At 64.4% G+C, this 41082-nt stretch carries 35 protein-coding genes and 1 pseudogene; 13 read left to right on the plus strand and 23 right to left on the minus strand.

Translation table 11 applies throughout. The features are described 5' to 3' along the window. A pseudogene (locus tag LCF60_RS16680) lies at positions 1-405 on the plus strand (hypothetical protein); the annotation flags it as partial. Between the two features lie 125 nt (positions 406-530). Here the strand turns inward: LCF60_RS16680 and LCF60_RS16685 are convergent. From LCF60_RS16685 to LCF60_RS16700, 4 genes are all read right to left on the minus strand, one after another. Continuing rightward, positions 531-707: a CsbD family protein gene (locus tag LCF60_RS16685; protein ID WP_292293286.1), complete on the minus strand. Its 177-nt coding sequence runs from the start codon at positions 705-707 to the stop codon at positions 531-533. Positions 708-884: 177 nt separating this feature from the next. Beyond that, entirely contained in the window at positions 885-2336 is a 1452-nt protein-coding gene (der, locus tag LCF60_RS16690; RefSeq protein ID WP_292293287.1) for a ribosome biogenesis GTPase Der, read from the minus strand. A 79-nt stretch (positions 2337-2415) separates the two neighbouring features. Further along, a complete protein-coding gene (locus LCF60_RS16695) occupies positions 2416-3744 on the minus strand; it encodes a PQQ-binding-like beta-propeller repeat protein (RefSeq protein WP_292293289.1) in 1329 nt (442 codons plus the stop codon). 49 nt (positions 3745-3793) lie between these two features. Continuing rightward, positions 3794-4450 carry a hypothetical protein gene (locus tag LCF60_RS16700; RefSeq protein WP_292293290.1) on the minus strand — a complete coding sequence of 219 codons (657 nt, stop codon included), beginning with the start codon at positions 4448-4450 and terminating at the stop codon, positions 3794-3796. 349 nt (positions 4451-4799) lie between these two features. Between LCF60_RS16700 and LCF60_RS16705 the strand changes: the two genes are divergently transcribed. Both LCF60_RS16705 and LCF60_RS16710 read left to right on the plus strand, forming a co-directional pair. Next, positions 4800-6101 (plus strand): efflux RND transporter periplasmic adaptor subunit, encoded by a 1302-nt coding sequence (locus tag LCF60_RS16705; protein ID WP_292293292.1) that lies wholly within the window; start codon positions 4800-4802, stop codon positions 6099-6101. Continuing rightward, the gene (locus LCF60_RS16710) at positions 6098-9862 is read left to right on the plus strand and encodes an efflux RND transporter permease subunit (protein ID WP_292293294.1); all 3765 of its coding nucleotides are present in this window, start codon (positions 6098-6100) and stop codon (positions 9860-9862) included. The genes LCF60_RS16705 and LCF60_RS16710 overlap by 4 nt, the downstream gene beginning before the upstream one ends. 100 nt (positions 9863-9962) lie before the next feature. On the opposite strand, the gene LCF60_RS16715 is transcribed toward LCF60_RS16710, so the two are convergent. Both LCF60_RS16715 and LCF60_RS16720 read right to left on the minus strand, forming a co-directional pair. Then, the gene (locus tag LCF60_RS16715) at positions 9963-11777 is read right to left on the minus strand and encodes an ABC transporter ATP-binding protein/permease (protein WP_292293296.1); all 1815 of its coding nucleotides are present in this window, start codon (positions 11775-11777) and stop codon (positions 9963-9965) included. Positions 11778-11844: 67 nt separating this feature from the next. Next, positions 11845-13395, minus strand: coding sequence for a helicase HerA-like domain-containing protein (locus LCF60_RS16720; RefSeq protein ID WP_292293298.1), 1551 nt, complete (start codon positions 13393-13395; stop codon positions 11845-11847). A 460-nt stretch (positions 13396-13855) separates the two neighbouring features. Between LCF60_RS16720 and LCF60_RS16725 the strand changes: the two genes are divergently transcribed. After that, a complete protein-coding gene (locus tag LCF60_RS16725; RefSeq protein ID WP_292288638.1) occupies positions 13856-14491 on the plus strand; it encodes an invasion associated locus B family protein in 636 nt (211 codons plus the stop codon). 34 nt (positions 14492-14525) lie between these two features. On the opposite strand, the gene lpxB is transcribed toward LCF60_RS16725, so the two are convergent. The 13 genes from lpxB to pyrH form a co-directional block, all read right to left on the minus strand. After that, on the minus strand, positions 14526-15689 hold the full coding sequence (gene lpxB / locus LCF60_RS16730; protein ID WP_292293299.1) for a lipid-A-disaccharide synthase: 1164 nt from the start codon (positions 15687-15689) through the stop codon (positions 14526-14528). Next, positions 15686-16591, minus strand: coding sequence for a UDP-2,3-diacylglucosamine diphosphatase LpxI (lpxI, locus tag LCF60_RS16735; protein ID WP_292293301.1), 906 nt, complete (start codon positions 16589-16591; stop codon positions 15686-15688). The genes lpxB and lpxI overlap by 4 nt, the downstream gene beginning before the upstream one ends. Before the next feature lie 3 nt (positions 16592-16594). After that, the gene (gene lpxA, locus LCF60_RS16740) at positions 16595-17416 is read right to left on the minus strand and encodes an acyl-ACP--UDP-N-acetylglucosamine O-acyltransferase (protein ID WP_292293302.1); all 822 of its coding nucleotides are present in this window, start codon (positions 17414-17416) and stop codon (positions 16595-16597) included. Next, positions 17380-17841: a 3-hydroxyacyl-ACP dehydratase FabZ gene (gene fabZ, locus LCF60_RS16745; protein WP_292293303.1), complete on the minus strand. Its 462-nt coding sequence runs from the start codon at positions 17839-17841 to the stop codon at positions 17380-17382. The genes lpxA and fabZ overlap by 37 nt, the downstream gene beginning before the upstream one ends. A gap of 61 nt (positions 17842-17902) precedes the next feature. After that, a complete protein-coding gene (locus tag LCF60_RS16750) occupies positions 17903-18487 on the minus strand; it encodes an OmpH family outer membrane protein (protein ID WP_292293304.1) in 585 nt (194 codons plus the stop codon). Then, positions 18488-20713 (minus strand): outer membrane protein assembly factor BamA, encoded by a 2226-nt coding sequence (gene bamA / locus LCF60_RS16755; protein ID WP_292293336.1) that lies wholly within the window; start codon positions 20711-20713, stop codon positions 18488-18490. A gap of 201 nt (positions 20714-20914) precedes the next feature. Next, positions 20915-21073, minus strand: coding sequence for a hypothetical protein (locus LCF60_RS16760; RefSeq protein WP_292293306.1), 159 nt, complete (start codon positions 21071-21073; stop codon positions 20915-20917). A 106-nt stretch (positions 21074-21179) separates the two neighbouring features. Continuing rightward, positions 21180-22523 carry an RIP metalloprotease RseP gene (gene rseP, locus LCF60_RS16765; RefSeq protein WP_292293308.1) on the minus strand — a complete coding sequence of 448 codons (1344 nt, stop codon included), beginning with the start codon at positions 22521-22523 and terminating at the stop codon, positions 21180-21182. Between the two features lie 3 nt (positions 22524-22526). Next, a complete protein-coding gene (gene dxr / locus LCF60_RS16770) occupies positions 22527-23699 on the minus strand; it encodes a 1-deoxy-D-xylulose-5-phosphate reductoisomerase (RefSeq protein WP_292293310.1) in 1173 nt (390 codons plus the stop codon). Then, positions 23696-24484: a phosphatidate cytidylyltransferase gene (locus LCF60_RS16775; RefSeq protein ID WP_292293311.1), complete on the minus strand. Its 789-nt coding sequence runs from the start codon at positions 24482-24484 to the stop codon at positions 23696-23698. The genes dxr and LCF60_RS16775 overlap by 4 nt, the downstream gene beginning before the upstream one ends. Beyond that, complete coding sequence (gene uppS / locus LCF60_RS16780; protein WP_292293313.1) at positions 24481-25215, minus strand: polyprenyl diphosphate synthase; 735 nt, start codon at positions 25213-25215, stop codon at positions 24481-24483. The genes LCF60_RS16775 and uppS overlap by 4 nt, the downstream gene beginning before the upstream one ends. Positions 25216-25239: 24 nt before the next feature. Next, positions 25240-25803 carry a ribosome recycling factor gene (gene frr, locus LCF60_RS16785; protein WP_292293315.1) on the minus strand — a complete coding sequence of 188 codons (564 nt, stop codon included), beginning with the start codon at positions 25801-25803 and terminating at the stop codon, positions 25240-25242. 112 nt (positions 25804-25915) lie between these two features. Beyond that, positions 25916-26683: a UMP kinase gene (pyrH, locus tag LCF60_RS16790; protein ID WP_292293317.1), complete on the minus strand. Its 768-nt coding sequence runs from the start codon at positions 26681-26683 to the stop codon at positions 25916-25918. Between the two features lie 140 nt (positions 26684-26823). Here pyrH and miaA point away from each other — a divergent pair, with 140 nt between their 5' ends. The 3 genes from miaA (at position 26824) to LCF60_RS16805 (ending at position 30585) form a co-directional block, all read left to right on the plus strand. Beyond that, a complete protein-coding gene (gene miaA, locus LCF60_RS16795) occupies positions 26824-27708 on the plus strand; it encodes a tRNA (adenosine(37)-N6)-dimethylallyltransferase MiaA (RefSeq protein ID WP_292293337.1) in 885 nt (294 codons plus the stop codon). Positions 27709-27921: 213 nt separating this feature from the next. Beyond that, positions 27922-29592, plus strand: coding sequence for an ABC transporter substrate-binding protein (locus tag LCF60_RS16800; protein WP_292293319.1), 1671 nt, complete (start codon positions 27922-27924; stop codon positions 29590-29592). Positions 29593-29736: 144 nt separating this feature from the next. Continuing rightward, on the plus strand, positions 29737-30585 hold the full coding sequence (locus LCF60_RS16805; RefSeq protein ID WP_292293321.1) for a DUF1206 domain-containing protein: 849 nt from the start codon (positions 29737-29739) through the stop codon (positions 30583-30585). Positions 30586-30594: 9 nt separating this feature from the next. On the opposite strand, the gene LCF60_RS16810 is transcribed toward LCF60_RS16805, so the two are convergent. After that, positions 30595-31188, minus strand: a complete 594-nt coding sequence (locus LCF60_RS16810) for a lytic transglycosylase domain-containing protein (RefSeq protein ID WP_292293322.1) — start codon at positions 31186-31188, stop codon at positions 30595-30597. Positions 31189-31425: 237 nt separating this feature from the next. On the opposite strand from LCF60_RS16810, the gene ssb reads away from it, so the two are divergent. Then, positions 31426-31938, plus strand: a complete 513-nt coding sequence (gene ssb / locus LCF60_RS16815; RefSeq protein ID WP_292293324.1) for a single-stranded DNA-binding protein — start codon at positions 31426-31428, stop codon at positions 31936-31938. 30 nt (positions 31939-31968) lie between these two features. On the opposite strand, the gene aroB is transcribed toward ssb, so the two are convergent. Together aroB and LCF60_RS16825 are read right to left on the minus strand one after the other, a co-directional pair. After that, entirely contained in the window at positions 31969-33081 is a 1113-nt protein-coding gene (aroB, locus tag LCF60_RS16820; protein ID WP_292293326.1) for a 3-dehydroquinate synthase, read from the minus strand. Beyond that, positions 33078-33626: a shikimate kinase gene (locus tag LCF60_RS16825; RefSeq protein ID WP_292293328.1), complete on the minus strand. Its 549-nt coding sequence runs from the start codon at positions 33624-33626 to the stop codon at positions 33078-33080. The genes aroB and LCF60_RS16825 overlap by 4 nt, the downstream gene beginning before the upstream one ends. A 120-nt stretch (positions 33627-33746) precedes the next feature. On the opposite strand from LCF60_RS16825, the gene LCF60_RS16830 reads away from it, so the two are divergent. The 4 genes from LCF60_RS16830 to LCF60_RS16845 all read left to right on the plus strand — a co-directional run bounded on the left by LCF60_RS16830 (position 33747) and on the right by LCF60_RS16845 (position 37750). Further along, positions 33747-33896: a hypothetical protein gene (locus LCF60_RS16830; RefSeq protein WP_292293329.1), complete on the plus strand. Its 150-nt coding sequence runs from the start codon at positions 33747-33749 to the stop codon at positions 33894-33896. Continuing rightward, positions 33886-35442, plus strand: a complete 1557-nt coding sequence (locus LCF60_RS16835; protein WP_292293330.1) for a hypothetical protein — start codon at positions 33886-33888, stop codon at positions 35440-35442. The genes LCF60_RS16830 and LCF60_RS16835 overlap by 11 nt, the downstream gene beginning before the upstream one ends. Further along, complete coding sequence (locus tag LCF60_RS16840) at positions 35439-36365, plus strand: site-specific tyrosine recombinase XerD (protein ID WP_292293332.1); 927 nt, start codon at positions 35439-35441, stop codon at positions 36363-36365. Before LCF60_RS16835 ends, LCF60_RS16840 begins: the two co-directional genes overlap by 4 nt. Positions 36366-36433: 68 nt before the next feature. Beyond that, positions 36434-37750 carry an HlyC/CorC family transporter gene (locus LCF60_RS16845; RefSeq protein ID WP_292293333.1) on the plus strand — a complete coding sequence of 439 codons (1317 nt, stop codon included), beginning with the start codon at positions 36434-36436 and terminating at the stop codon, positions 37748-37750. Positions 37751-37850: 100 nt separating this feature from the next. On the opposite strand, the gene LCF60_RS16850 is transcribed toward LCF60_RS16845, so the two are convergent. Further along, positions 37851-40265 carry an FAD-dependent oxidoreductase gene (locus LCF60_RS16850; RefSeq protein ID WP_292293334.1) on the minus strand — a complete coding sequence of 805 codons (2415 nt, stop codon included), beginning with the start codon at positions 40263-40265 and terminating at the stop codon, positions 37851-37853. Between the two features lie 146 nt (positions 40266-40411). On the opposite strand from LCF60_RS16850, the gene LCF60_RS16855 reads away from it, so the two are divergent. Next, the coding region (locus LCF60_RS16855) for an FAD-binding oxidoreductase (RefSeq protein WP_292293335.1) at positions 40412-41082 on the plus strand (671 nt) is incomplete at its 3' end.

The raw sequence follows: 41082 nt of genomic DNA on the forward strand, positions 1-41082 counted from the left end.
ACCGGCGCGATCGGCCTGATCTGGGCCACGCTTGTCCTCGGCGCGGGCATGATTGCCAATGTCGCCGTGGAACGGACCCATGCGCTTGCCGCCGATCCGCTGGCTGCGGCGTCCCTCTGGCAGACGCTGCACGCGGTAGAACTGGGCCTTGGCGGCGGCAACGAGATTGCAGGCGGCGCATGGCTCTTGGCCGTCAGCCTCGCCGCGCGCGCGAGCGGTATTCTCGGTCGCGTCACGACCGGGATCGGCGCATTTAGCGGATTCGCCGGGCTCGCGACCATCCTGCCACCGCTGGGAGAGATCGCGGGAGCGGTCTTCGGCCTCGGCGCCATCGCCTGGTTCGTCGCGGCTGGCCTCGTGCTCCTGCGCGGCGGCTCGCACGCCTCTCGCACAGGCTTGGCCTGAAGGCTGCCGAAAAAAACTTCGGCAGCCACCGCGATCCTCAGAAAATCAGCGCCAACAATCCGATGACCACCAAAAGGCCGATCAGGAAGATGATGCCGACGGCGCTGCCGAGAAACTTGAGCATCTCATTCGTTCCTTTTCAGAGCGTCCCTTGCCTTGCCCACGCCCTTTTGCGCCTTGCCCTCGGCCTGGTCGGCCTGGCCGCTGCGCTCGGTGTCCTTGTCGCCGGTGATCTTGCCCAGGGTCTCCTTGACCGATCCCTTGATGTCCTTGGCCTTGCCCTTGTTTTCGTCTTCGCTCATCGGAGTTTCCTTTCGTTGCAGTCACGCACCCAACGCCGCCGGCCTTGGTCCGTTCCGGTGACATGACTGCAGAGGCGAAAACAAAGGTGGCGATCCTGCCAAATCCGGCTGGACTCCGTCACACCACTACCGTGAAGGCGGTTTCGCCCAAGACCACAAAGCCGACGATACAGACAACTAGCCCCGGTTCTTTCCCAGGTGCTTTTTCAACGCGCCGGCGTTCCGTTCACGGCGACCCTTGTACGGGTTCTTGTCCCCCTGCCCGCGCAGCGTCAATCGGATCGGAGTGCCCGGCATGTCAAAATCTTCGCGCAACCCGTTGACCAGGTAGCGCTTGTAGCTTTCGGGCATCTTGTCGGGATGCGAGCACATGACGACAAAGCCCGGCGGACGGGTTTTCGCCTGGGTCATGTAGCGCAGCTTGATCCGCTTGCCCTGCGGCGCGGGGGGCGGGTGCTGTTCGACCATGCCCCCGAGCCAGCGATTGAGTTGGGCCGTGGTGACACGGCGGTTCCAGACATCATGCGCCTTGACGATGGCGGCCTGCAAGCGGTCCAGCCCGCGTCCGGTCTTGGCGGATACGGTTACAAGCGGCGCACCGCGCAGCTGCGGCAGGAGGCGTTCAAACTCGTCTTTCAGCTCGCGAAGCTTTTCCTGCTTTTCGTTCTCCGCGTCCCATTTGTTGACGGCGATGACCACCGCGCGTCCCTCGCGTTCGGCCAGATCGGCGATGCGCAGATCCTGGCTTTCGAACGGGATCGCGGCGTCCAGCAGGACCACCACCACTTCGGCGAATTTCACCGCGCGCAGACCATCGGAGACCGACAGCTTTTCCAGCTTTTCCTGCACCTTGGCCTTCTTGCGCATGCCCGCCGTGTCGAAGATGCGCATATGGGTGCCGTCCCATTCGGTCTGGACGGAAATGGCGTCGCGGGTGATTCCCGCCTCGGGTCCGGTCAGAAGTCGGTCTTCGCCGAGGATCTTGTTGATCAGCGTGGACTTGCCCGCGTTCGGGCGGCCCACCACGGCGATCTGAAGCGGTTTCGACTTGGTGATGGCGCGGGGCGCGTCGGGATCGTCTTCGCCAACATCCACCTCGACTTCGGGGGCATCGGCCTCTGCGCGTTCCTCGAACCCGTCGGCCAGCGGTTGCAGCATCGCGTAGAGGTCCGGCATGCCTTCGCCATGTTCGGCAGAGATGCGCAGCGGTTCGCCAAGCCCCAGCGCATAGGCTTCCAGCACGCCCGCTTCGGCGGCGTTGCCTTCGGCCTTGTTGGCGCCAAGGATGACATGGGCGGCGCGTTTGCGCAAAATCTCGGCCAGCACTTCGTCGGCGGGGGTCACACCCACACGCGCGTCGATCAGGAACAGGCAGATATCGGCCATGTCCACAGCGCGTTCTGTCAGTTTGCGCATCCGGCCCGGCAGGCTTTCGTCGGTCGCCTCTTCCAGACCGGCGGTGTCGATCACCGTGAAGCGCAGATCGCCCAACCGGGCCGCGCCTTCGCGCAGGTCACGGGTGACGCCGGGTTGGTCATCGACCAGGGCCAGCCGTTTGCCGACCAGTCGGTTGAACAGGGTCGATTTGCCGACATTTGGACGGCCGACGATGGCGAGGGTGAAAGACATGGGCGCGCAAGGCTCCGAATTGGGCTTCGGTTGAATTCAAGCCGCTCGCCTAGCCTATTTCCCGCGCCTGCGAAAGGGGTCAGCGATAGGCGTGCAGCACACCGTTGGTGGACACGACGTAAAGCGTGCCATTCGCCACCACGGGCCGGGTTGTCGCCCCGCCGCGAATCTCGGTCTGGCCGATCAGGTCGCCCGTGGTCGGGTCGAAGGACCGCAGGAACCCGTCCGAAGAGGCCACGATCAGACGCCCGCCCGCCAGGATGGGGCCATGGTTGACATAGGCCGAGTCGCGGCGCCGCTGCGGCCGGCGCACCGGCTCATAGCCCGGCAGGTCGACGGCCCAGATCCGCGTGCCGTCCTCGGCGTTCAGGCGGATCAGTTCGTTCAGGTCAGACACCAGGTAGACCGAGTTGCCCGCGGGCCAGACCGGATCGAGCGCGCCGTGTTGCGCGGTCCAGAGCCGTTCGCCGGAATTGATGTTGAGCGCCACGACACGGCCCGAATGGTTGCCCGCGTAGACGGTGTTGCCGTCGATGACCGGATAGCCGGTGATATCGTCCACCAGCGCAATGGCAAAGCCGCGACGGGTGCCGACGATATCGGCGCTCCACACCCGCAAACCGCCCTGGCGGAACGCGCCCTGCACCGCCCCGCTGCCGAACGAGAACACGACATGGGTGTCGTTGACCGCTGGCGGTGCAGCCCCGGCGACATTGGCGGTATCGCCCAGGCCGTCGGATTGCCAGCGCACGCGGCCATCCTCGGCCTCGATCGCCCAGGCGGTGCTGTCCCCCGCCACGACATAGACCAGATCGCCGAACACGGTCGGCGCGCCGGTCGCCGTGTCTTGCAGGCGCTGGGTCCAGATTTCCTGCCCCGTGGCGGCATCGACCGCCGACAGCGTGCCGAAACCGGAGGTCACGTACAGGCGGCCGTCGTCATGAGCCAATCCCCCGGCCAGCGCCTGGGACGCGTCATCGCGCAGCGGCACCAGGCTGTAGGACCAGAGCGCCTCGCCGCTTGTGGACGTGGCGCTGACGCGGCCGGCGCTGTCGATGGTAAAGACACGGCCATCCGCCACCACCGGGTCGGTGATGATCCGCGCGCGACGCTTGTCGCCCTGCCCGATCGACGTCGACCAGATCGGCGTCAGGTTGGCTGACAGGGCGGCATTGGACGTCCGCGCCGACGGGCTCACATGGCTTTGCGGCCAGGCAGCATTGGCAGAGCTTGCGGGCAGATCGGCAGGCGCCGAAATATTGCCCAGGGCTTCGGCTTCACCGGGTTGGGTTTGCTCAAGCACCTCGCGGACGCCAAGACGGTCGCCCGGCAGGATCACTTCGCGCTCTGCACAGCCGGCCAGGACGCCTGTTGCCACGATGCTTGCCACCAGAAATTTTGCTTGCACTGCCCTGCCCTCGTCTTTTTGTCGTGTCGGAGCGCGATGGCCCTTTCGATCAGGACGCCTCTATCTCGCCTCCCAGCGCCACAATCAACTGAGACGCGCGTCGGCGCAAGCCTGCAGTCAGTTCCGCATCGCCCAAAATGGCATTCAGGCGCGACAGTGCCGCATCGGTGTCGCCGGTCTCGATGTCGAGCAGCGCCAGTTGTTCCTCGGCCAGAAGCCGCAGAGGCGCGCCGGGGGTCGCCATCGCCTCGAAGGCGACGCGGCGTTCCTCGACGCTCAGCGGCGTTTCGGGACGGGTCAATGCCTTGAAGCTGGCGATCTGTCGGTAGATCTCGGGCAGGTCGCCGTTCGTCGCAGTCTGGCTGAGCCGTTCCGAGGCCGCTTCGCCCTCGCCCGCCACGCCCTGTTCGGCCGCGATCAGCATGTCGAGAACCGCGTTGGCTTCGTCCGTGGGTGCCGCGATGTCGTCAAGCGCCGCGACACGGTCAGAGGCGTCGTCATTTTCAAGCGCTGCGATGATCGCGTCCCCGAAGGCCTGCGCGCGGGCGGCTTCGACAGAGCGCGTGTATTCGCGGTAGGCGGTCCCGCCCACCAGCAGCAGGACAAGCACAACGGCGATCCAGCCATAGCGGCGCATCAGCCGGAAAAGCCGGTCGCGACGTACCTCTTCGGTGACTTCGTCGATAAAGCTGTCTGTCTCGCTCACCCGTGGGGCTCCCTCATGTCGCGTGCCTGTCCAGTGGACCGCGCGTGAATTTCGCCCCTCATAACGCGCCGACGCGCGGGTGCCAAGCGGGGCTTTTCACGGTCTTCGGCCCTGCCAGTGTGCCTCAAGAGTGTCTGTCAGGTACAATTCTTGTGCACCGCGGGTCGCAAAAGCCCCTTCATCGACACTGAACCGATCGGTTCAGCTTGAAAAAATGCGGCGACATCTTTATTCTGAACCGATTAGTTCACCGTAGTTCTTTTGTTGATTGACAAGATGGATTACGGACGCCTTATCCGGATCGACACTGTCATCCCAAGGTAGAAATTACAGGCACAAGGTGCGTCTGATGCGTATAGTTCCCCTGATTACCGCAGTATTGGTGGCGGCAATTCTTTTCGGACTGGTGATCGAGCGGGATCGTCTTTTCGCGCTGATCGACGAGCTGAGCCCGCGTGAGCCTGCTGAAGAGGTGGTCGAGACCGTCGACGCGGAGGCACCCGCCGCCGAAGAACTTCCCCAGACGGTCGAGGACGGGGTGGTCCGGGTCCTGGCTAAGCGGTCGGTTGCCGAAGAGGTCGGTACCCAGGTGCGGCTGCGCGGCGAAACCGAGGCGGCGCGCCAGGTGTCGGTGGTGGCGGAAGTCAGCGGCAAGATCGCGTCGCCGCCCCTGCGCAAGGGGGCCTTCGTGCAGGAGGGCCAGTTGCTGTGTTCGGTCGATCCCGGCACCCGTCAGTCCAACCTTGCCGAAGCGCAGGCCCGACTGGCCGAGGCGCGGGCCCGCAGACCCGAGGTCGAATCCCGCATTCCCGAGGCACAGGCCCGGCTGGCCGAGGCCAAGGCGCGGCTGGAAGAAGCGCGCATCAATGCAACCGCCGCCGAACGGCTGAGCGAGGGCGGCTTCGCCAGCCAGACCCGCGTCGCCAATACCGAAGCCGCCGTACAAAGCGCCCAGGCCGCAATCACCACAGCCGAAGCCGGCGTGAAGGCCGCCGAAGCCGGGATGGACAGTCTTCAGGCCAACATAGAAAGCGCCGAAGCCGCGGTGAACCGCGCGCAGACCGAAATTGACCGGCTCGAGATCAGCGCGCCGTTTTCCGGCGTTCTGGAAACCGACACGGCCGAGCTGGGCAGCCTGCTGCAACCCGGCGGGCTGTGCGCGACGGTGATCCAGCTTGATCCGATCAAGGTGGTCGGCTTTGTTCCGGAAAACGATGTCAACCGCGTCGAGGTCGGCGCGATGGCCGGGGCACGGCTCAACGAGGGCCCGGATGTGCAGGCGCGTGTGACCTTCCTGTCAAGATCGGCCGATCCGACGACACGGACCTTTCGGGTCGAACTGACGGTGCCGAACCCCGATTTTGCCATCCGCGACGGCCAGACCGCCGAAATCCTCATACAGTCGCAAGGCGTGATGGCGCATCTTCTGGCGGCGTCTTCCCTGACGCTGAACGACGAAGGCACGCTGGGTGTGCGGACCATCGACGATCAGTCGCAGGCCGTCTTCATGCCGGTCTCGGTCCTGCGCGACACCGCGGAGGGCGTCTTGGTGACCGGCCTGCCCGACCAGGTGGACGTCATTACCGTTGGACAGGAATTCGTCACCGATGGCGTGACCGTCGCGCCCAGCTTTGAAGAGGTCATCCAATGACCGGGATCGTCGACTGGGCCGCCGAGCGCGCCCGCATGGTGCTGGCCTTCATCGCCTTGTCGCTGGCCATCGGCACCTTTGCCTATACCGGTCTGCCGAAAGAGGGTGAGCCGGATATCGAGATCCCTGCCCTTTTCGTGTCGACCGTGTTTCCGGGCATTTCGGCTGCCGACAGCGAAACGCTTCTGGTCAAGCCGATGGAGACCGAGCTGGCCGATCTGGACGGGCTGAAGACCATGTCCGGCACCGCCGCCGAAGGCTATGCCGGTGTGGCGCTCGAGTTCGAGTTCGGCTGGGACAAGTCGCAGGTCATGGCCGATGTGCGCGACGCGATGAACAAGGCGCAGTCGAAGTTTCCGACCGGCGCCGAGCAATACTCGATCAACGAGATCAACTTTTCCGAATTTCCCATCGTCATCGTGAACCTCACCGGCCCGGTGCCCGAACGCACCATGGCCCGCGTCGCCAAGGATTTGCAGGACCGTCTGGAAACGCTGGATTCCGTGCTGGAAGCCGGGATCGCCGGCAACCGGGACGAGATGCTCGAGGTGGTGATCGACCCGTTGAAGCTGGAAAGCTACAACGTGACGGCCAGCGAATTGATCAGCGTCGTGCAGAACAACAACCAGCTGATCGCGGCCGGTGAGCTGCGTAGCGATCAGGGCAGTTTCGCGGTCAAGATCCCGTCCAGCTTTGACGATCAGCGCGATGTCTACGACCTGCCGGTCAAGGTGAATGGCGACCGCGTGGTCACTTTGGGCGATCTGGCGACGATCAACCTGACCTTCGAGGACCGCCAGGGCACCGCACGGTTCAACGGGGAAAAGACGCTGGCCTTGCAGGTGGTCAAGCGCAAGGGCTTCAACCTGATCGACACCGCCGATGCGGTCAAGGCCGAGGTGGCCGCGGCCGAGGCGCTCTGGCCGCCCGAGTTGCAGGCGGCTGTCACGGTGGGCACGTCGAACGACCAGTCCCGCATCGTGGACAGCATGGTCCGGCAGCTGGAAGGATCGGTCCTGACAGCCATCGCGCTTGTGATGATCGTGGTTCTGGCGGCGCTCGGCCTGCGCGCGGCTCTGCTGGTTGGGTTTGCCATCCCGACCTCGTTCCTGCTGTGCTTCGTGTTCCTGTCGATCATGGGGGTCAGCATCTCCAACATCGTGATGTTCGGTCTGATCCTTGCCGTGGGGATGCTGGTCGACGGCGCCATCGTGGTGGTCGAATATGCCGACAAGCGCATCAAGGAGGGCACCGGCCCGATGCACGCCTATGTCGAGGCGGCCAAGCGGATGTTCTGGCCAGTGGTGAGTTCGACAGCGACAACGCTCTGCGCCTTCCTGCCGATGCTGTTCTGGCCGGGGGTTCCGGGTGAATTCATGGGGATGCTCCCCGTGACGCTGATCTTCGTGTTGTCGGCCTCGCTTGTGGTCGCGCTGGTCTATCTGCCGGTGATGGGCGGTGTCACGGGGCGGTTTTCCCGGATGCTCGACCGGGCCTCGCAGGGATTGCGGGCGCGGACCTCCTGGCTGGTACGCGCCGCCCTTGTGCCGCTCGTGTTGGGCCTGCTGCTGATCGGCGCGCTGCTGCTGCTTGATCCGGGGTTCCTGTTCCCGCCGATCGCGGACGGGGCCGCGGCGCATGTGCCGGGGATCGTGCTGTTCCTGATCGGGTCGATCCTCGCGTCCATCGTGCTGGACGCGGCGTCGATCAGCTGGAAGCGTACCCGCGTCGAGGGCCATCGCCGCCGCACCCTGTTCGGCATGTTCATCAAGCTGATCGCCGGCAACCCGATCATGCCGATTGTCGCGGCGGCGGGTGTGCTGGCCTTCGTGTTCAGCGTGTTCACCTATTTCGGCGAGAACAACAACGGCGTCGAGTTCTTTGTCGAATCCGAACCCGAGCAGGCGATTGTCTATGTCAGGGCGCGCGGCAACCTCAGCCTCGAGGAGAAAGACGCGCTGGTCACGCGGGCCGAAAGGATCGTGCTGGCCCATCCCGGCGTCAAGAACGCGTTTTCCTTTGCCGGAGATGGCGGGCTCAACACCGATGCCAGCGGCGCGGCAGTGCCCAAGGACACGATCGGTCAGGTGCAGCTTGAAACGATCCCTTGGGAAGACCGCGCCGACCGTCCCGATCTGGACGGCGATCTGGTTCTCGCCGAACTGACCGAGCAGTTGCAGACCATCCCCGGCGTCGAGATCGAGATCCTGTCGCAGAACCGCGGGCCGGCCAGCGGCAAGCCGGTGCATCTGCGGCTCAAGTCCGACGACTGGGACACGCTGCTGGCCGCGACCGCAACCGCGCGCGAGACATTCGAGGCGACGCCGGGCCTGACCCTGATCGAGGACACCCTGCCCCTGCCCGGCATCGACTGGCAGATCGACGTCGACGTCGAGAAGGCCGGGCGTTACGGTGCCAACGTGGCGGTTGTGGGCGCGATGGTGCAGCTGGTCACCCGCGGCATCCTGCTCGACACGATGCGCGTGGACAGCTCGGACGAAGAGATCGAGATCCGCGTCCGCCTGCCCGAGGAGGACCGGTTCCTGTCGACGCTCGACACGCTGCGGGTGCGGACCGCCGACGGGCTGGTGCCGCTGTCGAACTTCATCACCCGCAAGCCGGTGGCCAAGCTGGCCGAGATCAACCGCGTCGACCAGAAGAGGCATTTCGACGTCAAGGCCGATGTGCTGCCGGGGCTGTCCAAGGTGATGGTCGACGGCCCGGGCGGGCCCACGACCCTGGTGACGCTGCGGGAGCGCGCGGATGGCGAGATCACCGCACCGAACGGCACCCGCCATGCGCTGTTTGCCTCGGGCGCCGCAACCGCCGCAGAGGTGACGGCGGCGCTCGAGGACGGGGCCCGTATCGTGCCGGTGAACGCCAATGAACGGATTGCCGAACTGACCACATGGCTTCAGACCAACCCGCTGCCCGGCGTCGATTGGGAATGGACCGGCGACCAGGAAGAGCAGGCCGAAAGCCAGGCGTTCCTGGGCAAGGCCTTTGGCGCCGCGCTGGGACTGATGTTCATCATCCTGCTGGCGCAGTTCAACAGCGTCTACAACGCCGTGCTGGTGCTTCTGGCTGTGGTTCTGTCGACGACGGGGGTGTTGATCGGCATGCTGGTGATGGATCAGACCTTCAGCATCATCATGACCGGCACCGGCATCGTGGCCCTGGCGGGGATCGTGGTGAACAACAACATTGTCCTGATCGACACCTACCAGGAATACGCGCGCTACATGCCGCGGATCGAGGCCATCGTACGCACCGCCGAGGACCGCATTCGACCGGTTCTGCTGACCACGATCACCACGATGGCGGGGCTTGCGCCGATGATGTTCGGCCTCAGCCTGGATTTCTTCGGCGGCGGCTATTCGGTCAACAGCCCGACCGCGCTGTGGTGGAAGCAACTGGCCACCGCCGTGGTGTTCGGGCTGGGCATCGCCACGGTTCTGACGCTGGTCTTCACGCCATCCATGCTTGCCCTGCGGGTGTGGTTCACGACCTACGCGCTGTGGGTTTTCCGCCTGCTGGCCCGCCTCGGCGGTGGTCGGGCCAGCCGCGCAGGCCGGGACTGGGCGCTCCAGCGCGCGGCGCGGAAGGTGACGTCTCCGACAATCCTGTGGGAGGATGACGGCCTGTCCGGAACCGAGTACGAGGACGGCGCATCGGGCGCGCCCCGGTTGGAGGATCTCAAGACCGTATTGCGCCGCAGACGGTCGGATGACAGCGAACCGCCGGTGCAGGCCGCGGAGTAAGCTGCTTCGAAGCAGCTTGGGTCAAGCGCGTTCGAACGCGCTTTTCACGCCGTTTCGAAACGGCGTCGCCAATGCCTTTCGAAAGGCATTCGCCCTCCCCTCAGGCCGCTTCCTCGTCCTGCATCTGCCGGTTCCACAGCGCGGCGTAGCGCCCCTGGCGGGCAAGCAGGTCGTCATGGGTGCCCTCTTCCATCACCCGCCCGTTTTCCAGCACCACGATCCGGTCGGCATCGGCGATGGTCGACAGGCGGTGCGCGATGGTGATGACGGTGCGGCCTTCGCTTGCCAGCTTGAGCGCCCCCTGGATCGAGGACTCGGTCTCGGAATCAAGCGCCGACGTCGCTTCGTCCAGAATGAGGATCGGCGGGTTCTTGAGCAGCGTGCGGGCAATGCCCACCCGCTGCTTTTCACCGCCCGACAGCTTGAGCCCGCGTTCACCGACCATCGTGTCATAGCCTTCGGGCAGAGTGCTGATGAAATCGTGGATCTGGGCGGCGCGCGCGGCGGCGATGACCTCGTCCTGGGTGGCGTCGGCGCGGCCATAGGCGATGTTGTAGCGGATGGAATCGTTGAACAGCACCGTGTCCTGCGGCACCACGCCGATGGCGTCATGCAGGCTGTCCTGGGTCACGTCCCGCACGTCCTGACCGTCGATGCGGACGGACCCGCCGCTGACGTCGTAGAACCGGAACAGCAGCCGCCCGATGGTGGATTTGCCCGACCCCGACGGACCGACAAGCGCCACGTTCTGCCCCGCCCCCACCTCGAGCGTGACACCCTTGAGGATCGGCCGCGCCGGATCGTAGCCGAACCTGACATCCTCGAACCGGACAACGCCGCGCGCGACCTGGAGATCGGGAGCGCCGGGCTTGTCGGACACTTCCTGCGGCTGTTCGAGCAGGTCGAACATTTCCCCCATGTCGACAAGGCTCTGGCGGATCTCGCGGTAGACCGTGCCAAGAAAGTTGAGCGGCATGGTGATCTGGATCATGTAGGCGTTGACCATGACGAAATCGCCCGTGGTGAGCGTGCCGTTCTGGACGCCGAGCGCCGCCATCACCATGACGGTGATCAGACCCGCGGTGATGATCAGGCTCTGGCCGAAGTTCAGCATCGCCAGCGAGGTCGCGGTCTTGATCGCGGCGCCTTCATAGGCGCGCATGGAACTGTCATAGCGCGCAGCCTCGCGGGATTCCGCGCCGAAATACTTGACGGTTTCGAAGTTCAGCAGGCTGTCGATGGCCTTCTGGTTGGCATCGGTGTCCTGTTCGTTCATCTCGCGGCGCAGGCGGACGCGCCATTCGGTGACCTTGAAAGTGAACCAGACGTAGATGACGATCGTGATCATCACGATGATCATGTACCAGGCATCCAGCAGGAACCACAAAAATCCCATCACCAGCAGCAGTTCGAGGATCAGCGGCCCGACGCTGAACAGCATGAACCGCAAGAGGAAGTCGACGCCCTTCACACCGCGCTCGATGATGCGGCTGAGACCGCCGGTCTTGCGGGTGATGTGATAGCGCAGCGACAGCTGGTGGATGTGCGAGAAGGTCTCGAGCGCCAGCATCCGCAGCGCCCTCTGCCCGACCTTGGCAAAGACGCCGTCGCGCAATTGCTGGAACCCCACGTTCATCAGCCGTGCCACGCCATAGGCCAGCGTCAGGCCTACCCCGCCCAGCAACAGGTCGGGCAGTTCGCCGCTCAGCGCGTCCACCGCGCGACCGAAGAGCAGCGGCGCCATCACGTTGACCAGCTTTGCCGCGATCAGACAGACAATCGCAATCACCACGCGGCGTTTGACCCAGGGCATGTTGTCAGGCCACAGATACGGGCCGACCTTGCGGATGGTCCTCAGACCCGAGCGGCGCTCGTCCGCTGCGATATCTGCGTCGGTTCTGGTATCGGCTGGCATGGATTGATCGGCTTTCGTTCTGTCTCGAGCCACTCACTTAGCCCGCGCATGGCAAAAGAACCAGTGCTCAGCGTCCCCGGAACAGGCCTCCGAGGATGCCGCGTACGATCCGGCGGCCGGTCGTGCCCTTGAGCTCCTTCACCACGACCTGTGCGATCGCGCCGCCGATGCTGTCGGTAGTGCGGCTCCGGCGGGCGGGTTGCGAGGTCGAACGCCCGACGCGTGTGCCAGTGTAGCGGCGCCCAGCAGTGTATTCGCGCATCGCCGCATCGAGGTCGGTTTCCTGCTGTTCCGCCTTCTGGGCCTCTTCGGCAGCCTGCCTGGCCCGCTCGGCCAGGATTTCGAAGGCGGAGTTGCGGTCGAGCGTCCTTGTGTACTTTTCGCTCAGATCGCTTGCCCCCATGATGCCGCCGCGTTCTGCCGGCGTGATCGGACCCAGCTGCGACGAGGGCGGCCGGATCAGCGTGCGTTCGACCCTGCCGGGGATGCCCTTGCGCTCCAGCATGGAGGTGACCGCCTCGCCAACGCCGACCTCGCGGATCGCCTGTTCGGTGTCGAAGACGGGGTTCTCGCGGTAGGTTTCGGCAGCCATCCGCAACGCCTTGCGGTCGCGGGCGGTAAAGGCGCGCAGCGCATGCTGCACCCGGTTGCCCAGCTGGCCGAGGATGTCCTCGGGAATGTCATCGGGGTTCTGGGTGATGAAATACACCCCGACCCCCTTGGAGCGGATCAGGCGCGCCACCTGTTCCACCTTGTCCACCAGCGCCTTGGGCGCGTCGTCGAACAGCAGATGCGCCTCGTCGAAGAAGAACACCAGCCCGGGTTTGTCCGGGTCGCCCACCTCGGGCAGCTCCTCGAAGAGTTCCGAGAGGAGCCACAGCAGGAAGGTCGCGTAAAGCCGGGGCGCGCCCATCAGCTTGTCGGCCGCAAGGATGTTGATCTGTCCCAGCCCATCGGCATCGGTGCGCATGAGGTCGCGCAGATCAAGCGCCGGCTCGCCGAAGAAATCCGCCGCACCCTGGTTTTCCAGCACCAGAAGCCGCCGCTGGATCGCGCCCACCGACTGGACCGCGATATTGCCGTAGCGCAGCGAAACGCTGTCCCGGTTCTCGCCCAGCCAGACCAGCATCGATTGCAGGTCCTTCAGGTCGAGAAGCGGCAGCCCCTCTTCGTCGGCGACCCGGAAGGCGATGTTGAGGATGCCTTCCTGCGCCTCGGACAGTTCCAGCAGCCGCGAGATCAGCAGCGGCCCCATCTCGGCCACCGTGGTGCGGACCGGGTGGCCCTGCTTGCCGAAGAGATCCCAGAACGTGACGGGAAAGCCCCGGTAGGTGTAGTCGTCGAAACCGATGGTCTGCGCGCGGTCCGTGAATGGCTGGTGCAGCTTGAAATCGGCGCTGCCGGGCTTGGCGAGGCCGGACAGGTCGCCTTTGACATCAGACAGGAACACAGGAACGCCCTGCGCCGCGAACCCTTCGGCGAGGATCTGCAACGTCACGGTCTTGCCGGTGCCCGTCGCGCCGGCGATCAGCCCGTGCCGGTTGGCGTAATCCAGTCGCAACCATTGCTTGACGCCGTAGCCGTCACCGCCGCCGCCAACAAAGACACCGTTTTCCATGCGCATCCTCTCGGTTCTGCATTCAGGTGTCGAACATACAATCTTAACCTTTTGCCGCCAGTGTATTTTTTGCCCGAACCCTTTCGATCCGTATGCGGTTCGGGCATTCCTCCCTGTTGAACTGGCCGCGCTGATGGGCGCGGCCTTTTTTGTGATTTAAGGATTGAATTTTGCCTGTTGACGGTATGGATTTCATTTCGTAGCGTCACGGCAATAATAGTCGGCCGGTCCGACAGGGAGCAAATCGGGGAGATGCGGAAACGCATCTTCCCTTTTCTTTTCAGGGCATTCGCTGCCACGCGTAAGGTGATGGATCATCCTGGCCCGGCGCGCTCGGCCGCTTGATGATCTGCAAGATTCCGCCGCCCCTGCGGTAAAACCCTTGCGTTTAGCACTGACACTCCGCGCCACGCATGTTAACGCATGCTCAAATATGACCCGACGTTTCGGAGAGGACTTCATGACCAAATCGCTGTTTCTTCTGACCACCCTGGCAAGCTTTGCCTTGGCGGGCTTTGCCACCGCGCAAGAGACCACACAGACCGAAGAGGCGCCAGCCGCCGAGGCGCCGGCAGCCGGTGCCGACCTGTCGGTGCTGGATACCGGTGAGCCGGTGAACGACGCGGCCTCGGACGACAACACCTATGTGAAATCGACCCATGGCGATTGGGCGGTGCAGTGCCTGCGCGTCGAGGAAGGCGAACCCGAGCCGTGCCAGATGTACCAGCTTCTCCAGGATCAGAACGGCGGCAACGTTGCCGAGGTCAGCATCTTTCGTCTGAACAATGGCGGTCAGGTCGTGGCCGGCGGAACCTTCGTGGTGCCGCTCGAGACCCTACTGACGGAAAAGCTCAACGTGCGGGTCGATTCCGGTCAGGCCAAGCGCTATGACTATTCGTTCTGCACTCAGGTCGGATGTTACGCCCGCGTCGGCTTCACCGACGAAGACGTCACCGCGTTTCGTCGCGGCAGCGCCGCCAATGTCACCATCGTGCCTGCCCTTGCCCCCGACCAGCGGGTGACCGTGACGATGTCGCTGTCTGGCTTCACCGCCGCCTATGAAGAGATCTCGGCGCTCGAGCAGCAGGGCGAATAAACCCACTTCCGACAGCATGTGACGGGGGGGCGGATCAGGAGGTCCGGCCCCCGTTTTCGTTCAGGCCGTCGAGAACCGCGCGCGCGGCGCGCGCGCCGGGCGGCACCCCGCCCTTTCCCAGACGCGCCATCGTCAGGGCCATCGCGTCGATCTGCGCCGTCGGGTGATCAAGAGTTTCGATCATCGTCGCGGTGATCGCGTCGGGCTGACACGCCGCCCCGATGAATTCCGGCACCACGCGGGTCTCCGACACAAGGTTCACCAGCGTGACCGTGTCGACCCGCAAAAGTCGCCCGATCACCTGTCGCGACAGCCAGTTCATGTCATAGGCGATCACCATCGGGGTTCCGGCCGCCGCCAGTTCCAGCGAAACGGTGCCCGACGCCGCAAGTGCGACATCCGCCGTTGCGAAGGCCGCGCGCTTTGCTGCCGCGCCGTCTTCGGCCGGGTTCACGATCACAAGCGGCACCGGCCAGTCCCTGACCGCGTCACGGATTTGCGCCGCCAGATTGGGCGCGGCGGGCAGCACGAAGGCAAGGTCGGGTCGCTGGTGGTGCAGCCGGGTCGCCACCTCGCGGAAGATCGGCAGCAACCGGGTGACTTCGCTACGCCGCGATCCGGGCAGGATCAGCGCAATCGGCACATCCTCGAACCCGTGCCGTTGACGGAAATCCTTTGCCTCGGCTTGTGTCGCCACCGGGTCGGTGACCACCGGATGGCCGACGAAATCGCAGCGCATACCGGCGGCTTCCATGTAGGGCGGCTCGAACGGCAGAAGCGCCAGCACCTGGTCGATATGCGCGGCCATCTTGCGGGCGCGCCCGGGACGCCAGGCCCACACAGTAGGGGCCACGTAATGCACGGTCCTGATGGTGCTCCTGGCCTTGACCTCTTTCGCCACGCGCAGCCCGAATTCCGGCAGGTCGATGGTGATCAACACGTCCGGTTTCGCGGTCAGCACCGCCTCGGCCGTTTCGCGGATGCGCGCCTTGAGCTGGCGGTATTGCGACAGGATCTCGGTGATCCCCATGATCGAGATCTCGTCCATCGGAAACAGGCTCTGCAGCCCTTCGGCGATCATCCTGTCGCCGCCGACCCCGTGAAATGTCACATCGGGCACCTGGGCGCGCAGCCCCGCCATAAGGGCCGCGCCAAGCTTGTCGCCCGAGGCTTCCCCTGCCACGACGAAGACCTTCATCCGCCGCCCTTTTCGCGGACCCAGAGGAACAGGCCCAACGCATCGCAGCGCGCGACGGTCCGGGTCCGGTCGATCAGCATCACGCCGCCGGCTTCGATCACGATGCCGCCGAGGCCTGCCGCCGCCACCGCATCGGGCGTGCCGGGGCCGATCACCGGCAGATCGGCGCGCCGGTCCTGTCCGGGCTTCGGCCCCTTGAAGAGGATGCCGCCCTCGCTTTGCGTCGCGCCGCCGCCGAGCCAGTCGGTCGCATCGCCCAGCAAGCCGCCGAACATGTCGCTTGCGGTGCTGATCGGATTGGTCAGGAAATCCCCCGAGCCGGTGGTCCTGTCCCGCGCCAGCCGGGTCAGCATGGCATCGGTGCCCGCCGCGTCTTCGCGGGCCAGAACCAACTCGCCGCGCACCACGCACGCCTGTCCGGCATCCCGCGCGCCCATGGCCGCGACGGTGCGTTCGCCCAGGGCGGCCTCGACACTGTTCTGCGGGGCGTAGGACTTGAAGGTCGGGACACCCGCTGCCGGAAGCAGGTCCGGCACGAGATCATCAACCGGGACAACCCGCAGCCCGGCCTCTTCGAAAAGATCCATCACGATGCGCAGCGCCCCGTCATCGCCCGAGGTCAGCGCGGTCTGCAAGCGCGGCACAAGCGGCGCCGTCTTGTCGTCAAGCCGCGCCGGGTCGATCGGCGGGCGTCGGATCGCGCCGCACAGACACACCCGGGTCACGCCGCGGGACTTGAGCGTCGCAAGCAGCGTGCCAAGCGTTTCAAGATGAAAGGTCAGATCCGCGGCAAGGCCATCGGGTTCGAACCCGGCCAGCACGCAGACAAGCGGGCGCGCCTCCTGTGCGTCGGCCACGATGCGCGGCAAACGCCCCTGCCCGCAGATCAGCGCCAGCGTCACCGCTCAGCCCGGCGTCAGGAACGACCGGTCGGTGTCGCCCAGGATAAAATCGACGATATGGTGCACATAGTCGCTGTCGGTCTCGTCCTTGAGGCGTCGGGCGCGGTCCTGAAACGCGCCTTCGCCCTGTGCCAGCATCTGGAACGCGGCGCGCAGCGCGGTGATGTCGGCGCGGCTGACACCCTTGCGCTTGAGCCCGACAAGGTTGAGCCCGTCCAGACGTCCGCGGTCGGCCTGCACAAGGCCGTAGGGGATCACGTCATTCGTCACCATCGTGACCGCCCCGATGATCGCGCCGCGCCCGATGCGCACGAACTGGTGCACGCCGGACAGGCCGCCGATGATCACGTCATCCTCGACGACACAGTGCCCCGCCAGGGCGGCGCTGTTGACCACGATCACCCGGTTGCCGATCTGCACGTCATGCGCCACGTGGCAGCCCGCCATGAACAGGTTGTCGTCGCCCACGCGGGTCACTCCGCCACCGCCCTTGGTGCCGGTGTTCATCGTGACGTGTTCGCGGATGCGGTTGCGCGCACCGATGACCAGGCTGGTCTTTTCGCCCCCGAACTTGAGGTCCTGCGGAATTTCGCCGATCACCGCGAAAGAGAACACCTCGGACCGGGTGCCGATCTCGGTCTGGCCGGTCACGACGACGTGGCTTTTGAGCACGACATCCTCGGCCAGCGTCACCTCTGGGCCGACATGGCAGAACGGGCCGATGATGCAGCCGTCGCCGATCTTGGCGCCGTTTTCGATCACGGCGCTGGGGTGGATACGGGGCGTTGTCACGTGGGCAGGTCCATCATGGCCGAAAATTCGCATTCCGCCGCCATGTCGCCATCAACCGTCGCCACGCCGCCGAATTTCCAGACCTTTCCGCCCGGTTTGCCGCGCAGCGTGGTCAGCCGCATCTGGAGCTGGTCGCCCGGGATCACCTTGCGGCGGAACTTGCATTTGTCGATGGCCATGAAATAGATCAACATTTCCTTGTCCGCGAGATCAAGCGCGGTGCCCACCATCACTGCCGCGGTCTGCGCCATCGCCTCGATGATGGTCACGCCGGGCATGATCGGTGTGCCGGGGAAATGGCCCTGGAAATGCGGCTCGTTCATCGTGACGTTCTTGATGCCGAGCGCGGATTGCGTGCCGTCGATCTCTTCGACGCGGTCCACCAGAAGGAACGGGTAGCGGTGCGGCAGGATGCGTTGGATCAGTTGGATGTCGGCGCGAAGCAGCGTGTCGCTCATGGGGCGTCCTTTTGGATATCGTGCGATGTGACTAGCAACCCCGACCCGTCGGGGCAAGGTTTCAGGGGCGCAACGGCAGGATGTCCGCGCCGGTGCCGAATTCGGCATTCACCCGCCGCACCGCCTGGTCGGTGATGTCGACGGAATCCGCGCTCAGCAGAACCGCGCGCCGATCGAGGATCGCAACCGCGCCGCTTTCCTCCATCAGTTGCAGCAGGACCGGCTGAACCGCGATCAGAAGCGCACGGCGCGCTTCGTCGTTGCGCTGTCCAAGGGTGCGGGCCTTTTCGTCCTGCTCGCGGCGCAGGCGCTGGACCTTTTCGTCGAACGCCTCGGCGCGGGCGCGAAACGCCTCGGGCGCGAGCGTGTCGCGCAAATCCGTCAATTCGCGCTCCTCGGCGGTCAGTTCCGCTTCGATCCGGCGATTCTCGGCGGCCAGTGCGGCGCTTTCCTCTTCGATTTCGCGCGCGATGCGCTGCCCGAAATCGCTTTGACTATAAAGCACATCCGGCGCGACCGTCAGGATCAGGCTTTGCACCACCCCGACATTCGACAGGCCGCCATCCTGCTGGGCAAAGGCGGGCGACCAGATTGTCAGAAGCGCTCCGAAGAGCGCCCCTGCCGCTGTGCGAACGAGACGCGACATCTAGAACTGGGTGGAGATGGTCAGGTCGAAATTCTGTTCTTCGTCGAACTTTTCCTTGCTGACCGCCTCGCTGAAGTTGAACCGCAGCGGGCCGATCGGCGTGTTCCAGAACAGCGACACACCCACCACCTGGCGGGCCGTGAAGTCCTCGTAAAGCACGTCGGGATTTGACTCCTCAAGCCCCCAGAGGCTGCCGATATCGTAGAAGACACCCCCCGACACGCCATATTCCTCGGGCAAGGGCAACGGGAATTCCGCCTCGAAGCGGGCCACGGCAAAGTAGTTGCCGCCCAGCGGATCGTTCACGCCCCCCGGGGCCACTTCGCGCGGGCCGATGCCGCCGCCTTCGAAGCCGCGCATCAGGCTCGATCCAAGCGCAAACCGGTCGGTCACGCGCGACGAGCCTTCCGAGAAATCCAGCGAGCCCGCCTGAAGCGTGGCGCGCAATGTGACCTCGTCATTGTAGACCCTGGTCTGCGCGATCGCCCGCAGGTTGGTTTCGACATAGGTCCTGTCGCCGCCGATGCCGCCGAAATCCTGACCGAATTCCAGCAGCACGCCGGCATTCGGATCAAGCCCCGTGCGCCGCGTGTCGAAGCTGTAACGATACCCCAGGAAACTGTCCCAGACCTCGCCCTGATCGGCTTCGGCGGTGATGATCGAGCCGACCTCGGGCGCAAGATTCGTGATCTCGGAATAGCGCGCGCCGTAACGCAGGTTCAGGCGACCGTTCTCGGAGACCGGAAAGGTGAAGCCTGTCGAGAAATTCCCGATCGCCGTGTCATACTCGGCCGAGGCATTGTCCGTTTCGAGGTAGCTGACGCTGAAGTTGAACGCCAGATCGCGGCCCAGAAAGGCCGGCTCGGTGAAGCTGAAGTTGTAGTTCGAGGAATCGACCCCGGTGGTGACACCCAGGGCAAGCTGCTGCCCGCGACCAAGGAAATTGCGTTCGCGAAAGGTGATTGCCGCGCCGAAGCCGCTGCTTGTCGAATAGGAGCCGCCAAAGCTCAGGGAGCCGGTGGGCTGTTCCTCGACATCCACGTCGATCACGACCTGCTGCGGTGTGGAGCCTTCGCGGGCTTCGACCTGCGCATCGCCGAAATAGCCAAGCGCCCGCACCCGTTCCGCGCTTTCACGGATTTCGCGGGGGTTGAACGGATCGCCCTCGACCAGCCGGAACTGACGGCGCACCACCCGGTCGAGCGTCGTCGTGTTGCCTTCGATGTCGATGCGTTCGACAAACACCCGTTCGCCGCGCGTCAGCAGGAATTCCACGTCCAGCGTCAGGTCGCGGTCATTGCGGGTCACACGCGGTTCGACCCGAACGAAGTTCAGACCCTCGCGGATCGCCAGCCGTTCAAGCCGCGCGATCTCGGTTTCCACCGCGGTCGGCGAATATGTCGATCCGGACCGCAGGCGGATGGCGTTCTGGAAGATCTCGGGGTCCACCTCGGCCATGTCCGACGTTGCCGTTACGTCGCCGAACGAGAATTGCTGTCCCTCTTCGACGTTGAAGGTGATGAAATAGGCGTCCCGCTCGTTGCTCAACTCGGCATTGACGCCGGTGGTGCGAAAATCGACATAGCCGCGCGACTGGTAGAAATCGCGCAGGACCTGGCGGTCGAAATCGATGCGGTCTTCGATGAACGTATCGGATTGGACAAGCGCGCGGAAAAGACCCGCCTGCTTGGTCTCGAGAACCCGGCGCAGACGACGGTCGCTGAACACCCGGTTGCCCGCAAAGCCGATACGCTCGACCTCGGAGACGCCGCCTTCGAAGACTTCGAAGACCAGGTCGATGCGGTTGTCGGACCGGCGGATGACCTTGGGCTGTACGCGGGCCGCGATCCGGCCCTGCTGCGAATAGGCTTCGGTGATGCGGGCGGCATCCGCCTCGGCGGTGGACGGGCTGAACACGCGGCGCGATTCCGACTGCACGATGGCGGACAGCGCGTCGTCGTCGATCCGGGCGTTGCCTTCGAAGGTGATGCGGTTCACGGTCGGGTATTCGACAACCCGCACAAGCAGCGTGTTGCCGCGCGGTTCGATCTCGACGCTCTCGAACAGGCCAGAGGCAAGAACCCGCTGATAGCCGTCGTTCAATTCGGCCGCCGACACCGTCTCTCCGCGCTCCACGCCAAGATAACTCGCGATGGTTCCGGCCTCGATGCGCTGATTGCCCTCGACCGAGATCGCATTGAACTGGAAATCCTGCGCCCGGACCATGTCCGGCAGAGCGACGAACCCGACGGTTGCGGCGATCGAAGCAGCTACGATAAAGGGACGAATGTAAGGTTTCCGCGCTGCTCGCCGCGTTTCCTGCCCGCCTGTTTTTTGTGTCATTTTGCCCACCTACTCAGACATCCTTTTGAGGAAGTGAGTACCGAGATTACCCCTGCTTGTCAAAAGCGCAGAGCGGGTAATCCCTCAGTAGCCGACAGGGTGTGTCATAGCTTCCATCATCAGGGACCCGATATACGCACCAAGGAAGAGCGACGCTGCGATGGCGAACACGTACAGCAGCCGGTCCCAGTTGATGGAAATGAGCAGGCTGAAAGTCTTGTAGCCGTCTTGAATCGTTTGCATCACATACCTCGGATCCGTGGTTCCAAGGCAGGAAATAGCCGCCGATTATGTCGACAATTCGGCGGGAAATGCGGCGATTCTGTGAAACCGCCGCATTTTCGAGGCCTTACGGACAGAACAGGTCGTTCGACAGGGCAAACAGCATGAGCGACAGCAGCATGGTCAGCCCGATCGCCATGAGAACCCTCAACGCCTTGTCGCTGGGGGGACGCCCGGTCACCGCCTCGTAGGCGTGGAACACCAGATGACCCCCGTCGAGCACCGGGATCGGGAACAGGTTCAGCAACCCCACCGCCGTGCTGAGCACCGCGATGAACCAGATGAAGCTGGCGGTCCCCTGCGAGGCCATCGACCCCGACGTTTCCGCGATTCCGATCGGCCCGGACAGGTTGCAGGTGCTGATCGCGCCTGTGATCATGTGCCAAAGGCCCGACAGCGACCCGTCGATGATGCGGCCGGTCTGTTCGACACCCGACCAGAAGGCGCTGATCGGCCCGGTGAATGCGGTTTCGGGTTCAAAGAACATGCCGCCGACAATGCCGATCCGGAACGCGGTCTTGAAGCTGCCATCCGGCTGCGGCTCGTCGGTGCGGCGCGGCGTCATCTCGAGCGTCCGGATGTCGCCGTCGCGCCAGACCTCCATCTCCAGGGTCGCTCCGTCCGATCCTTCCACCGCATCGCGCAGCTGGTCGAAGGCATAGATCTCGTCGCCATTTATCGACACGATGATGTCGCCAGCCCGGAACCCCGCATCATCCGCCGCCGAGCGCGGAATGATCTGCGTCGCCACCGGCGGATAGACATAGGGCCCCTGCACCACCTGCCGGTCGCCATCGCGCAGGACGGTGTAGTCCAGATGCTCCTGCTCGGGCAGGTCATCCAGGAATGACTGGAAACTGGCGGATTCGCTGAAGGATGGCAGGTCGGTGCCTTCGATCGCGACCAGTTCGTCTCCGACCCGAAGCTCGTTCTGGGCCGGAACCGCGCGCAATTCGCCGATCTGCACGGGTTCGGTCACTTCGCCCCGCAGCATGAAGATGCCGGTGAAGATCAGGATCGACAGCGCAAAGTTGAATGCCGGGCCCGCCGCCACGGTGGCGGCCCGCGCCCAGAGCGGTGCGCCGTTCATCGTGCGGCGGCGTTCACTTTCCGACAGGCTTGCCATCGCGGCATCGTCCTTGCCGCCGGATGCGTTGCTGTCGCCCCGGAACTTGACGTAGCCGCCCAAGGGCAGAAGCGCGAATTGCCATTTCGTGCCGCGCTTGTCGACCCGCGAGAACAGCACCGGCCCGAACCCCAGCGAGAACACGTCCGCGTCGATCCCCGACCAGCGGCCGACGATGTAATGGCCGTATTCGTGGATGGCGACAATCACCGACAGGGCGATGACGAAGGCCAGAACGGTCCAGATCACGCCGCCGAACTGCGGCAGTAACGCTGCTATATCCAATGCTCAGCCCTCTAATTCAGTCATGATTTCATCTGCCCGTACCCGAGCGAGATGGTCTGCATTCATCACGTTATCAAGGGTGATGTCGGCATCAATATGACCCTGCTGGGCCGAAACTCTGGACAGAACCTCTTCGACAACCGATGCAATCTGTTGAAAACCGATGCGTTTGTCGATGAACCCGTCCAGCGCGCGTTCCTTGGCCGCATTGAACACCGCGCCGGACAGACCACCCGTCGCCATGACCCCGCGCGCCAGTCGCAGCGCGGGCCAACGGGTCTCGTCGGCGGAGCGGAAGGTGAATTGGCCAAGCGCCACCAGATCCAGACGCTCGACCGGCAGCGACTTGCGGTCCGGGTAATGCAGCGCAAAACCGATGGCGTGGCGCATGTCCGGCGGTCCGACATGCGCCATCAGCGCGCCGTCGGTGAACCCGACCAACGCATGGATCATCGATTCAGGATGGACCACGGCTTCGATGCGGGACGGATCGATCTGGAAAAACTCTTTTGTTTCAATCAATTCCAGCGCCTTGTTGAACATGGACGCACTGTCGATGGTGATCCGCTGGCCCATGTCCCAATTGGGATGCTGTGCGGCCTGTTCCGGAGTCGCCTTGGCCAGATCCGCCAGCGGCCAGTCGCGGAACGCGCCGCCCGAGGCGGTGATGATGACCCGTTCGACCGTCGCGATATCCTCGCCGATGAGGGCCTGGAAGACGGCGGAATGTTCACTGTCCACCGGCAGGATCGTCGCGTCATGCGCCCGCGCCGTCGCCAGCATCAGCGGCCCCGCGCAGACCATGCTTTCCTTGTTGGCCAGCGCAAGGCTCGCCCCCTGTTCGAGCGCCCGCAGCCCGGGCGCAAGGCCGGCAGAGCCGACGATGCAGGACATCACCCAATCTGCCGGGCGCGACGCCGCGTCGAGCAAGGCAGATGGACCCGCCGCCGCCTCGATGCCTGTTCCCGCCAATGCGCTGCGCAGGTCGGCAAGCCGCGCCGGATCGGCGGTCACGGCCAGTTCCGCATTGAACCGTTTCGCATCGGCGGCGAGTTGCGCGACGTTCTGCCCCCCGGTCAAGGCGACGATCTGGTAGGCTTCGCGATCGCGCCCGATCAGGTCGAGCGTGTTCTGGCCGATGGACCCTGTGGCCCCGAAAATGGAAATCCGCCTCATGGAGTCCCCGGCGGGAACCCGATCAGCTGTCCGGCGATCACGATGAACAGCGCCGCACCCAGCATGCCGTCGAACCGGTCGAGCAATCCGCCGTGACCGGGGATCAGCCGCGAGCTGTCCTTGACGCCGACGCGCCGCTTGATCGCGCTTTCCGCGATGTCACCGATCTGGCTGGCCATGCTGACCCCGATGCTGACCCCGATCAACCCGGCCCCCACCTGCGTCGCACCGGCAAAGAGCAGGGCAATCGCGGCGGCTCCGACCCAGCCGGCCACCGTTCCCGACCATGTCTTCTTGGGGCTGACGCGCGGCCAGAGCTTGGGTCCGCCGATCATCCGCCCGGCGAAATAGCCCGCGATATCCGTCACCACCACGACCAGCAGCAGCCAGACCATCCAGGTCAGGCCGAAATCATCGCGCAGCGCCATAAGCCCATAGCCCGCCAGCAGGATCAGCGCGGTGAAGACCGCATAGGTCACACCGCCCCGCTCCATCCGGCCAAGACCAAGCATGGAAGGCGCCATCAACAGCGGCAAGGCGAAGGCGCCGGGCAGTTCGATCGCGACCATCGCCACCAGCGCTGAGACGCCCCCGAGCACGATCGGTGTCCGGGTGCGCCCGGTGTCGAGCATGGAGACGAGCTCCCACACCATCAGTCCCGAAACGATGGCGATCAGCGCATGGAACCACAGACCGCCGAGCCAGACACCCAGTGACCCAAGGCCAACCATCGCCACGGCTGACAACAGCCGCGGGGCAAGGTCGTCCCACTTGCCCGACGTCATGCCACCACGGCTCCGAACCGGCGGTCGCGGGTGCCGAAGCCATCCACGACAGAGCGGAATTCCGCGGCCGAGAAATCGGGCCAGAGCGTGTCGATGAATTCATATTCGGAATAGGCCGATTGCCACAGCAGGAAGTTCGAAATCCGCGCTTCGCCACTGGTCCGGATCACCAGGTCGGGATCGGGTAAAACGCAAGTATCCAAGTACCTTGGAAGCGTTTCTTCATCCACTGCCTCAGGATCGAGCTTGCCCGCGGCCACGTCCCGCGCCAAACGCTTGGTGGCGCGTGCCACCTCGTCGCGGCCACCGTAGTTGATCGCGATGGTCAGGTTCACGGTCCGGCACTCGGCGGTCAGCGCCTCGAGCTCGTCCATCATGAAGACGAGCTTGTCGTCGAGCCGGACCCGGTCGCCGATGAAGCGCACGCAGACGTCGTTGGCCTTGAGCGATTTGGCCTCGCGGGTGATGTAGCGGCGAAACAGGTTCATGAGGCCCGCGACCTCGGATTGGGTCCGCTTCCAGTTCTCGGTCGAGAACGCGAACACCGTCAGGTAGTCGACACCAAGGTCCGGGCAAGCCTCGACGATCTCGCGGACACGGCGCGCACCGGCCTGATGGCCGAACAGGCGCGGTCGCCCGCGCTGCGTCGCCCAGCGGCCATTGCCGTCCATGATGATGGCGACGTGACGCGGGCCACCTTCCGTGCCTTTGATCCGAGGCTTTGCCTGCATGGCGGGGTCCTTCCTGCGCGGCCTTCAGACCTGCATGATCTCTTCCTGCTTCGTCTCCAAAGCGGCGTCGATTTTCTTGATGTAGCCGTCGGTCAGTTCCTGAACCTCTTGTTCCCAGAATTTCTGGTCGTCTTCGGACAGGCCCTCCGACTTGGCCTTCTTGATCTGGTCCATGCCATCCCGGCGGATGTTGCGCACCGACACGCGGGCATGTTCGGCATATTGCCCGGCGACCTTGGTCAGATCGCGTCGGCGTTCCTCGTTCAGTTCGGGAATCGGCAGCATGATGATCGTGCCATTGAGCTGCGGATTGATGCCCAGGCCGCTTTCGCGGATCGCCTTTTCGACCTTGCCGACAAGTCCCTTGTCCCAGACGTTGATCGTCACCATGCGCGGCTCGGGGACGTTCACGGTGCCGACCTGGTTGATCGGCGTCATGCTGCCATAGGCGTCCACCATCACCGGCTCCAGCATGGAGGCACTGGCGCGCCCGGTGCGCAGCGAGGCGAATTCGGTCCGCAGGTTCGCCATTGCCCCGTCCATACGGCGGGTCAGATCGTCGGTGTCCAATAGAAAGTCGTCTGCCATTTGGCCCTCAACAGCTTTTTTTGCTTTAGCTCGCGTTCTAAGCGACATGTGCCGCAAAGTATAGCACTATGCGCCCCCGTTCGTTCACGAGGGGCAACCTGTGACGGTAAAGTCAGGCCACGTCGCCCGAACTCGTTTTCGACGCGCCGCCATGAACGATGGTGTAGGTCCCCTCGCCCGCCAGGATGCCGCGGAACCCGCCGGGTTCATCCAGCGGGAACACGACGATCGGAAGGTTGTTGTCGCGGGCCAGGGCGATGGCCGACGCGTCCATCACCTTGAGGTTCTTCTGCAGAACCTCGTCATAGCTGACCGCATCATACCGCAAGGCGTCGGCATGTTCGCGCGGATCCTTGTTGTAGATCCCGTCGACACCGTTCTTGCCCATCAGGATCGCCTCGCAGTTCATCTCGTTGGCGCGCAGCGCGGCGGCGGTGTCGGTGGTGAAATACGGATTGCCGGTGCCGCCCGCAAACACGCAGACGCGTTTCTTCTCGAGATGGCGAACCGCGCGGCGACGGATATACGGCTCGGCCACCTCGTCCATGCGGATCGCCGAAATCACCCGGGTAAAGACGTTCAGTTCCTCGAGCGCGGATTGCATCGCCAGCGCATTCATCACCGTGGCGAGCATGCCCATGTAATCGGCCGTGGTGCGCTCCATCCCCTGCGCGCTGCCTTGCAGCCCCCGAAACACGTTGCCGCCGCCGATCACCATGCAGATTTCGACACCCAGATCATGCACCGACTTCACTTCCTGAGCGATGCGCTGAACTGTGGGCGGGTGAAGACCATAGCCCTGGTCCCCCATCAGCGCCTCCCCCGATATCTTGAGCATGACGCGTTTGTATTTTGGATTGGGGCGGTCGGTGTCTGCCATGTTGCGCTCCGTCTGACCGAGAGTCTAAGTTGCGCGCAAAGTGTCGGAAAACCGGCAGCGGTACAAGACGAAGTCGTGCCGAAGGTGCATAACGTCGTTGCAACGGCGGGGTTCAAGGAAGTGCAGGCGCGGTGAGTACCATTTCCGATCTGATCCGCAGCGTCGATCCGGCCCGGCCCGTGCTCATCGCCGGCCCCACGGCAAGCGGCAAGTCGGAGCTGGCGCTGCGGCTGGCCGAAGCCCAGGGCGGCGTGATCGTGAACGCGGATGCGATCCAGGTCTTCGCGGATTGGCGCGTCCTGACCGCGCGGCCGTCGCAAGACGACGAGGCCCGCGCGCGCCATGCGCTTTACGGTCATGTCGCCGGGCATGTCCCCTATTCCGTGGGCGACTGGCTGCGCGACCTCGACCCGTATCTCGACGCCGACACCCGGCCGATCATCGTCGGCGGAACCGGTCTTTACTTCACCGCGCTGACCGAGGGGCTGGCGCAGATCCCGCCGACGCCCGAGTTCATCCGGCGCGAGGCCATGGCACGGATCGACGAGGAGGGTCACGGCGGCCTTGCCGCCGAGCTGGATCCTGAAACCGCGGGCCGCATCGACCTGGCCAACCCGATGCGCGTGCAGCGCGCCTGGGAAGTGCTCAGGTCGACCGGCAAGGGACTTGCGCTCTGGCAGGACGCGACCGATCCACCGCGCCTGCCGATCGCGGAGGCGACGGCGCTTGTGGTCCATGCCGACAAGGCATGGCTGACGCCGCGGATCGAAACCCGCTTCGACACGATGCTCGCAACCGGCGCGCTGGAAGAGGCACGGGCCAACCGGCCCGGATGGTCGCCGGATCTGCCCTCCGCCAAGGCCATTGGCGCAGCCGAGCTGATGGCCGTCCTCGACGGTTCCATGACACTCGACGAAGCCCGCACGCGCGCGACCATCCTGACCCGGCAATTCGCCAAGCGGCAGCGCACCTGGTTCCGTGCCCGCATGCGGGCCTGGCAACAGGTTGACGCGCAGGCGCTTTGATCGACGTCCCGGCTCTAAACGCTTGCTGGCCTTTGGATGACGCTTTAAGAAAAGACCGTGTCACGATCAGCCCCCCGAGGCTTCGATGTTCCGACGGACGCGCAGCTTTGGACCAAGCAAGCTTTCGCGACCCGACAGACCGCCATGCTCAGGCCTGGACCACCGCAGAGTTCGGGCGCGCCACAAGAACGACCGTGTCACAGGGAGAACCAGATGAAACACCCCGCGCGCTCAGGTCAGTTGCACCCGGCAGCCACGCTTCATGCCAACGAGTTCAGGAACGGTCACATCGACCGGCGCGAATTTCTTGCGCGCACGACCATGCTGGGTGTCGCGACCGGAACAGCCTATGCGCTCGGCGGATTGCGGGCCCCTGCCCATGCGGCGGCAAACGTCCGGCAGGGCGGCACGCTGCGCATGCAGATGGAGGTCCGCCGGCACAAGGATCCGCGCACCTATGACTGGACGCAGATGGCCTATGTGACGGCCGGCACGCTTGAATACCTGGTCGAATACAATTCGGACGGGACGTTTCGCGGGATGCTGCTCGAAAGCTGGGACGCGAGCGACGACGCCACCCGATACACGCTGAACGTGCGGCAGGGCATCACATGGAGCAACGGCGACCCGTTCACATCCGCCGATGTTGCGCGGATGATTGAACGCTGGTGCGACAAGCAGGTCGAGGGCAACTCGATGGCCGGCCGCATGGCGACGCTGACCGACCAGGGCACCGGCAAGCTCGCCGACGGCATCATCGAGATCGTCGACGCCCACACCCTGCGCCTCAACCTGCCGCGCCCGGATATCACCATCATCGCGGGCATGGCCGATTACCCGGCGGCGGTGGTGCATGAAAGCTATGACCCGACCGCCGATCTTTCGACCCTTGTCGGCACGGGTCCGATGGTGGTGGAAAGCTTTGAGCGGGGGGCGCGGGCGGTGCTCGTCAAGGGCGATCACCCGTGGTGGGGCAATGACGCGTTCGAAGAAGGCGGCTTCTACCTCGACCGGATCGAATTCATCGACTACGGCACCGACCCGGCAGCCTGGCTCGCGGCGGCAGAAGCCGGAGAGATCGACACGCTTTACGAAAGTGTCGGCGCTTTCATCGACGTTCTCGACGCGCTCGGCTTCGAGCGGACCGAGGTCGTCACCGGCGCCACGGTCTGTATCCGTCCGAACCAGAACGCCGAAGTGAACGGCGTGATCCCCTATGCGGACAAACGTGTCCGGCAGGCTCTGGCGATGGCCGTCGACAACGGGATCTGCCTCGAACTCGGCTATGGCGGCCGCGGCATCACGGCAGACAATCATCACGTCGCCCCCGTCCATCCCGCGTACAATCCCGACGTCGGTCGCCTGCCCCACGACCCGTCCAGGGCTGCCGCCCTCATGCAGGAGGCGGGCATGGCCGATTTTGAGCACGAGCTGATCTCGATCGACGATGAATGGCGCAACAACACCGCCGATTCGGTGGCGGCACAGCTTCGCGATGCCGGCATTCCGGTGAAAAGAACCATCGTGCCGGGCCGGGAATACTGGGTCGACTGGATGAACTACCCGTTCAGTTCGACAAGCTGGAACCACCGGCCGCTGGGCGTCCAGACGCTGGCACTGGCCTATCGCACCGGCGAGCCATGGAACGAAACGGGCTTTTCGGACGACAGGTTCGACGCGCTGCTGGCCGAGGCGAATTCGATCGCCGATGTCGACGCCCGCCGCGAGGTGATGGGCAAGCTGCAGGCGATCCTCGTCGAGGAAGGCGTGACGATCCAGCCCTACTGGCGCTCGCTCTACCGCCACCACCGTCCGGGCGTGGTGGGCACGGACATGCACATCTCGTTCCTGCCGCAGCTCTACAAATACGGGTTTGCGGCCTGACCGGCTGACCGCGAATCCGCTGTAGGCAAACAAGTCCGCCACAGGGCACCATGACAAAGGCCACCGAAGGGCCGTGCGCGGTGCTGTGGAACCAATACCCCGCCTGACCGATTGACCCCCAAACAGATGTGAGGGGTTTTTGACATGAGTTCGCAGTCTTTCGGATGGACCATTCCATTCATGCAGACCGGCTACGCGGGCCGCGGCCTGGTCTACGTGGTGATCGCCGGGTTTTCGCTCTGGGCGATCTGGTCGGGTGGTTCTGCGCAAGGCACGGATTCCGCCCTGAGCCGCCTTCAGGGCACGCCGGGCGGCTATGTCATTCTGGCTCTCATCGCCTTTGGCCTGTTTGCCTATTGCATCTGGCGCCTGCTGGATGCGGGGTTCGATCTCGAAGCCTATGGAAGCGATGGCAAGGGCATCATTGCGCGGATCGGCATGGTGGTGACCGGGCTTGTCCACGCCGGTCTCGGCGTTGCGGCGTTCGGAATCCTCACCGGGTCGGGCGGTGGTGGCAGCGGCGGCATCCCGGGGATGACGCGCCGGGTACTTGAATTGCCGCAGGGCCAGTACATTGTCGGCGCGGCGGCCATCGCCATTCTCGGCGCCGGTCTTTACTATCTCAAGAAAGCCATAGGCGAAGACTACCGCGAACACCTGCGCGCCAACCAGTTCACGGTGAACTGGAACTGGGTCCTGAAAGCGGGCGTCGCCGCGCAGGGCGTTATCGTCACGATCGTCGGCGGATTTTTCCTCGTTGCCGCGCTGACCTTCGATCCCTCGGACGCCGGCGGCATTTCGCAGGTTTTCGACTGGCTGGCATCGCAGCCCTTCGGCCAGACGATCGTCGTGCTGATCTGTCTCGGACTGTTGGGATTCGCACTTTTTTGTTTCGTGAACGCGGCCTACCGCATCGTGCCGCGCGCGGCATCCGAGGACATCGAGACGCTTGCCAAGCGGCTCAAGGCCAAGGCCGAAGCCGAGGCCAGCTGACCGCGCAGGTCAGCGGCCCCAGATCTTTTTCACGTAATTGCGTGTTTCCCGATAGGGCGGGATGCCCTTGTGCTTCTGCACGGCACCGGGACCGGCGTTGTAGGCGGCCAGCGCGAGCGGCCACTGGCCGAAGGTGCGGTACTGTTCCTTGAGATAGCGCGCCCCGCCATCGAGGTTCTGCTCGGGATCGTTCGGATCGACCCGGAGAAGCTTCGCGGTGCCGGGCATCAACTGCGCCAGACCGATCGCGCCCTTGTGCGACAGGGCGTTGGGATTGAAATTCGATTCCTGCTGGACAAGCCGCAGGAACAGGTCTTCGGGGATGCCGTGACGTCGCGCGGCAGCGCGTGCAAGACCCAGATAGACCCCGGCATAGCGACCGCGATATGTCGGGACCGGGCCATCGGCGCCCGCCTCGCCCCACTTGGTTGGCGTCACCACCTTGGGCGGCTGCAACCGGACCGAGCTTTTGTACTGCTGGGCGGCCCGGGAATCCAACACCTTGGTTTTGCTGGAAAAAAGCGTCACCCGGTTTTTCGAAGACAATACCTCGGCACTGGCGGCTCCGGAACTTGCCATGGCAACGGCACACAGAACGGCCATCAATCTCTGTCTTGCTGTTCGCATATCTGCTCACGTCCCACGTTGAGATCTCTGCCGTGTATAGTCGGATTTTCCGTTTCACGCCAGCCTTGGTTGGTCATGAAATCTTAACCACAAGCTGATGGGCTGGAGCGGGCCTCACAGGCCAATAGCTGATGGCAATCCTGCGGACCGCTGGTGTAGGGTTGTCCAAACGGCGCGCTGCGCCAGAGATTCGAACGCAAGAACGGGGGACCCATGGCCGGTTCAGTCAACAAGGTGATCATCGTCGGCAATCTGGGCCGCGATCCGGAAACGCGCACATTCCAGAACGGCGGCAAGGTCTGCAACCTGCGGATCGCCACGTCGGAAAGCTGGAAGGATCGCAACACCGGAGAACGCAAAGAGCGGACCGAATGGCACAGCGTCGCCATCTTCAACGAGAACCTCGCCCGTCTGGCCGAGCAGTATCTGCGCAAGGGCTCAAAGGTCTATGTCGAAGGCAAGCTGGAAACCCGCAAATGGCAGGACCAGTCGGGCCAGGACCGCTACAGCACCGAAGTCGTTCTGCGCCCCTTTGCCGGCGAACTGACCTTCCTCGACAGCCGCGAAGGCGGTGGTGGCGGTGGCTATCCCAGTGGTGGCGGCAGCGAAGGTAATGACTATGGCGATGACTACGGGGGCGGCCGCGATTACGGCGGCCCAAGCGGTGGCGGCGGTGGCCCTGCCCGCGCACCATCCCGCGACATCGACGACGAAATCCCGTTCTGAACCGGAAAGGCGCCCATCGCGGCGCCTTTTCTATCGCTCTGACAGCGCGTCCTGCAACAGGTGCAGAACCGTATCCGACGGCACGTCCGACGTGACAAACGCCTCGCCGATGCCGCGCGCAAGAATAAAGCGCAATTGCCCGTCGATCACCTTCTTGTCCTGCCCCATCAGGTCCAGCAGTCTCTGCGCGTCCGGCAGATCGCCGTCGATATCCGCCAGGCTCATCTTCATGCCCATGCCCGACAGCATCTGGCGCACCCGGCTCGGGTCTTCCTGCGCACACAGGCCAAGACGCGACGACAGGTCGAAGGCCAGCGCGCAGCCGATGGCGACACCTTCACCATGCAGCAGGCGGTCGGAATAGCCGGTTGCGGCTTCGAACGCGTGGCAGAACGTGTGACCGAGGTTCAGGAGCGCGCGGTCGCCCTGCTCGGTCTCGTCACGCACCACGATCTCGGCCTTCATCTCGACCGACCGCTTGACCGCGTAGGCCAGCGCGTCCGGATCTCGCGCGGTGATCCGGGCCGCATTTTCCTCCTGCCAGTCAAAAAACGCGGCATCCCCCAGCAAGCCGTATTTGACGACCTCGCCATAACCCGCGAGGAAATCGCGCTCGGGCAGCGAGTCGAGCACTGATATATCCGCCAGAACCAGCGCCGGCTGATGAAACGCCCCGATCAGGTTCTTGCCTTGCGGCGCGTTGATGCCGGTCTTGCCACCGACCGAACTGTCCACCTGCGCCAGCAGCGATGTCGGGATCTGCACGAAGCGCACCCCCCGGCGCAGCACGGCGGCGGCAAACCCCACAAGGTCTCCGATCACGCCGCCGCCAAGCGCGATCACCACGTCGCGGCGTTCGATCTTCTGCTCCAGAAGCCATTCGACGGTGCGTTCGAACTGCGGCCAGCCCTTGGTCGCTTCGCCGGCCGGCAGGGTCAGGCTCATCGAGGCGACGCCCGCCTCCGTCAACGCCGATTCCAGTGCCGCAAGGTGAATCGCGGCCACATGGGTATCCGTCACGATGGCTACGCGGGGCCGCGCCAGCAGCGGGGCGATCTCTGCCCCGGCACGCCTCAGCAGGTCGGGGCCGATCCGGACGTCATAGGCGCGGCCCTCAAGCGGAACATGTACGGTTTCGATCATTTCAGGACCTCCAGGACATCCGGCCGGGTCTTGAGCGCCTCGATCACCCGGTCCGCCATGTCATCGACCGACAGCCCCGGTTCCGACGTCACCGTCAGATCCGCCTCGGCATAGATCGGCACGCGCTCTTCATAAAGCCGGGTCAAGGTGCCCAGCGGATCGGGAACCCGCAGCAAGGGCCGCGTGTCCTTGTGTTTGACGCGGCTCCAAAGCAGCGGCAGATCGGCGTTCAGCCAGACCGCGACCCCCTTTTGCGAGATCAGTGCACGGTTTTCCGGTGCCATGTAGGCCCCGCCGCCGGTTGACAGCACACCGCGTTCGTTTTCAAGCAGCCGGGCGATCACCTGGCGCTCCTTGACGCGAAAGAACGCCTCGCCGTCACGCGCGAAGATCTCCGGGATGGTCATGTTGGCGGCTTTCTCGATCTCGGCATCCGAATCGAGGAACGGAGCGTGCAACGCTGCGGCCAACGCCTTGCCAACGGCGGTTTTTCCGGCCCCCATCATGCCGATCATCACCACCGTTTTCTTCAGTCTTGCCTGCATTGCCCTTGTTTCTCGGCCAAGTGCCGCCAATTCTTTGACATTCGCCGTTGAATGACGTGATCTTGCTCAAAAGGCCAGTTATAACTTGCGAAAAATCACCGAGGCAGGGCGAGGGTGTCCATGGGGCGCATGATAAAATGGTTGATCTATCTTCTGATCATCGGCGCCTTGGCGCTGATTGCCTATGCCTATATCGGGCCGTATTTCGGCGCGGACTTTTCCCCGCCGCAAACCGAAGTCCGACAACCCGTGACGCTGGATGCAGATTAAACCGTACCTTCTTGTAACGGCGCTGTTCGCGCCGCCGCTTGCCGCGCAGGACCAGCCGTTGTCGGCCATAGACTGGCTGGAGGTGCAGCGCACTGCCCCGCCCTTCACGCAGGTCATTCCGGTGCCGCCGGGAAAACCCGTGGCCCAGAGCGCCACCGTCCCCGACGTCGATGTCCAGCCGCTCGATGCGCCCGATCTCGGCGGCGTGGGGCTGTTGCCGGGTTCAGTGACCGGCCTGCCGCCCAGCCTTTGGCGAGGCAGCCGTGAAAGCGACCTGCTGACGGCGATCGACGCGCTGCACTCGCGCAAGCCGGCTGTGCCCGCGCTGGATTCGCTTCTGCATACGCTGCTGCTGGCCGAGGCGGACCTGGCGGCGGACAGCAATGGCGAGGCCTTTCTGAAACGCCGCTTGCAGATGCTCTTCGATCACGGGCTGGTCGCCCCGGCCGAGGCCATGGTCGAACGGGTCAGCGACCTGACACCGGGGCTCTTCGAACAGGCGTTCGATCTGGCGCTGCTTACCGGGTCGGATTCGCATCTGTGCCAGATGTTGAACGAGACCCCCCGCCTGAGCACCGATCTGCCGACGCGCATCTGGTGCGCCACGCGGGCCGGAGAGTATCCGCTGGCGATGACGATCTATCAGACCGGGGCCGCGCTGGGACAGCTCTCGGGTGTCGATGAAGAACTGCTCTTGCGCTTTCTCGATCCCGAGTATTCGGAATCCACGACGCCGCTGCGCCCACCGGTTCGGCCGACGCCGCTGCAATTCCGTCTGTTCGAGGCAATCGGAGAGGCGCTGCCGACGACGCCGCTGCCCCTGCCCTTCGCCGTTGTCGAACTGTCCGGCGATGCCGGCTGGCGGGCGCAGTTGCAAGCGGCCGAACGCCTGGCTCGCGCGGGGGCGATCGACGGCAACCAATTGTTGGGTGTCTATACCGACCAGAGGCGCGCCGCGTCCGGCGGGATCTGGGACAGGGTCGAGGCGTTGCAACGCTTCGAAACGGCGCTCGAAACCGGCGATGCCGAGACCATATCGTCGGCGCTGGAACAGGTCTGGCCGCATATGCGGACGGGCGGGCTTCTGGTGCCGTTCTCGAACCTGTTCGCAGCCCGGATCGCGGATCTGCCGCTCAGTCCGCGCGCCAGGCGCATCGCGGGTATCGCGGGCCTGCTGTCGGACTCCTACGAGGACGCCGCCCGCGGCCTCGCCTCGGGTGACGACGCCGCGCTTTCCTTTCTGGCCCAGATTGCGCTGGGACGATCCCCGGACATCATCGCCTCCGAGGTGCCGCATGCGGGTGCGCTGAAGACCGCGTGGAGCAGCGCTCCGAAAGCGCCCGGGGACATGGCCGACCTGCCCTCGCAGGACCGTCTTGGCGAAGCCTTGCTCAAGATCATCGCCCGCTTCGAGACCGGCGCGCAGGGCAATGATGCCGACGTGGCCGAGGCGTTGCAGGCGCTGCGCGCCTTCGGGCTCGAGGACACCGCCCGCCGCGCCGCGCTGCAATTGGCGATCCTCGACATGGAAGGCGCGCGGCGATGAGCGATCGGCACTGGATCGCCGCCTTCCTGGATGCGCAGGCCGCCGAACGCGGTGCCGCCACCAACACCCAACTGGCCTATGCCCGTGATCTTGCGGATTTCACCGATTGGCTTGCGGGCCGGGCGTCGTCGCTCACGGCAGCGCAGAAGGCGGATGTCGAGAATTACCTGATCCATTGCGACGCGCAGGGACTGGCGAAATCCACACGCGCGCGGCGCCTGTCGGCGATCAAGCAACTGTACCGCTTCTGTTTCGAGGAAGGCTTCCGGGCCGACAACCCGGCGGTGCAGATCAGCGGGCCAGGCCGCGACAAGCGCCTGCCCAAGACGCTGTCCACCCAGGAGGTCGACCGCCTGCTCGAGGCCGCCACCGCGCATGGCCGCACCGCCGCCGACCGGGGACGCAACACCTGCCTCATGCACCTGCTTTACGCCACCGGAATGCGTGTCAGCGAACTGGTCACGCTGCCCCTGTCCGCGGCCAAGGGAGACCCGCGCATGCTGCTGATCCGCGGCAAGGGCGGCAAGGAACGCATGGTGCCGCTGTCGCCGCCCGCCCGGGTCGCCCTGGCCCGATGGCTCGAAACGCGCGAAGCGATGGAGGATGCGGCGCGCGCGGACGGCAAAGCCGCCTCGACCTTTCTTTTCCCCTCGCGCGGCAAATCCGGCCATCTGACACGGCACGCGTTTTACGTGCTGATCAAGGAATTGGCCGTCGAAGGCGGTGTGTCGCCCGCCAAGGTCACGCCGCACACGCTGCGCCACGCCTTTGCGACGCATCTTCTGGCCAACGGGGCCGACCTGCGCGCGATCCAGACCTTCCTCGGCCATGCCGACGTCTCGACGACCGAGATTTACACCCACGTCCTGGAGGAACGGCTGAAGGAGTTGGTGCTGGATCACCACCCGCTGGCCCGCGACTGATCGACAGACCTTGAACGCGCCGGGCGCTGACCCCATAACCTGTTCAGATTTTCAAAACGTTGGACCCTATGGAACCCGCATCGACCGGCGCTGACGCCGCTTTCTGGATCACCTCTGCCGCCATTATCGGGCTTTTGGTGCTTTCGGCCTTCTTCAGTGGCTCTGAAACCGCGCTGACGGCGGCCTCGCGGGGCAAGCTGCGCTCGATGTCCGACAAGGGCTCCAAGGGGGCTGACCGGGCTCTGCTGATCACCGAAGACAACGAGCGCCTGATCGGGTCCGTCCTGCTTGGCAACAACCTGGTCAACATCCTCGCCACGTCGCTGGCCACGGCGCTCTTTACCCGGATGTTCGGCGAATCCGGCGTGGCCCTGGCCACCCTCGTGATGACGGTGCTGGTGCTGGTCTTTGCCGAGGTTTTACCCAAGACATACGCCATCACCAATGCCGAAAGCGCCGCCAGCCGGGTGTCTCCGATCATCCAGCTGGTCATCACGGTGTTCTCGCCGGTCGTCGGCGCGGTGCGCGTGCTGGTGCGCGGCGTGCTGCGGGTTTTCGGCGTCAAGGCTGATCCCGACAGCCACATCCTTGCCGTGCGCGAAGAGATCGCCGGGGCGCTGCACCTGGGCCATTCCGAGGGCATCGTGGAAAAGGAAGACCGCGACCGCATCCTCGGCGCGCTGGACCTGAGCGACCGCACCGTCGAGGAGATCATGCTCCACCGCTCGGGCATCGAGATGATCGACGCCGACAAGGAACCGCAGGAGATCCTGCGGCAGTGCCTGGAGTCGAACCACACCCGCCTGCCCGTCTATCGCAAAGACCCGGAAAACATCATCGGCGTCGTGCATGCCAAGGATCTCTTCCGCACGATGTACGACTTCATGCAGCAAGGCGAGAAACCCGCCGAAGCAATGAGCAGTTTCAAGTTCGCGGATGTGGCGATGAAGCCGTATTTCATCCCCGAAAGCACGTCGCTTGACGACCAGATGCGCCAGTTTCTGCGCCGCCGCACCCATTTTGCGCTGGTGGTGGATGAATACGGCGCCTTGCAGGGCCTGATCACGCTAGAGGACATCCTTGAAGAGATCGTCGGCGAAATCACCGACGAATTCGATCCCGACGGAGACCATGCGGTCAAGCGCGGCGAGGACGGCAATTACTGGATCGACGGGTCCATGACGATCCGCGATCTCAACCGCGCGCTCGACTGGACACTGCCGGATGACGAGGCCAACACGGTGGCCGGCCTGGTGATCCACGAGGCGCAGATGATCCCGACGATCGGCCAGTGTTTCAGCTTCCACGGCTTCCGGTTCGAGGTGGTGGCGCGGGACAACAACCGCATCACCGCTCTCAAGATCCGACCGCTGGCCGCGGAGTAGCCCTCGGCGCTCACAACGCGTCGACGCGTTGAGACGTTTCCGTTGACGGAAACGCCGGGGCGCTGCCCCGGACCCCGGGATATTTGAGAACCGAAGAAGATCAGGCGCGCAGTCTTGCGCCCTCCGGGTCGAAAGGGGGCCGATCCAGAATGGTGGCCCGGTGCGGGCGGCCGAGCACCATCACCTCGACCTGATCGCCCGGCTCTGCACCTTTGACAAAACCAAGGGCGAGCGACTGGCCCACATGGTAGCCATAAGCGCCGGAACTGACCCGACCGATACCGACACCGTCCTTGAAGATCGGCTCGCCTCCGGTGGCATCGGCGTTCGACGCATCGGTGTCTTCTGCGGTCAGCGCCAGCAGCACTATGTGTTCACGGGCGGGTTTGGCCATGTTGGCCAGCGCCGCGTCGCGGTTCAGGTAGGGTTTGTCGGTTCGGCAGAGCCGGTCGAGCCCGCATTCCTGCGGCCAGTATTCCGGGCTGTATTCGCGGCCCCATGAACCGTAGCCCTTTTCCATGCGCAGGCTCATCAGCGCGCGGCTGCCCACGGGGATCGCGCCGACGTCTTGTCCGGCCTCAAGCAGCGCGGCGTAAAGCGCGGCTTGATCCGCAGCGCGGCAATGCAGTTCCCAGCCCAGATCGCCGGTGAAGGACACGCGCAGGGCCATCACCTCCACCCTCGCGACGTCGATCATCGCGGAACGCATGAACGGCCAATCGGCGGTGTCGAGCGACGTGTTGGTCAGCCGTTGCAGCAGGGCTCGGGATTGGGGACCCGCCACGTTGAACCCGCACCAGTTGTTTGTCAGGGATTCGAACCTCGTGCCTTCGGGCAATGGCACCGCGTCGTAGAGCCGTTTCTGATAGCGCTCGGCCATGCCGGAGCTGACGATCCAGAACTCGTCCTCGGCCAATCGCGTGACTGTCGCATCCCCCGCGATCCCGCCGCGTTTGCCGATCAGCGGTGTGAGGCAGGACCGCCCCACGTCGCGTGGAATGCGGTTGGCGAAGACCGCGTTCAGCCAGTCCTCGGCCCCCGGCCCCGTGACGCGGTATTTGGCGAAGTTCGAGATGTCGATGATCCCGGCGCCGTCGCGCAGGGTACGGGCTTCGTGGCCCACCACGTCCCACCACCGCTGGCGAGTGAAGCCTGCGCTGTCGGGGACCTCTTTCGAGAAATAGAGCGGGTGTTCCCAGCCGTAGTTCAGGCCGAACACCGCGCCCATGTCCTTCTGCGTCTCATAGACAGGGCGCGTCCGCACGGGGCGGCCCGCGTCGCGTTCCTCCCCGGGGAAGTGAATCTTGAACCGGTGCGCGTATTGATCGCCGACCCGCGCCTTGGTGAACTTGGCATCGGCCCAATCGCCAAATCGCGCCACATCCCAGGCGAACATGTCGTACTGCATCTCGCCTTCGATAACCCATTGCGCCACCATAAGGCCCATGCCGCCAGATTGCGAAAAGCCGGGGATGATGCCGTTACAGCAGAAGTAACCCTGTTTTTCCGGCACCGGCCCCAGCAGCACATTGCTGTCCGGCGACCAGATCATCGGGCCGTTGATCACCCGCTTGATCCCGGCGCGGCCCACGACAGGCACCCGGTCGATGGCGCGCATCATGTTGGGTTCGATCCGTTCCAGATCATCGGCGAAAAGCTCGTGCCCGAACCCCTGCGGCGTGCCGTCCTCGGCCCAGAAGCGCACGTCTTTTTCGTATGCGCCGACCAGCAGGCCCTTGCCCTCTTGCCGCAAGTAATATTCGCCGTCCCGATCCGCAACCGAGGGCAGACGCCGGTCCATCGCCTCGATCTCTGTGATGGTTTCGGTGACGAAATACTGGTGTTCGGTGGGCAGGAGCGGCAGCTTGATGCCCGCAAGGGCCGCCACTTCGCGCCCCCAGAGGCCTGCGGCGTTGATCACCCAATCTGTACGGATATCGCCCTTTGGCGTGCGCACGATCCAGGTTCCCTCGGGCTGGGGATCAGTCGCTATGACGGGCGTGAAGCGATGGATCTCGGCACCTTTCAGACGCGCGCCTGCGGCATAGGCTGCTGTCACACCGGACGGGTCCACATTGCCACCGTCGGGTTCATACATGATGCAGCGGATGCCGTCGAAATTCACCAGCGGGTGCAGCGCCTCGGCCTGCGCGCGGCTGACCTCGTGGAAATTCATGCCATAGAGTTTCGCCTTGGCCGCTTGCAGGCGCAGCTGATGTTCACGCGCTTCAGTCTGGGCAAGATACAGGGACCCCGGCTGGAACACGCCACAACTTTGGCCGGTCTCGGCCTCGAGCTGATTGTAGAGCGCCATCGTGTAATGCTGAATGCGGCTGATATTGGTGCTGTCATGAAGCCCGTGGATATTGGCGGCGGCGTGCCATGTTGACCCGCTGGTCAACTCGTCGCGTTCCAGCAGAACGACGTCGGTCCAGCCCAGTTTTGCCAGATGGTACAGGATCGAACAGCCGATGACGCCGCCGCCGATGACGACAGCCTGGGCGTGGGTTTTCATGGCGAGTCACTCCAATCGCGTCGTCCCTACCCTTTGCGTGACAGCGCGACAGAGGTTGCCCTCTGCCGACATGCGGTGTCGTTTTCGGGCAGGACGCACCGAACCCGCCCTGCACATTGTCGAACCAGAAAAACGAGGGGCCATCCATGCAAACCACGACCCGAGTCTGTGTCATCGGCGGCGGCGTCGTCGGCGTTTCGGTGCTGTATCACCTGACCAAACTGGGCTGGTCGGACGTGATGCTGGTGGAGCGGTCGGAGCTGACCTCCGGCTCCACCTGGCACGCGGCGGGTGGGTTTCACACGCTGAACGGCGACACCAATATGGCGGCGCTTCAGGGCTACACGATCCGGCTTTACAAGGAACTGGAAGAGATCACCGGCATGTCCTGCGGGCTGCACCATGTGGGCGGCATCACGCTGGCCGACAACCGCGACCGGTTCGACATGCTCTTGGCCGAGCGAGCCAAGCATCGCTACATGGGGCTGGACACGCAGATCGTCGGGCCTGAGGAGATCGCGAAAATCGCGCCGATCACCAATCTCGACGGCATCCTTGGTGCTCTGTATGACCCATTGGACGGGCATCTTGATCCGTCGGGAACCACCCATGCCTATGCCAAGGCGGCGCGGATGGGCGGGGCCACGATCGAGACACATGTGATGGTGAAGGACACCGTGCAACGTCCTGATGGCACGTGGAATGTCGTCACTAACAAGGGCACGGTTCATGCCGAACATGTTGTCAACGCCGCAGGCCTCTGGGCGCGCGAAGTCGCCGCGATGGCAGGGGTTTACCTGCCGCTGCACCCGATGGA

The organism is Marivita sp., from assembly GCF_020055635.1.
Taxonomy (GTDB): Bacteria; Pseudomonadota; Alphaproteobacteria; order Rhodobacterales; family Rhodobacteraceae; genus Marivita.

Bases quoted from the DNA above. Each gene is read 5' to 3' on its own strand.
- dxr (WP_292293310.1), bottom strand. From the start codon at position 23,699: ATGAGGCGGATTTCCATTTTCGGGGCCACAGGGTCCATCGGCCAGAAC.
- LCF60_RS16840 (WP_292293332.1), top strand. From the start codon at position 35,439: ATGAGCGATCGGCACTGGATCGCCGCCTTCCTGGATGCGCAGGCCGCC.
- LCF60_RS16810 (WP_292293322.1), bottom strand. From the start codon at position 31,188: ATGGCCGTTCTGTGTGCCGTTGCCATGGCAAGTTCCGGAGCCGCCAGT.
- LCF60_RS16685 (WP_292293286.1), bottom strand. From the start codon at position 707: ATGAGCGAAGACGAAAACAAGGGCAAGGCCAAGGACATCAAGGGATCG.
- LCF60_RS16830 (WP_292293329.1), top strand. From the start codon at position 33,747: ATGGGGCGCATGATAAAATGGTTGATCTATCTTCTGATCATCGGCGCC.
- uppS (WP_292293313.1), bottom strand. From the start codon at position 25,215: ATGCAGGCAAAGCCTCGGATCAAAGGCACGGAAGGTGGCCCGCGTCAC.
- pyrH (WP_292293317.1), bottom strand. From the start codon at position 26,683: ATGGCAGACACCGACCGCCCCAATCCAAAATACAAACGCGTCATGCTC.
- der (WP_292293287.1), bottom strand. From the start codon at position 2,336: ATGTCTTTCACCCTCGCCATCGTCGGCCGTCCAAATGTCGGCAAATCG.
- LCF60_RS16750 (WP_292293304.1), bottom strand. From the start codon at position 18,487: ATGTCGCGTCTCGTTCGCACAGCGGCAGGGGCGCTCTTCGGAGCGCTT.
- LCF60_RS16715 (WP_292293296.1), bottom strand. From the start codon at position 11,777: ATGCCAGCCGATACCAGAACCGACGCAGATATCGCAGCGGACGAGCGC.
- LCF60_RS16805 (WP_292293321.1), top strand. From the start codon at position 29,737: ATGAGTTCGCAGTCTTTCGGATGGACCATTCCATTCATGCAGACCGGC.
- LCF60_RS16775 (WP_292293311.1), bottom strand. From the start codon at position 24,484: ATGACGTCGGGCAAGTGGGACGACCTTGCCCCGCGGCTGTTGTCAGCC.
- frr (WP_292293315.1), bottom strand. From the start codon at position 25,803: ATGGCAGACGACTTTCTATTGGACACCGACGATCTGACCCGCCGTATG.
- ssb (WP_292293324.1), top strand. From the start codon at position 31,426: ATGGCCGGTTCAGTCAACAAGGTGATCATCGTCGGCAATCTGGGCCGC.
- LCF60_RS16845 (WP_292293333.1), top strand. From the start codon at position 36,434: ATGGAACCCGCATCGACCGGCGCTGACGCCGCTTTCTGGATCACCTCT.
- aroB (WP_292293326.1), bottom strand. From the start codon at position 33,081: ATGATCGAAACCGTACATGTTCCGCTTGAGGGCCGCGCCTATGACGTC.
- LCF60_RS16705 (WP_292293292.1), top strand. From the start codon at position 4,800: ATGCGTATAGTTCCCCTGATTACCGCAGTATTGGTGGCGGCAATTCTT.
- lpxB (WP_292293299.1), bottom strand. From the start codon at position 15,689: ATGAAGGTCTTCGTCGTGGCAGGGGAAGCCTCGGGCGACAAGCTTGGC.
- fabZ (WP_292293303.1), bottom strand. From the start codon at position 17,841: ATGAGCGACACGCTGCTTCGCGCCGACATCCAACTGATCCAACGCATC.
- LCF60_RS16760 (WP_292293306.1), bottom strand. From the start codon at position 21,073: ATGCAAACGATTCAAGACGGCTACAAGACTTTCAGCCTGCTCATTTCC.
- bamA (WP_292293336.1), bottom strand. From the start codon at position 20,713: ATGGTCCGGGCGCAGGATTTCCAGTTCAATGCGATCTCGGTCGAGGGC.
- LCF60_RS16725 (WP_292288638.1), top strand. From the start codon at position 13,856: ATGACCAAATCGCTGTTTCTTCTGACCACCCTGGCAAGCTTTGCCTTG.
- LCF60_RS16710 (WP_292293294.1), top strand. From the start codon at position 6,098: ATGACCGGGATCGTCGACTGGGCCGCCGAGCGCGCCCGCATGGTGCTG.
- LCF60_RS16720 (WP_292293298.1), bottom strand. From the start codon at position 13,395: ATGGAAAACGGTGTCTTTGTTGGCGGCGGCGGTGACGGCTACGGCGTC.
- LCF60_RS16825 (WP_292293328.1), bottom strand. From the start codon at position 33,626: ATGCAGGCAAGACTGAAGAAAACGGTGGTGATGATCGGCATGATGGGG.
- LCF60_RS16800 (WP_292293319.1), top strand. From the start codon at position 27,922: ATGAAACACCCCGCGCGCTCAGGTCAGTTGCACCCGGCAGCCACGCTT.
- LCF60_RS16835 (WP_292293330.1), top strand. From the start codon at position 33,886: ATGCAGATTAAACCGTACCTTCTTGTAACGGCGCTGTTCGCGCCGCCG.
- lpxA (WP_292293302.1), bottom strand. From the start codon at position 17,416: ATGCGAATTTTCGGCCATGATGGACCTGCCCACGTGACAACGCCCCGT.
- LCF60_RS16850 (WP_292293334.1), bottom strand. From the start codon at position 40,265: ATGAAAACCCACGCCCAGGCTGTCGTCATCGGCGGCGGCGTCATCGGC.